The sequence below is a fragment of the Bacillus sp. ISL-51 genome, from assembly GCF_018613535.1.
In the GTDB taxonomy this organism is placed as follows: Bacteria; Bacillota; Bacilli; order Bacillales; family Bacillaceae; genus Bacillus.
This window is the reverse complement of sequence record NZ_JAGGQB010000019.1, coordinates 1-55027: the sequence shown is the minus strand read 5'-3', so window position 1 is coordinate 55027 and position 55027 is coordinate 1. Positions and strand designations below refer to the sequence as shown.

Sequence of the window (55027 nt, the reverse complement as noted above, 5' to 3'; positions counted from 1 at the left end):
GATTCAAAAGCATGTGGAGGACCGATTATCAGAAGAGCTGCTCAGAGGTAATATTGATAAAGGGCAGCACATCGTTCTTGATGTTGAGGACGGCGAATTTGTCGTAAAAACAACTGCTAAAACGAACTAATATAGTGACAAACATGAGGCATACAGTAAGCAAGTGTATGCCTCGCTTTGTTATATAGAGAAATATTTGATAAGGAAGAGGTTTTACATCATATATGGCTAAATCAAAAACTAAATTCATCTGCCATTCATGCGGGTATGAGTCCGCGAAATGGATGGGAAAGTGCCCCGGCTGCGGAGCTTGGAATACAATGGTGGAAGAGACCATTAAAAAAGCGCCGGCGAATCGGCGGGCAGCCTTCTCACACTCAGTTCAAACCGTACAAAAACCATCACCTATTACATCAATTGAAACATCTGAAGAACCCCGCGTTCAAACCAAGCTCGGCGAATTCAACAGAGTGCTTGGCGGCGGCGTTGTAAAAGGTTCGCTTGTGTTAATCGGAGGCGACCCCGGGATCGGAAAATCAACGCTTCTTCTTCAAGTATCCGCTCAGTTAGCAGACACAGCAGGCAGCGTGCTTTACATTTCAGGTGAAGAATCTGTGACACAAACGAAGCTTCGCGCTGACAGGCTTGGGATCAGAAGCCAATTGTTACATGTTTTATCTGAAACCGATATGGAGTATATTTCGTCTGCTATACAAGAGATGAAACCTGCATTTGTTGTCGTTGATTCCATTCAAACCGTTTATCAAAGCGATATTACGTCGGCACCCGGCAGCGTATCACAAGTAAGAGAGTGTACCGCTGAATTGATGAAAATCGCGAAGACAAACAGCATACCCATTTTTATCGTGGGACATGTAACGAAAGAAGGATCTATCGCAGGGCCGAGATTGCTTGAGCATATGGTTGATACCGTTCTATACTTTGAAGGAGAACGGCATCATACATTCCGTATTTTGCGGGCTGTCAAAAACCGTTTCGGTTCAACAAATGAAATGGGCATCTTTGAAATGCGGGAAGAGGGGCTTACGGAAGTTCTGAACCCTTCTGAGATTTTCTTAGAAGAGCGTTCTGCCGGGGCTTCGGGTTCCAGTATCGTAGCGTCTATGGAAGGAACGAGGCCGATTTTGGTCGAAATCCAGGCGCTGATTTCACCGACCAGTTTTGGAAACCCGCGCCGCATGGCTACAGGGATTGATCATAACAGGGTGTCTTTATTAATGGCTGTGCTGGAGAAGAGAGTGGGTCTCCTGCTTCAAAATCAAGATGCATACTTAAAAGTCGCCGGCGGCGTGAAGCTGGATGAACCGGCAATTGACTTGGCCGTGGCCGTCAGCATCGCTTCAAGCTTTAGAGATACACCGCCGAATCCTGCAGATTGCTTTATCGGTGAAGTAGGTCTGACAGGAGAAGTCCGCAGGGTATCAAGAATTGAACAGCGCGTAAAAGAAGCAGCAAAGCTGGGCTTCAAGCGCATGGTCATACCTGAGGCGAATGTAGACGGATGGACAAAACCAAAAGGGATTGAGGTTGTCGGAGTAGCAAATGTTGCCGAAGCGCTTCGTACTTCATTAGGAGGATCATAATAGATGGAAAAAGAGAAAAAAGGGGCGAAACAAGAGCTCGATCTGTCTGAAATCTTGCAGTTTGTTGCACCGGGAACACCGCTCAGAGCCGGGATAGAAAATGTTCTGCGGGCAAACACAGGCGGCCTGATTGTTGTCGGATACAACGATAAAGTAAAAGAAGTAGTGGATGGCGGCTTTCATATTAATACATCATTCGCGCCCGCTCATTTATACGAGCTGGCAAAAATGGACGGAGCCATTATTTTAAGCGATTCCGGCCAGAAAATCCTGTATGCGAATACGCAGCTCATGCCGGAGGCGGCAATTTCTTCTTCAGAAACAGGAATGAGACACCGTACGGCGGAACGTGTAGCAAAGCAGACGGGCTGTCTGGTCATCGCGATCTCTGAACGCAGAAACGTCATTACGTTATATCAGGAAAACATGAAGTATACACTAAAGGATATCGGTTTCATTTTAACAAAAGCAAATCAAGCCATTCAAACGCTTGAGAAATATAAAACCATTTTAGACAAAACGATCACAGCTTTAAACGCTTTAGAGTTTGAGGAGCTTGTGACGTTCAGTGACGTGCTGTCTGTCATGCACCGTTATGAAATGGTGCTTCGTATTAAAAATGAAATCAATATGTATATTAAAGAGCTTGGAACGGAAGGCCATTTAATCCGCTTGCAGGTGATCGAGCTGATTACGGATATGGAGGAAGAAGCGGCTCTTTTCATCAAGGATTATGTAAAAGAAAAAATTAAGGATCCATTCGTGCTTTTAAAAGAGCTTCAGGATATGTCCAGCTATGATCTGCTTGATGATTCCATTTTGTTTAAGTTACTCGGGTATCCGGCCTCTACTAATCTCGATGACTATGTGCTGCCGAGAGGGTACAGGCTGCTGAATAAAATACCGCGTCTGCCGATGCCGATTGTTGAAAATGTAGTAGAGGCGTTCGGATTTTTGCCTAGTATTACGGAAGCCAGCGCTGAAGAACTGGATGATGTTGAGGGTATAGGCGAGGTGCGGGCCCAAAAAATTAAAAAAGGCTTAAAACGTCTGCAAGAGAAACATTATATCGACAGACAGCTTTGAGTTTCGGTTAAACCTGTGTGAATACGGGTATATTATTGTTAGTTTTTGTTTATTCTGATATTTGTAGGCTGCGACAGCCTTCATAAAAAAATGTTTTTTAAAAGGAGGTGGAGGTATGTTAAAACGAATAGTTCAGGCGTTCTTCATTATTGTTGGCGGCGTTGTTGGTATCTTTTTAATACCTGAATTGTTTGTACTGTCAAATATACAGGACATACCTTTGATAACAAACGCATATACGTCTGCGGCAATTGGTGCTATTATCTTTTTCCTCATCAGTATGTGGACAACAGAATATGTGATTAATTGGGTAAAATGGATTGAAGATTCTTTGCTGAGAGCCCCGGTGCCGGATCTGTTATTTGGAAGTCTCGGATTGGTTTTTGGACTTATCATCGCATATCTCATTGTAAACGTGATTCCGCTTGACAATATTCCGTACCGCATATTCAGCACCATCATTCCGGTCTTTTTAGCTTTCTTTCTCGGGTATTTAGGCTTCCAGGTCGGATTTAAGAAAAAGGATGAGCTCATCACCCTGTTCTCCATTTCTTCAAGAATGCAGAAGAAAAAAGGAAGTGCTGACGAGGAGCAGGAGGAGCAGGATAAAAGGCTGAAAATCTTGGATACAAGTGTTATTATTGATGGGAGAATTGCGGATATTTGCCAGACCGGCTTCTTAGAGGGAGTCATTGTCATTCCTCAGTTTGTGCTTGAGGAATTACAGCATATCGCCGATTCTTCAGATGTATTAAAACGCAATAGAGGACGCCGCGGCCTCGATATTTTGAATCGTATTCAGAAAGAGCTGGATATTACGGTTGAAATATATGAGGGTGACTTTGAAGACATTCAAGAGGTTGACAGTAAGCTTGTCAAACTTGCGAAGCTGACATCCGGCGTCGTTGTGACGAATGATTTTAACTTAAATAAAGTATGTGAGCTTCAGAAGGTTGCAGTACTGAATATTAATGACCTTGCAAACGCGGTGAAGCCGGTTGTGCTTCCGGGCGAAGAGATGAAAGTGCAAGTGATTAAGGACGGGAAAGAGCATAATCAAGGCGTGGCTTACTTAGATGACGGCACGATGATTGTCGTTGAAGAGGGCCGTAATTATATAGGGAAGCATATTGATGTGCTCGTAACCAGCGTACTGCAGACAGCGGCGGGACGAATGATTTTTGCCAAGCCTAAGCTGCTGGAGAAGGCTCTTTAGAGGGAGAAAATGATGGAGTATGTTGTAGTGATCCCGGCCGCCGGACAAGGGAAACGGATGAAGGCTGGGAAAAATAAGCTATTGATCAGCTTAAAAGGAACGCCCGTTATCATTCACACATTACGGGTATTTGAAAGCCACCGTCCATGCAAAAAAATCATTCTGGCGATAAATGAGAGTGAGCGGGAGGATTTTCATCAGCTGCTTGCTCAGTTTCCGATCGGAACGGAGATCGAGCTTGTCGCTGGAGGGCAAGAGCGCCAGCACAGCGTTTTTGAAGGGCTGAAAGCGATCAGCAAAGAGTCTGTTGTCCTTGTTCATGACGGGGCGCGCCCGTTTGTCACACATGAACATATTGATAAGCTCGTTGAAACAGCAGAGCAGACGGGAGCGGCTGTCCTGGCTGTTCCTGTGAAAGACACGATAAAGCGGGTTGAAGACTCCCAAGTTGTGGAGACCTTTGACCGTTCAAGCTTGTGGGCCGTCCAAACGCCGCAAGCTTTTCGTCTTTCTTTATTAAAGAAGGCGCATATAGAAGCAGAAATCAGAGGGTTTTTAGGTACTGATGACGCCAGCCTCGTCGAGCGGCTTGACGGCTGTTCAGTGCATGTCGTGGAAGGCGACTATACCAATATAAAGCTGACAACGCCTGATGATCTAATATCAGCGGAAGCAATCATGAAAGCGGAAAGTGGGAATCATAATGTTTAGAATCGGACAAGGATTTGACGTGCATCAGTTAACGGAAGGCCGTCCTCTTATCATCGGCGGAATTGAAATTCCGTATGAAAAAGGGCTGCTCGGGCATTCCGATGCTGATGTTTTGCTGCATACAGTGGCTGACGCGTGTCTCGGAGCTGTAGGCGAAGGGGACATCGGAAAGCATTTTCCGGATACTGATCCTGAGTTTAAGGATGCAGATTCATTCAAGCTGCTTCAGCATGTCTGGAACATTGTAAAAGAAAAAGGTTATGTACTTGGAAATTTAGACTGCACGATTATTGCGCAAAAACCGAAAATGGCCCCACATATTGATGATATGAGAAAAAGAATAGCGGAAGGCCTTGAGGCAGACGTCTCCCAGATTAACGTAAAAGCAACGACAACAGAAAAGCTCGGGTTTACAGGCAGAGCGGAGGGAATTGCGGCACAGGCGACTGTACTGATCCAAAAAGCCTGATCATTGCTTTGATGCCCGGTCTATTTGGTGGTAGAATAGATACATATATTCGGCTTGAGGCTACAGACGAGATGAAAGGAAGTATTTGAACATGGGAAATGAAGTACGTGTTCGTTATGCACCGAGTCCGACCGGACATTTGCATATCGGTAACGCCAGAACGGCGCTTTTTAACTATTTATTTGCCCGCAGCCAAGGCGGGAAATTTATTATCCGCATTGAGGACACCGACAAAAAGCGGAATATTGAAGGCGGAGAGCAAAGTCAGCTTAATTACTTAAAATGGCTGGGTATGGACTGGGATGAGAGTGTGGACGTCGGCGGAGAATACGGCCCGTACCGCCAGTCTGAACGTAACGATATTTACAAAGTATACTATGAAGAGCTTCTTGAAAAAGGGCTTGCTTATAAATGTTTCTGTACGGAAGAAGAGCTTGAGAAAGAGCGTGAAGAACAAATCGCCCGGGGAGAAATGCCGCGCTACTCCGGCAAACACAGAAACCTGACTCAAGAAGAGCAGGAGAAGTTTTTAGCCGAAGGCAGACAGCCGAGCATCCGTTTCCGTGTGCCGGAAGGGAAAATCATTGCTTTTGACGATATCGTAAAAGGCGAGATCTCTTTTGAATCAGACGGCATCGGCGACTTTGTCATCGTTAAAAAGGATGGAACACCGACCTATAATTTTGCAGTAGCGATCGATGATTACTTAATGAAAATGACGCACGTGCTCCGCGGCGAGGATCATATTTCAAATACACCGAAACAGATTATGATCTTCCAGGCTTTCGGCTGGGATATCCCTGTCTTCGGCCATATGACGCTTATCGTGAATGAAAGCCGCAAAAAACTAAGTAAACGTGATGAATCGATCATTCAGTTTATTGAGCAGTACGAAGAGCTGGGTTACCTGCCTGAAGCGCTGTTTAACTTTATCGGCCTTCTCGGGTGGTCGCCTGTCGGTGAAGAAGAACTTTTCACTAAGGAACAATTTATTGAAATTTTTGATGTGAATCGTTTATCGAAGTCACCGGCTCTGTTTGATATGCATAAACTGAAATGGGTCAACAACCAATACGTAAAAGCGCTGGATCTTGATCAAGTTGTCGGGCTGACGCTTCCGCACTTGCAAAAGGCCGGTAAAGTCGGCACTGAGCTTTCTGCAAAAGAGCAGGAGTGGGTGCGCAAGTTAATTTCTCTTTATCATGAACAATTAAGCTACGGCGCTGAAATCGTCGAGCTGACTGATTTGTTCTTTAAGGAAGAGATCGAGTATAATCAAGAGGCAAAGACTGTTCTGGAAGAAGAACAGGTTCCTGAAGTGCTCAGCGTATTTGCCGCGAAGCTGGAAGAGCTTGAAGAATTTACGCCGGAGCAGATCAAAGCCTCAATTAAAGCAGTGCAGAAAGAAACTGGGCACAAAGGCAAAAAGCTGTTCATGCCGATTCGTGTTGCAGTTACAGGCCAGACCCACGGTCCGGAGCTTCCGCAGGCCATTGAGCTGATCGGCAGAGAAACTGCTGTGAAACGCCTGAAAAGCATTTAATATATGATTGTTGACAGGGAAGAGTATAAAACAAATGACCATTACAGAAAGAATCTTCATCGGCTGAGAGAGATTCATGTGTCATGTTTTAGAAGTGCGCCCTTAAGACCTTTGAAGAACATTTCCGCGGAAATCAGTATTTAAAGGCGGCCGCCGCCGTTACCGGCTGAGTTGGGAAAACAGGATTTTGTTTTCCAAACAGAGTGGAACCGCGCGGTGAAAGCGTCTCTGTCATGTTTACATGCAGAGGCGTTTTTTTATTAGCTGAAAAAGGATGACTGGAGCGGGGAGAGAATGGGGGGAAGCATGTGTTTTTTAAAATGCTTAAAGAAGACATAGATACAGTGTTCGATCAAGATCCTGCAGCAAGAAGCTATTTTGAAGTCATTTTAACTTATTCTGGTTTACATGCTATATGGGCGCATCGGATTGCACATGCTTTATATAAAAGGAGATTCTACTTCCTTGCACGCCTTATATCACAAATCGCCCGTTTCTTTACCGGTATTGAAATCCACCCCGGCGCGACCATCGGGAGAAAATTTTTCATTGATCACGGCATGGGTGTAGTCATTGGGGAAACTTGTGAAATCGGCGATAATGTCACGGTTTTCCAAGGTGTCACGCTCGGGGGAACGGGAAAAGAAAAGGGAAAGCGGCATCCGACCATTAAAGACGACGCCTTAATCGCAACGGGGGCGAAGGTGCTTGGCTCCATTACTGTCGGCCAAGGCTCTAAAATAGGCGCCGGCTCCGTTGTCCTGCGTGATGTCCCTGACTATTCAACCGTCGTGGGCATACCGGGGAAGGTCGTGATTCAAAACGGAAGAAAGATAAAGCGCGACCTCAATCATCAAGACTTGCCCGATCCGGTGGCTGACCGATTTAAAGCATTGGAGCAGCAGATTCTTGAGCTGCATGCTGAACTGGAAGATAAAAAAGAAAGGATAAACCAAAAATGACCATTACACTTTATAATACACTGACAAGGAAAAAGGAAACGTTCGTGCCCCTTGAGGAGGGCAAAGTGAAAATGTATGTGTGCGGCCCGACTGTATACAACTATATTCACATTGGAAATGCCCGTCCGGCTATTGTGTACGATACGGTCCGCAACTATTTAGAATATAAAGGGTATGACGTTCAATATGTGTCAAACTTCACCGATGTTGATGACAAACTGATCAAGGCCGCGAATGAGCTCGGTGAGGACGTCCCGACCGTTTCTGAGCGGTTCATAAAAGCCTACTTTGAAGACGTGGGCGCGCTTGGATGCCGAAAAGCCGATCTTCATCCGCGGGTCATGGAGAATATGGATGCCATCATTGATTTTATCAGCGAGCTGATTAAAAAAGGCTACGCCTATGAATCAGAAGGCGACGTTTATTTCAAAACAAGAGCGTTTGAGGGCTACGGAAAGCTTTCTCAGCAATCAATAGATGAGCTCAGATCAGGCGCCCGTATCCGCGTTGGTGAGAAAAAAGAGGACGCCTTGGACTTTGCGCTTTGGAAGGCTGCCAAAGACGGGGAAATTTCATGGGATAGCCCTTGGGGAAAAGGACGGCCGGGCTGGCATATTGAATGCTCTGCAATGGTGAAGAAGTATTTGGGCGACGAGATAGATATTCATGCCGGGGGACAGGACCTCACATTCCCTCACCACGAAAATGAAATTGCGCAATCTGAAGCATTAACAGGCAAGACATTCGCAAAATACTGGCTTCACAACGGTTATATCAATATAGATAATGAAAAAATGTCAAAATCGCTCGGGAACTTTGTTCTGGTGCACGATATCATTAAGAAATATGATCCGCAGCTGCTGAGATTTTTCATGCTGTCCGTGCATTACCGCCATCCCATCAACTATTCGGAAGAGCTGCTTGAAAAAACGAAAAACGCGTTTAACCGCCTGAAGACAGCTTACAGCAATTTAAACCATCGTTTGAACAGCAGCACGAACCTGACTGAAAATGATGATGAGTGGCTCGCTAAAATCGAGGAGCACCGCACTGCATTTGAAGAAGCGATGGATGATGATTTTAATACGGCAAATGCGATCTCCGTTTGGTTCGATTTAGCGAAGCATGCCAATTACTACTTGCAGGAAGACCATACGGCTGACCGTGTCATCAAAGCCTTTATCAATATGTTTGACAGAATCGGCTCTGTACTGGGTCTTACGCTGGGCGGAGAAGAGCTTGTCGATCAAGAGATTGAAGACTTGATTGAGAAAAGAAATGAAGCCCGCCGCAATCGCGATTTTGCCTTATCAGACCAAATCCGCGATCAGCTGAAAAGCATGAATATCATTCTTGAAGATACGGCTCAGGGAACTCGCTGGAAGCGGGGAGAGTAAGCTGATGCTTCAATTTGATCAAGTCAAAGATTCAAAGCAGTTAAACGGTCTTGCGCTTGCTTATATGGGTGATGCCATTTTTGAAATATACGTCAGGCATCACCTGCTTAAGCAGGGCTATACGAAGCCGAATGACCTTCATAAGAAGGCAAGCCGTATTGTATCGGCAAAATCCCAGGCGGATATTCTTTTTCATCTTCAAGAGGAATCCTTCTTTACAGAAGAAGAGGAAGCCGTACTGAGAAGGGGCAGAAATGCCAAATCGGGAACAACGCCTAAAAACACAGATGTACAGACGTACCGCTATAGTACGGCTTTTGAGGCTTTACTCGGATATCTTTTTCTTGAGAAAAAAGAAGAAAGACTGAATCAGCTGATTGCTGAAGCTATAAAAGCCGGGACGTCAGGGAGGAAAACAAATGAGTCAGCAACATGATTACGTCATAGGAAAAAATGCGGTCATTGAGACATTAAAGTCAGACCGGAAGCTGTATAAATTATGGATGGCGGAAAACACAGTAAAAGGACAAGCCCAGCAAGTCATTGAGCTTGCGAAAAAGCAAGGCATCACCATTCAATTTGTTCCGAGAAAAAAGCTCGACCAGATGGTGGAAGGACAGCATCAGGGAGTCGTCGCTCAGGTCGCGGCATATGAGTATGCGGAATTAGACGATTTATATAAAAGAGCGGAAGAAAGAAATGAACAGCCTTTCTTTCTCATATTGGATGAACTGGAAGACCCTCATAATCTCGGCTCCATTATGAGAACGGCCGACGCGGCGGGCGCGCACGGCATCGTCATTCCGAAACGCAGAGCAGTCGGCCTTACTGCGACGGTTGCAAAAGCGTCAACGGGAGCCATTGAGCATATCCCTGTCGTTAAGGTCACAAACCTTGCCCGGACGCTTGATGAAATGAAGGAGCGGGGCATTTGGGTAGTCGGAACAGATGCGTCTGCGCGGGAGGATTACCGCACAATGGACGGCAAAATGCCTTTGGCCTTAGTCATTGGAAGCGAGGGCAAAGGAATGGGCCGCCTTGTAAAAGAGAAATGCGATTTCCTCATCAAACTTCCGATGGCGGGAAAAGTAACGTCACTGAATGCATCGGTAGCGGCGGGCCTTCTGATGTATGAAGTCTATAGGAAACGGAATCCTTTGGGAGAATAAAGACAGATGGACATCCTATTAGTAGACGGATACAACATGATAGGAGCCTGGCCGCAGCTAAATGATTTAAAAGCGAACAGTTTTGAAGAAGCGAGAGATGTACTGATTCAGAAAATGGCAGAATATCAGTCATATACAGGAATCAGAGTCATTGTTGTTTTTGATGCGCATCTTGTAAAAGGGATAGAGAAAAAGCAAACCAATTACAGGGTCGAAGTCATTTTTACGAGGGAGAATGAGACGGCGGATGAGCGGATCGAAAAGCTCGCCCAAGCGCTGAATAACATTGCGACACAGATTCACGTCGCCACCTCTGATTACACCGAGCAATGGGCGATTTTCGGACAAGGGGCTCTGCGAAAGTCCGCCCGGGAGCTGCTGCGGGAAGTGAATGCCATTGAACGCCGCATTCAAAGGCGGGTTTCTAAAATCACTTCCGAAAAACCCCCGGGTAAAATCGAGCTGTCCGAAGAGGTTTTGAAAACGTTTGAAAAGTGGCGGCGGGGCGACCTGGATTAGGTTGACGCTTTTTCGTCCATTAATGTATAATATTTCTATCTACGTGCGCCGGGGGGATCGCAGTGAATCTACAGAACAACAAGGGAAAATTCAACAAAGTGCAGTTTTGCCAGTTGGAGGACGAGCAGGTCATTGAAAAGGTTCATGTTGGGGATAGTGATGCGTTAGATTACTTGATTACGAAGTACCGTAATTTTGTACGGGCAAAAGCCAGATCCTATTTTTTAATAGGGGCGGACAGGGAAGATATTGTACAGGAAGGGATGATAGGCTTATATAAGTCTATCCGGGACTTTAGAGAGGACAAGCTTACTTCATTTAAAGCTTTTGCAGAATTGTGCATTACCCGCCAGATTATTACCGCAATAAAGACAGCTACTCGCCAGAAACACATTCCTTTAAATTCCTATGTTTCTTTAGACAAGCCTATTTTTGATGAAGAATCAGACCGAACGCTGCTTGACGTCATTTCGGGCGCAAAAACGTTAAATCCTGAAGAAATGATTATTAATCAGGAAGAATTTGATGATATTGAAATGAAAATGGGAGAGTTGCTAAGCGATCTCGAGAGAAAGGTGCTTGTTTTGTATCTTGACGGAAGAAGTTACCAAGAGATTTCCGATGATTTAAACCGGCACGTAAAATCAATCGATAATGCCCTGCAGCGCGTAAAGCGCAAGCTTGAGAAGTATTTAGAAATAAGGGAAATCAGTTTATAGCTGGTTTCTATGTGATATTGACAGAATTTTTCTGTCTGTGATATTTTAATAAGATAAATGAATGTTTATTTAGGAAAAGGTGTAACGACATGAGAAAAAAGATTACGCTGGCATGCAAAACATGCGGAAATCGTAATTATACGACAATGAAAAGCTCTGCATCAGCGGCTGAGCGGTTAGAAGTTAAGAAGTACTGCAGCACTTGCAATTCACATACAGCTCATTTAGAAACAAAATAGTGTTCTCGCTTTTTAAATTGTGGAGGTCTTTTACATGCGTATGATGAGTTTCTTTAAAGATGTTGGGAAAGAAATGAAAAAGGTTAGCTGGCCTAAAGGTAAAGAGTTAACGCGTTATACGATCACGGTTATTTCAACAGTTATCTTTTTTATTATCTTTTTTGCCCTCCTTGATACAGGAATTTCTCAATTAATTCGTTTAATAGTTGAATAATGATCAGCAATACGTGCTATAATAGATCATAATATCGTTTGCCAAAACCCGTTCAGCGGGTTTTTTATTGTGTTGAAAAAAGGATTCATAGGCTCTGTGCCTATTTTTTGTTTTACACTCATTTTTTAAATGCGGGGAGGGAAGGACTGCATAGTCCTGATAGAATGGAAAAGAATTGGTATGTTGTTCATACGTATTCCGGTTATGAAAACAAAGTAAAAGCAAACCTTGAAAAACGTGTGGAATCGATGGGAATGCAAGATAAAATTTTCCGCGTAGTCGTTCCTGAAGAAGAAGAAACGGATATTAAGAACGGTAAGAAAAAGGTAGTTAAAAAGAAAGTATTCCCTGGCTACGTGCTTGTTGAAATCGTCATGACCGATGATTCCTGGTATGTGGTCCGCAACACGCCGGGCGTTACCGGATTCGTCGGATCAGCTGGATCAGGCTCAAAGCCGACTCCTCTTTTACCGGGCGAAGCGGAAACCATTTTGAAACGGATGGGAATGGATGAACGGAAAACCGACATTGATTTTGAATTGAAAGAGACAGTCAAAGTCATAGACGGACCATTTGCCAACTTTACCGGATCTATCGAAGAGATTGATTATGATAAGAGCAAAGTGAAGGTATTTGTGAACATGTTCGGCCGGGAAACGCCGGTTGAGCTGGAATTTACCCAGATCGACAAATTGTAATGTGAAAAAACTTGAAATTGATATACATTAATGATAATATAGCAAAGGTACGTCTTGGACTAATCCAAGGCAGCTAGCTTGATATTTCGTCATTCATATAAAGAATGAAACCTTGAGTGGGAGGGTTTACCCTATTACCACATCACGGACTTAAGGAGGTGTGTCTCGTGGCTAAAAAAGTAGTAAAAGTTGTAAAATTGCAAATTCCTGCTGGAAAAGCTAACCCAGCGCCGCCAGTTGGACCTGCACTAGGTCAAGCCGGTGTAAATATCATGGGATTCTGTAAGGAGTTTAACGCTCGTACAGCTGACCAAGCTGGTTTAATCATTCCTGTTGAAATTTCGGTTTACGAAGACCGTTCATTTACATTTATTACAAAAACTCCGCCTGCTGCAGTATTGCTTAAAAAAGCAGCTGGAATTGAGTCTGGTTCTGGTGAACCAAACCGTAATAAAGTGGCAACCGTTAAGCGCGATAAAGTACGCGAAATCGCTGAAACGAAAATGCCTGACTTAAACGCAGCAGACGTTGAAGCGGCAATGCGCATGGTTGAAGGTACTGCCCGCAGTATGGGTATTGTTATCGAGGATTAATTTGTTTCTTGTCGGGTTGCGAGTTTTCACAAGTTCGCAACCCTTATTCGTGGGAGGTTATTCCGCTATAACCACATAAGGAGGAAATTTTAAAATGGCTAAAAAAGGTAAAAAGTACGTTGAAGCTGCGAAGCTTGTAGATCGTGCGAAAGCTTACGATGTCGCTGAAGCAGTGGCGCTTACTAAAAAAACGAATACAGCTAAATTCGACGCTACAGTTGAAGTTGCTTTTCGTTTAGGGGTTGACCCTCGTAAAAACGACCAACAAATCCGCGGAGCTGTAGTTCTTCCTAACGGAACTGGTAAAACTCAGCGCGTGCTTGTATTCGCTAAAGGCGAAAAAGCAAAAGAAGCTGAAGCTGCCGGTGCAGATTACGTTGGCGATTCTGATTACATCACGAAAATCCAACAAGGTTGGTTCGATTTTGATGTAATCGTTGCGACTCCTGACATGATGGGTGAAGTCGGTAAAATCGGACGTGTGCTTGGACCAAAAGGTCTTATGCCAAACCCTAAAACAGGAACTGTTACTTTTGAAGTGGAAAAAGCAATCGGCGAAATCAAAGCTGGTAAAGTTGAATACCGCGTTGATAAAGCAGGAAACATCCACGTTCCAATCGGAAAAGTTTCTTTCGAGGATGAAAAACTTGTTGAGAACTTCACAACAATGTATGAAACAATCCTGAAAGCAAAACCGGCTGCGGCTAAAGGTGTTTACGTGAAAAACGTTGCTGTTACTTCTACTATGGGCCCTGGTGTCAAAGTAGACGCTTCTACTTTCAACGTAAAATAATATTTGACTTTACATCAGCATTCTGATATGATTCAAAATGTTGTAAAATATAATATGTCATTTATACCGTAGACAGCAGGGGCCGTTAAAGGCTTAATATCCTGCCGAGGTGTATATATATCACAGCTATTACGTTACGTATGCTTGTATATACAGCCTCCATGTCACATGGAGGCTTTTTATATGAAATCGTCGTCACAGTCGTGATCACCTAGCGGTATAAGTGTTACACAAAATCTACAGGAGGTGTAACCATGAGCAGCGCAATTGAAACAAAAAAAGTTGTTGTTGAAGAGATTGCTTCTAAACTGAAAGAAAGCAAATCAACGATCATCGTTGACTACCGCGGACTTAGCGTTTCTGAAGTAACTGAACTTCGTAAACAGCTTCGCGAAGCTAACGTTGAGTTCAAAGTGTACAAAAACACAATGACTCGCCGTGCGGTTGAACAAGCTGAACTTGATGGTTTGAACGATGTCTTAACTGGACCGAATGCGATCGCATTCAGTACTGAAGATGTTGTCGCTCCGGCAAAAGTTCTTAACGAGTTTGCGAAAAAACACGAAGCTTTGGAAATCAAAGCGGGCGTTATCGAAGGTAAAGTTTCTTCTGTTGAAGAAGTGAAAGCTCTTGCTGAACTTCCATCACGCGAAGGCTTGCTTTCTATGTTGCTTAGCGTACTCCAAGCTCCAGTTCGCAACCTTGCTCTTGCAGCTAAAGCAGTTGCAGATCAAAAGGAAGAACAAGGCGCTTAATCTGATTTTTATCTAAAATAAAAACAAATGGAGGAATTACAAATGGCTTTAAATATCGAAGAAATCATTGCTTCCGTTAAAGAAGCAACTGTACTTGAATTGAACGACCTAGTAAAAGCAATCGAAGAAGAATTTGGCGTAACTGCTGCTGCTCCTGTAGCTGTAGCTGGCGGAGCTGCTGCTGGCGGAGCTGCTGAAGAGCAAAGCGAATTCGACCTAATCCTTGCTGGTGCAGGCGGACAAAAAATCAAAGTTATCAAAGTTGTACGTGAAATCACTGGTCTTGGCTTAAAAGAAGCTAAAGAACTTGTTGACAACACTCCAAAACCACTTAAAGAAGGTATTGCGAAAGAAGAAGCTGAAGAGCTTAAAGCTAAACTTGAAGAAGTTGGCGCTTCTGTAGAAGTTAAGTAATCTTCACTTGCCTGTAGGGGAAGCTCGCTTTTATGAGGCGGGCTTTTTCTTTGCTTTTCTTTAAGCGAAATGATATGAGGAGGTTCTAATAATGAGTGAACACTATTATTCAGAAAAACCTTCAGTTCAAAGCAATAAGCAAACATGGTCATTTACACTGCGAAATAAATCGTATACATTCACAAGTGACAGCGGCGTTTTCTCAAAAAAGGAAGTTGATTTCGGATCACGTGTCTTAATTGAAGCGTTCCAAGAGCCGGAAACGGATGGCGACTTTCTGGATGTAGGGTGCGGCTACGGCCCGATCGGTTTATCGCTTGCAGGTGAATTTACAGACCGGACAGTCCACATGGTTGATGTGAATGAAAGAGCCGTAGAGTTATCAAATGAAAATGCAGAAAAAAACGAAATAAATAACGTGCGTATTTATCAGAGTGATTTATTTTCAAATATTGATTCTGCTCAAACATTTGCTTCTATTATTACAAACCCCCCAATCCGCGCCGGAAAAAAAGTTGTCCATGCCATTTTTGAAAAAAGCGCTGAACATTTAAGGACTTCAGGTGAATTGTGGATCGTCATACAGAAAAAACAGGGCGGGCCTTCTGCCATTGAAAAACTGAAGGAACTTTTTGACGAAGTTTCTGTCGTTCAAAAAAAGAAAGGCTATTATATCATAAAAGCAAAAAAAGTTTGACTTGAATTTTTGGCTATGTTAATATTGTAAAATGCCAATGTATATATTTTGCATGATATGCTGAATAATTATAGTGCATGTATAAATTATACAAACATGGAAATGCTAATAAAATCGGTATTTGTTTATGGATGTGGTTTTCTTAATTAGAAACCCTTTTTTCTTTTGTCTTGTAAAAGTATTTCTTCACTGTAAGGAATGCTTATTACACATATAATACGCATGATTTGAGGGGTGAATCAGTTGATAGGTCAACTAGTTCAGTATGGACGACACCGCCAGCGCAGAAGCTATGCTCGCATTAGCGAAGTGTTAGAATTACCAAATCTCATTGAAATTCAAACCTCTTCTTATCAGTGGTTTCTTGATGAGGGTCTTAGAGAGATGTTTCAAGACATATCGCCAATTGAGGATTTCACTGGTAACCTCTCTCTTGAGTTCATTGACTACAGTTTAGGAGATCCTAAGTATCCTGTAGAAGAATCAAAAGAACGTGATGTGACTTACTCAGCTCCGCTAAGAGTGAAGGTTCGTTTAATTAACAAAGAAACTGGAGAGGTAAAAGACCAGGATGTCTTCATGGGTGATTTCCCTATTATGACAGATACAGGTACTTTTATCATCAACGGTGCAGAACGTGTTATCGTATCTCAGCTTGTTCGGTCTCCAAGTGTATATTTCAGTGGTAAAGTAGACAAAAACGGTAAAAAAGGTTTTACCGCTACTGTCATTCCAAACCGTGGCGCATGGTTAGAATACGAAACTGATGCGAAAGATGTTGTGTATGTCCGCATTGATCGCACACGTAAGTTGCCGGTTACGGTTCTTTTGCGTGCTCTCGGCTTCGGTTCCGATCAAGAGATTCTCGATCTCATTGGCGAGAACGAATATCTCCGCAACACGCTTGATAAAGACAACACTGAAAACAGTGATAAAGCGCTTCTTGAAATCTATGAGCGCCTCCGTCCGGGAGAGCCTCCTACTGTAGAAAACGCAAAAAGCTTACTGGATTCCCGTTTCTTTGATCCGAAGCGTTACGATCTTGCGAATGTAGGACGCTATAAAATTAACAAAAAGCTTCATATCAAGAACCGTCTGTTTAACCAGCGGCTTGCAGAAACGCTGGTGGATCCTGAAACCGGTGAAATTCTCGCTGAAAAAGGGCAGATTCTTGACAGAAGAACGCTAGATAAAGTCCTGCCATACTTAGAAAATGGAATAGGCTTCAGAAAGCTTTATCCTAACGGCGGCGTAGTCGAGGATGAAGTGATGCTTCAGTCCATTAAAATCTTTGCTCCTACTGATCAAGAAGGAGAGCAGACGATCAATGTGATCGGCAATGCTTATATTGAAGAGGCGATTAAGAATATTACGCCTGCTGATATTATTTCTTCTATCAGCTACTTCTTCAACCTTCTGCACGGAGTAGGCGACACAGATGATATCGACCATCTCGGAAACCGCCGTCTGCGTTCTGTAGGCGAGCTCTTACAAAACCAATTCCGTATCGGTTTAAGCCGGATGGAACGTGTCGTTCGTGAAAGAATGTCCATTCAAGACACGAATACAATCACGCCGCAGCAGCTGATTAACATCAGACCTGTTATCGCGTCCATTAAAGAGTTTTTCGGAAGCTCACAGCTTTCTCAATTCATGGACCAGACGAACCCGCTTGCTGAGTTAACTCATAAGCGCCGTCTGTCAGCTCTAGGACCGGGCGGATTGACTCGTGAACGTGCCGGAATGGAAGTGCGTGACGTACACTACTCTCACTACGGCCGTATGTGTCCGATTGAAACGCCTGAGGGCCCGAACATCGGTTTGATTAACTCATTGTCATCATTTGCGAAAGTAAACCGCTTTGGTTTCATTGAGACGCCATACCGCCGTGTCGACCCTGAAACAGGTAAAGTAACGCCTAGAATTGATTACTTGACTGCCGACGAAGAAGATAACTATGTCGTAGCTCAAGCAAACGCAAAATTGAGCGATGACGGTTCATTCATTGATGACAGCATTGTTGCCCGTTTCAGAGGGGAGAACACCGTTGTTCCCCGCAACCGCGTGGATTACATGGACGTATCTCCTAAACAGGTTGTATCTGCTGCGACAGCATGTATTCCTTTCTTGGAAAACGATGACTCAAACCGCGCACTCATGGGAGCGAACATGCAGCGTCAGGCTGTGCCATTGATGCAGCCGGAAGCGCCGATTGTCGGAACGGGTATGGAATACGTATCCGGTAAAGACTCTGGGGCAGCTGTTATTTGTAAACACCCTGGTATCGTTGAACGTGTAGAAGCGAAAAACGTATGGGTGCGCCGCTACGAAGAAATTGACGGCCAGAAAGTAAAAGGCAACCTGGATAAATACAGCCTGCTGAAATTTGTCCGCTCCAACCAAGGTACGTGCTACAACCAGCGTCCGATCGTAAGTGTCGGCGATGAAGTAGTCAAAGGAGAAATCCTTGCTGACGGTCCTTCTATGGAGCTTGGGGAGCTTGCTCTCGGCCGCAACGTAATGGTCGGCTTTATGACATGGGATGGCTACAACTATGAGGATGCCATCATCATGAGTGAACGTCTTGTGAAAGATGATGTGTATACATCCATTCACATTGAAGAATATGAATCAGAAGCACGTGATACAAAGCTTGGACCTGAAGAAATCACACGCGATATTCCAAACGTCGGAGAAGACGCGCTTCGCAACCTTGATGACCGCGGAATTATCCGTATCGGTGCGGAAGTCAATGACGGAGATCTTCTCGTCGGTAAAGTAACGCCTAAGGGTGTAACTGAGCTTACTGCGGAAGAACGCCTTCTTCATGCGATCTTTGGAGAAAAAGCCCGCGAGGTTCGTGATACTTCTCTGCGTGTGCCTCACGGCGGCGGCGGAATTATCCACGACGTAAAAGTCTTTAACCGTGAAGACGGAGACGAACTTCCTCCTGGTGTGAACCAGCTTGTACGCGTATATATCGTTCAGAAACGTAAAATTTCTGAAGGAGATAAAATGGCCGGACGTCACGGAAACAAAGGGGTTATCTCTAAGATTCTTCCTGAAGAAGATATGCCTTACCTTCCTGACGGCACGCCGATCGATATCATGCTTAACCCGCTGGGCGTACCTTCACGTATGAACATCGGGCAGGTATTAGAGCTTCACATGGGTATGGCTGCCCGTTACCTCGGCATTCACATCGCGTCACCTGTATTTGACGGCGCGCGTGAAGAAGATGTATGGGAAACGCTTGAAGAAGCAGGCATGTCAAGAGACGCTAAGACAGTCCTTTATGACGGCCGTACGGGAGAACCGTTCGACAACCGTGTATCTGTCGGAATCATGTACATGATCAAACTTGCTCACATGGTTGATGATAAACTTCATGCCCGTTCTACAGGACCTTACTCACTTGTTACGCAGCAGCCTCTCGGAGGTAAAGCTCAATTCGGAGGACAGCGTTTTGGTGAGATGGAGGTTTGGGCGCTTGAAGCTTACGGCGCGGCTTACACGCTTCAAGAAATCCTGACCGTGAAGTCCGATGACGTGGTTGGACGTGTGAAAACATACGAAGCCATCGTGAAAGGCGATAATGTTCCAGAACCTGGTGTTCCGGAATCATTCAAAGTATTAATCAAAGAGCTTCAAAGCTTAGGTATGGATGTGAAAATCCTGTCAGGTGATGAAGAAGAGATAGAAATGAGAGATCTAGAAGACGAGGAAGATGGCAAACAAGCTGACGGTCTTGCATTATCAGGTGATGAAGTGCCGGAAGAAGCAGCATCTCCCGACGTTGAACGTGATGTAGTAACAAAAGAATAGTCTCTGATTGATAAAGCAAGTGACATCGGTTAATCCGAAGATAAAAAGGGAGGTAGGCCCCTTGCTGGATGTGAACAATTTTGAGTATATGAACATCGGTCTTGCTTCACCGGATAAAATCCGTTCATGGTCTTTTGGTGAAGTGAAAAAGCCTGAAACGATAAACTATCGTACGTTAAAACCTGAAAAGGACGGCCTGTTCTGCGAACGCATTTTCGGACCGACAAAGGACTGGGAATGTCATTGCGGCAAGTACAAGCGAGTTCGTTATAAAGGCGTAGTTTGTGACCGTTGCGGAGTTGAAGTAACGCGGGCTAAAGTCCGTCGTGAGAGAATGGGGCATATTGAACTGGCTGCCCCGGTTTCTCACATTTGGTATTTCAAAGGTATTCCGAGCCGTATGGGCCTCGTATTGGATATGTCACCGCGTGCGTTAGAAGAAGTTATTTACTTTGCTTCTTACGTCGTAACCGATCCGGCTAATACACCGCTTGAAAAGAAACAGCTTTTATCTGAGAAGGAATACCGTGCGTATCTTGATAAATACGGCAGCAAATTCCAAGCCTCTATGGGTGCGGAAGCCATTAATAAACTTCTTCAAGACATCGACCTTGTCAAAGAAGTTGATATGTTAAAAGAAGAGCTGAAAACATCTCAAGGACAGCGGCGCACACGTGCGATCAAACGCCTTGAAGTATTGGAAGCCTTCCGTAATTCAGGAAACAAGCCGTCTTGGATGATCCTTGATGTGCTTCCGGTTATTCCTCCTGAGTTAAGACCGATGGTTCAGCTTGACGGCGGACGTTTCGCAACGTCTGACCTGAACGACCTTTACCGTCGTGTTATCAACCGTAACAATCGTTTAAAACGTCTGTTGGATCTCGGCGCGCCGAGCATCATCGTTCAGAACGAAAAACGTATGCTTCAGGAAGCTGTCGATGCTCTGATTGACAACGGACGCCGCGGCCGTCCTGTAACAGGTCCGGGTAACCGTCCGTTAAAATCTCTTTCTCACATGCTGAAAGGGAAACAAGGACGCTTCCGTCAGAACCTTCTCGGTAAACGTGTAGACTACTCCGGACGTTCTGTTATCGTAGTAGGACCGCATTTGAAAATGTACCAGTGCGGATTACCGAAGGAAATGGCGCTTGAGCTCTTCAAGCCTTTCGTCATGAAAGAGCTTGTTGAAAAAGGCCTTGCACACAACATTAAGAGCGCGAAACGCAAAATCGAGCGCGTACAGCCTGAAGTGTGGGATGTACTTGAATCTGTCATTAGGGAGCATCCGGTCTTATTGAACCGTGCCCCTACGCTTCACAGATTAGGTATTCAGGCTTTCGAACCGACGCTTGTAGAAGGACGTGCAATTCGTCTTCACCCGCTTGTATGTACAGCATATAACGCTGACTTTGACGGTGACCAAATGGCGGTTCACGTACCTTTATCAGCAGAGGCCCAAGCTGAGGCGCGCATTCTGATGCTTGCAGCGCAAAACATCTTGAACCCTAAAGATGGTAAACCGGTTGTAACGCCGTCTCAGGATATGGTATTAGGAAACTACTACCTGACGCTTGAGCGTGCCGGAGCAGTCGGTGAAGGCATGGTATTCAAAAATACAGACGAAGCGCTTCTTGCTTATCAAAACGGATATGTCCACCTTCATACGAGAGTTGCCGTTGCGGCGAACTCCCTGAAGAATGTGACGTTTACTGATGAGCAGCGTTCTAAACTGTTAATTACGACAGTCGGTAAACTGGTTTTCAATGAAATTCTTCCTGAGTCATTCCCTTACATGAATGAACCTACGAAGAGCAACATTGAAGAGAAAACACCTGACCGTTTCTTCTTAGATAAAGGTGCGGACGTTAAAGCTGTGATTGCAGAACAGCCAATCAATGCACCGTTTAAAAAAGGTATTCTGGGTAAAATTATCGCGGAAATCTTTAAACGATTCCATATCACGGAAACGTCTAAAATGCTTGACCGCATGAAAAACCTCGGTTTCAGATATTCAACGAAAGCCGGTATTACAGTAGGGGTTTCTGATATCGTCGTTCTCGATGATAAACAAGAAATCCTTGAAGAAGCACAAAGCAAAGTTGACAATGTCATGAAACAGTTCAGACGCGGTTTAATCACCGAAGAAGAACGCTACGAGAGAGTCATCTCAATTTGGAGTTCAGCCAAAGACGTCATCCAAGGCAAACTGATGAAATCATTAGACGAAGTCAACCCGATCTACATGATGAGTGACTCAGGAGCCCGTGGTAACGCATCTAACTTTACGCAGCTTGCGGGTATGCGCGGTCTGATGGCCAACCCGGCTGGACGAATCATTGAGTTGCCAATCAAATCAAGTTTCCGTGAAGGTCTGACAGTATTGGAGTACTTTATCTCCACTCACGGTGCGCGTAAAGGTCTTGCCGATACCGCCCTGAAAACAGCTGACTCAGGTTACCTTACACGCCGTCTTGTTGATGTTGCGCAAGATGTTATCATTCGTGAAACAGATTGCGGAACTGACCGCGGTATTCTTGCTAAACCGCTCAGAGAAGGCACGGAAATCATTGAGCGCCTGGAAGAGCGTCTAATCGGCCGTTTTTCCAGAAAACAGATCAAACATCCTGAAACGGGTGCTGTGCTTATTAACGAAAATGAATTGATCGATGAGGATAAGGCGCTTGAAATCGTTGAAGCCGGCATTGAAGAAGTGTGGATTCGTTCTGCCTTCACATGTAATACGCCGCATGGTGTATGTAAACGATGCTACGGCCGAAATCTTGCGACCGGAACTGATGTTGAAGTCGGAGAAGCAGTCGGTATTATCGCTGCCCAATCAATCGGTGAGCCTGGTACACAGTTAACGATGCGTACTTTCCATACAGGCGGGGTTGCCGGAGACGATATTACACAAGGTCTTCCGCGTATTCAAGAGCTTTTCGAAGCGCGTAATCCGAAAGGTCAAGCGACGATTTCTGAAATTGACGGTACAATTGCCGAAATCAACGAAGTCCGCGACAAACAGCAGGAAATCGTTGTTCAAGGCGCTGTTGAAACACGTTCATACACGGCACCTTACAACTCGCGCTTAAAAGTAGCGGAAGGAGATCAGATTACTCGCGGTCAAGTACTGACTGAAGGTTCTATCGATCCGAAAGAGCTTCTTAAAGTCACTGATCTGACAACGGTTCAAGAGTATCTTCTTCATGAAGTTCAAAAAGTTTACCGTATGCAGGGTGTTGAAATCGGCGATAAACACGTTGAAGTAATGGTTCGCCAAATGCTTCGCAAAGTCCGTGTGATCGATGCCGGAGACACTGATGTGCTTCCTGGTACATTGCTTGACATTCACCAATTCACAGAAGCGAACAAAAAAGTGCTGCTTGAAGGCAATCGACCTGCTACGGGCCGTCCTGTTCTTCTCGGTATCACAAAAGCTTCTCTTGAGACAGATTCATTCTTGTCTGCCGCATCATTCCAAGAAACAACCCGTGTTCTTACAGACGCTGCAATTAAAGGCAAGCGCGATGAACTTCTCGGCCTGAAAGAAAATGTTATTATCGGTAAACTGGTTCCGGCCGGTACCGGTATGATGAATTATAGAAAAGTAAAACCTGTTTCTAACGTTCAGCCGTCTGAAGATATGGTTCCGGTTGAATAATTGAAACTGCTGCAGGAAAAGCTGTTTCGACAGCTTTTCCGCAGTCTTGTTATGATTCTGGTGACGGACTGCACTAAAAAATGTCATACGATGTTGACATCCGTCTCGCAGAGTGATAATATAACCAAGGTGCTCGAAATAAAACCTGTTACTTTGGAGGATGTGTTTATGTCTTATGATAAAGTATCACAGGCCAAATCAATTATTATTGGTACGAAGCAAACAGTGAAAGCTCTAAAACGAGGTTCAGTAAAGGAAGTCGTCGTGGCAAAAGACGCGGACTCAGTTCTTACGGCAGGCGTTATTCAGCTTGCGAAGAGCCAAAATGTCGCTGTCTGTATGGTCGAATCCATGAAAAAGCTCGGCAAAGCCTGCGGAATTGAAGTGGGAGCAGCAGCTGTTGCCATTATGTTATAGCGTACTTTTTTGTTTTTACGTAAGAAATTATTCTTGTGTAAAGACATTGTTTTTTGCCTAATGATGAACCACCTGGGTATGTGGGTTATAAAACGTAATGAAGGGAGGAACACAATATGCCTACAATTAATCAGCTAATTCGCAAGGGACGCGTGAGCAAAGTTGAAAACTCTAAGTCACCTGCACTAAACAAAGGATACAACAGCTTTAAAAAAGAGCACACTAACGTATCTTCTCCACAAAAACGCGGGGTATGTACTCGTGTCGGTACAATGACACCGAAAAAACCGAACTCAGCACTTCGTAAATATGCTCGTGTTCGTTTAACTAACGGAATCGAGGTTACTGCCTACATTCCTGGTATCGGTCACAACCTGCAAGAGCACAGCGTTGTACTTATCCGCGGCGGACGTGTAAAAGACTTACCGGGGGTACGCTACCACATCGTTCGTGGTGCGCTTGATACTGCCGGAGTAGAAAACCGTGCGCAAGGCCGTTCTAAATACGGAACAAAACGCCCTAAAGCAAAGTAATAAAATAATAAATCATTAAAATAAATGAAGGGAGGATATACAGATGCCACGTAAAGGTCCTGTAGCAAAAAGAGACGTTTTGCCTGATCCGTTATACAACTCTAAGCTTGTATCCCGTCTTATCAACAAAATGATGATCGACGGTAAAAAAGGTAAGTCTCAAACAATCCTATACAAGTCATTCGATATCATTAAAGAACGCACTGGCAATGATGCAATGGAGGTTTTCGAACAAGCATTGAAAAACATCATGCCTGTACTTGAAGTTAAAGCACGCCGTGTAGGTGGAGCTAACTACCAAGTGCCTGTAGAAGTTCGTCCAGAACGCCGTACAACTCTTGGTCTTCGCTGGTTGGTTAACTATGCGCGTCTTCGCGGAGAGAAAACAATGGAAGAGCGCCTGGCTAACGAAATTCTTGATGCAGCTAACAACACTGGTGCTGCCGTTAAGAAACGTGAAGACACTCACAAGATGGCAGAAGCGAACAAAGCGTTTGCTCACTACCGCTGGTAGGATTCTTATATTTAAAAAACACAATTTCCTAATAAGGAAGGAGAAATTACCCAATGGCAAGAGAGTTCTCCTTAGAAAAAACTCGTAATATCGGGATCATGGCTCACATCGATGCCGGTAAAACGACAACTACAGAACGGATCTTGTTCTACACAGGCCGTATCCACAAAATTGGCGAAACTCACGAAGGAGCTTCGCAAATGGACTGGATGGAGCAGGAACAAGAGCGCGGTATCACGATCACTTCCGCAGCTACAACTGCACAGTGGAAAGGTTACCGTGTAAACATCATCGATACACCGGGACACGTAGACTTCACAGTTGAAGTTGAACGTTCACTTCGTGTACTTGATGGTGCGGTTGCCGTGCTTGATGCACAATCAGGCGTTGAGCCTCAAACAGAAACAGTATGGCGCCAAGCTACAACTTACGGAGTACCGCGTGTTGTATTTGTCAACAAAATGGACAAAATCGGCGCAGACTTCCTTTACTCTGTAGGAACTTTAAGAGACCGTCTTCAAGCTAACGCTCATGCAATCCAATTGCCGATCGGTGCTGAAGACAACTTCGAAGGTATCATCGACTTAGTAGAAAACGTTGCGTATTTCTATGAAGATGACCTCGGAACTCGTTCTGATGCGAAAGAAATCCCTGAAGAGTACAAAGAGCAAGCTGAAGAGCTGCGCAACAGCCTGATTGAAGCTGTAGCTGAGCTTGATGAAGAGCTTATGGAAAAGTACCTCGAAGGTGAAGAAATTTCTATTCCTGAACTGAAAGCTGCTATCCGTAAAGGTACACTGAATGTTGAATTCTACCCTGTACTTGTCGGTTCTGCTTTCAAAAACAAAGGTGTTCAGCTTGTACTTGATGCAGTTCTTGACTACCTTCCTGCACCGACTGACGTTGCTGCAATCAAAGGTGTACGTCCTGACACTGATGAAGAAATTGTTCGCCATTCTTCTGATGAAGAGCCGTTCTCGGCGCTTGCATTTAAAGTTATGACTGACCCATATGTCGGTAAGCTGACATTCTTCCGCGTATACTCCGGAACACTTGATTCCGGTTCATATGTTAAAAACTCTACTAAAGGCAAGCGTGAGCGCGTAGGACGTATCCTTCAAATGCACGCTAACAGCCGTGAAGAGATTTCTACTGTATACGCAGGAGACATCGCAGCTGCTGTAGGTCTAAAAGATACTTCTACTGGAGATACTCTATGTGATGAAAAGGATCTTGTAATCCTTGAATCAATGGAATTCCCAGAGCCTGTTATCGACGTAGCGATTGAGCCTAAATCAAAAGCTGACCAAGATAAAATGGGTATCGCTTTAGCAAAACTTGCTGAAGAAGATCCTACATTCCGTACTCAAACAAACCCTGAAACGGGTCAAACAATCATCTCTGGTATGGGTGAGCTTCACCTTGATATCATTGTTGATCGTATGAAGCGTGAATTCAAAGTTGAAGCTAACGTTGGTGCTCCTCAAGTTGCGTACCGTGAGACATTCCGTACCGGTGCAAAAGTTGAAGGTAAATTCGTACGTCAGTCAGGCGGACGCGGTCAGTTCGGTCACGTATGGATCGAATTCGAACCGAACGAAGAAGGCGCTGGCTTTGAATTCGAAAACGCAATTGTCGGTGGTGTTGTTCCTCGTGAATACATCCCAGCCGTACAAGCAGGTCTTGAAGACTCTCTTGAAAATGGTGTCCTAGCCGGATTCCCGCTAATCGACATCAAGGCGAAACTTTTTGATGGATCTTACCATGATGTTGACTCAAACGAAATGGCGTTTAAAGTCGCTGCTTCTATGGCATTGAAAAATGCAGTCAGCAAATGTAACCCTGTTCTTCTTGAACCAATCATGAAAGTTGAAGTGGTTATTCCTGAAGAATACATGGGAGACATCATGGGTGATGTTACATCTCGTCGCGGACGCGTAGAAGGTATGGAAGCTCGCGGTAACGCACAAGTGGTGCGTGCGATGGTTCCTCTTGCTGAAATGTTCGGTTACGCTACTGCCCTTCGTTCTAACACGCAAGGCCGCGGTACGTTCACTATGTACATGGATCACTACGAAGAAGTGCCGAAGAGCATCTCTGAAGAAATTATCAAAAAAAATAAAGGCGAATAATTGATTTTGCCACTTAACTCAAGTATAACTACTATTGTAAGATGAGGAAGTGAAAGCTTGCTTTCACTTTCTATCACTCTATACATCACTAATTAAAAGCTCTTAAGGAGGATTTTAGAATGGCTAAAGAAAAATTCGACCGTTCCAAATCACATGCCAATATCGGTACAATTGGACACGTTGACCATGGTAAAACAACATTAACTGCTGCTATCTCAACAGTACTTCATAAGAAATCTGGTAAAGGTACAGCTATGGCGTACGATCAAATTGATGGTGCTCCAGAAGAACGTGAGCGCGGTATCACAATCTCTACTGCACACGTTGAGTACGAAACTGACACTCGTCACTATGCACACGTAGACTGCCCAGGACACGCTGACTATGTTAAAAACATGATCACTGGTGCTGCGCAAATGGACGGAGCTATCCTTGTAGTATCTGCTGCTGATGGCCCAATGCCGCAAACTCGTGAGCACATCCTTCTTTCTAAAAACGTTGGTGTACCTTACATCGTTGTATTCCTTAACAAATGCGACATGGTAGACGACGAAGAGCTTCTTGAACTTGTTGAAATGGAAGTTCGCGATCTTCTTAGCGAATATGACTTCCCTGGTGATGATGTACCAGTTGTTAAAGGTTCTGCTCTTAAAGCTCTTGAAGGAGATGCTGAGTACGAAGAAAAAATTCTTGAACTTATGGCTGCAGTTGACGAGTACATCCCAACTCCAGAACGCGACACTGAAAAACCATTCATGATGCCAGTTGAGGACGTATTCTCAATCACTGGTCGTGGTACAGTTGCTACTGGCCGTGTAGAACGCGGACAAGTTAAAGTCGGTGACGAAGTTGAAATCATCGGTCTTCAAGAAGAAAACAGCAAAACAACTGTTACAGGTGTTGAAATGTTCCGTAAGCTTCTTGACTACGCTGAAGCTGGTGACAACATCGGTGCCCTTCTTCGCGGTGTAGCTCGTGAAGATATCCAACGTGGACAAGTACTTGCTAAACCAGGTACAATCACTCCACACAGCAAATTCAAAGCTGAAGTTTACGTTCTTTCTAAAGAAGAGGGTGGACGTCATACTCCATTCTTCTCTAACTACCGTCCTCAGTTCTACTTCCGTACAACTGACGTAACTGGTATCATCCATCTTCCAGAAGGCGTAGAAATGGTTATGCCTGGAGATAACACTGAAATGAACGTTGAACTTATCTCAACTATCGCTATCGAAGAAGGAACTCGTTTCTCTATTCGTGAAGGCGGACGTACTGTTGGTTCAGGCGTTGTTTCTACAATCACTGAATAATCGACTCGTTCATTAATACGGGGTCCCATATGGGGCCTCGTTTTTTGTTTCTTGGATAAATCATTGTATAATGGAAGGTATACAAATTTTAGGAGCAAAGCCATGAGTGATAATTATCGCACGAACGATTGTATTTCACTTTTACAACAATTGAAAATAAACGATAGCGAACAAACAATCATGATCAACGGCCATAACAAGAAGAATCCGCTGCTTTTGTTTCTGCATGGCGGGCCGGGAACCCCGCAAATCGGTTACGCAAGGAGATACCAGAAAGAGCTGGAAAAGCATTTCACTGTAGTGAACTGGGATCAGAGAGGGGCGGGGCTTTCATATTCAAGAGAAATACCCGGCTCAACCATGACCATGGCACAAATGAATGCCGACGCCATTGAACTGACAGAACGTCTCTGCAAACATTTCGGTAAACAGAAAGTATATGTCGCCGGATATTCGTGGGGCTCAGTCCTGGCGCTTAACATCTTAGAACTGAGGCCTGATCTGTATCACGCGTATATTGGCATCAGCCAGGTGGTAAATATTCTAAAAGAAGAAATGGAAGCTTACCGGCTGCTTACAAAATGGAGCCGCGAAAACAAATATCGAATGCTGGGCAAGCTGCTTCGGTTTATCGGCCCTCCTCCTTGGAAGGGACAGCTGAAGCAGGCATTATTTCTGCTTGCCATTGAAATGAAGGGGGGAGGCTTTACCCATAAACGGTCCGCTGTGTTCAAAGTGGGCAGCCGCATGTTGTTTGGTGAACCATATGGCGTAAGGGGGAGCCTTTTAGCTGCCCGCGGACAAATGTTCAGTCTGAAACATCTGTGGGATGAACTATGCCGGTTTGATGCCGAAGAATCAGTTTCTTCTATTAAAGTACCTTGTTGTTTTATATCAGGGCGGTTTGACCTGACCGTTCCGGGAAGCATATCGCACGATTTCTATAATCAGGTGGAAGCGCCTTATAAAGAATGGTTTTGGTTTGAAAACTCGGCCCACTCTCCTCATTTGGAAGAGCCGGACTTATTTGCCGAGGTTCTCAGCGGCTTCGCAACATTCCATCTCTGACAAGAAAACAGCATATCCTTGATTATTAGCTTTAACATCTGTATAATAATCAAAGTGTGAAAATCACAAGGTTATTCAAATAAACCTTGCAACATACGTCTATTTTCTGTATAATGGTGTATGTTGGTCTTTGACTGCGATGAAGTGAGAGGTTGCTGACACACCCGGCCGCTTTGCCATGGCAAGGTGATCAGGTTTTTCTCACGGAGAACTGTCTAACGTGATGTAGGCGAAAAGGAGGGAAAATAATGGCAAAACAAAAAATTCGTATTCGTTTAAAAGCATATGATCATAGAATCCTTGATCAATCTGCAGAGAAGATTGTTGAAACGGCAAAACGTTCTGGTGCCAGCGTATCTGGTCCGATTCCGTTGCCAACTGAAAAATCAGTTTACACAATCCTTCGTGCGGTGCACAAATACAAAGATTCTCGTGAGCAATTTGAAATGCGTACACATAAACGTTTAATCGACATTGTGAACCCAACACCACAAACTGTTGATGCTCTCATGCGATTAGATTTACCATCTGGTGTCGATATCGAAATCAAACTTTAATTCAAAAATATAGAATGATCTTAATAGGAGGTGTGACGAATGACCAAAGGAATCTTAGGAAGAAAAGTTGGTATGACGCAAGTATTCGCAGAAAACGGTGATCTTATCCCGGTAACTGTTATTGAAGCAGCTCCAAACGTTGTTCTTCAAAAGAAAACAGCTGAAAACGACGGCTACGAAGCCATTCAGCTTGGTTTTGATGATAAGCGCGAAAAGCTTTCAAACAAACCGGAAAAAGGCCACGTTGCAAAAGCGGAAACTGCTCCTAAGCGCTTCGTTAAAGAATTACGCGGAGTGGAAATGGATGCGTATGAAGTTGGTCAGGAAGTCAAGGTTGAAATTTTCTCTGCAGGAGAAATCGTAGATGTAACAGGAGTATCTAAAGGTAAAGGTTTCCAAGGTGCAATCAAGCGCCACGGACAATCTCGCGGACCTATGTCTCACGGTTCACGCTACCACCGTCGCCCTGGTTCAATGGGACCTGTAGATCCTAACCGTGTATTCAAAGGTAAATTATTACCTGGACGCATGGGCGGAGATCAAATCACTGTCCAAAACCTTGAAATCGTAAAAGTAGATGCTGAGCGCAATCTTCTTTTGATTAAAGGTAACGTACCTGGTGCGAGAAAAACTTTAATCACTGTGAAAAGTGCTGTTAAATCTAAATAAGTCTCTTAAGAAAGGAGGAAATTGATCATGCCAAAAGTAGCATTATACAACCAAAACGGTTCTACTGCTGGTGATATCGAATTAAACGCTTCTGTATTTGGAATTGAGCCAAATGAGAGCGTAGTATTCGACGCTATTCTTATGCAAAGAGCTTCCTTACGTCAAGGATCTCACAAAGTAAAAAATCGTTCTGAAGTACGCGGCGGAGGTCGTAAACCATGGCGTCAAAAAGGTACAGGTCGTGCCCGTCAAGGTTCTATCCGTTCACCGCAATGGCGCGGAGGTGGTGTCGTATTCGGCCCAACACCACGCAGCTATTCTTATAAATTACCTAAAAAAGTTCGCCGCTTGGCAATCAAATCAGTATTGTCTTCTAAAGTGAATGACAACAACATCATTGTTCTTGAAGATCTTACTCTTGATACGGTTAAAACGAAAGAAATGGCAGCTGTTCTTAAAGGATTGTCTGTTGAGAAAAAAGCTTTAATCGTAACTGCGGATGAAAACGAAGCAGTATCTCTTTCTGCTCGTAATATCCCTGGAGTTACTGTTGTTCAAGCTAACGGAATCAACGTGTTAGACGTTGTCAACCACGAGAAGCTTCTGATTACGAAAGCTGCGGTTGAAAAAGTAGAGGAGGTGCTTGCATAATGAAAGATCCTCGTGATGTTCTTAAGCGCCCCGTCATTACTGAACGTTCTGCTGATTTAATGACTGAAAAAAAATATACTTTTGAAGTTGATGTAAGAGCTAATAAAACAGAAGTGAAAGATGCGGTTGAAAGTATCTTTGGAGTGAAAGTTGACAAAGTCAACATCATGAACTACAAAGGAAAATCAAAACGTGTCGGCCGCTATACTGGTATGACTAGCCGTCGCAGAAAAGCGATCGTAAAACTTACTGCAGACAGCAAAGAAATCGAAATTTTTGAAGCTTAATTATCTGTAAAAAGAAGGAGGGAAATTCAAAATGGCGATTAAAAAGTATAAACCGACCTCTAACGGACGTCGTGGCATGACAACTTCAGATTTTGCTGAAATCACGACTGACCAGCCGGAAAAATCCTTGCTTGCTCCCCTTCACAAAAAAGGCGGACGTAACAACCAAGGTAAATTGACTGTACGTCACCAAGGTGGCGGACATAAACGCCAATACCGTGTTATCGACTTCAAACGCGATAAAGATGGTATACCTGGACGCGTTGCTACAGTTGAATACGATCCAAACCGTTCAGCTAACATCGCTCTAATCAACTATGCAGACGGAGAAAAACGTTACATTCTTGCTCCTAAAGGAATTCAAGTAGGTACTGAAATCATGTCTGGCCCAGAAGCTGACATTAAAGTAGGTAACGCACTTCCGCTTATCAACATCCCTGTTGGTACAGTTGTGCATAACATTGAATTAAAACCTGGTAAAGGCGGACAGCTTGTACGTTCAGCTGGTACATCTGCTCAGGTTCTTGGTAAAGAAGGTAAATACGTTCTTGTACGTCTTAACTCTGGTGAAGTTCGCATGATCCTATCTGCTTGCCGCGCTTCTATCGGTCAAGTAGGTAACGAGCAGCACGAACTTATCAACATTGGTAAAGCAGGACGCTCACGCTGGAAAGGCATCCGCCCTACAGTCCGCGGTTCTGTAATGAACCCTAACGATCACCCGCACGGTGGTGGTGAAGGACGCGCGCCAATCGGACGTAAATCACCAATGTCTCCATGGGGCAAACCGACTCTTGGATTCAAGACGCGTAAGAAAAAGAGCAAATCTGATAAATTTATCGTACGTCGTCGTAAAAATAAATAACGGGGTTGTCTACGGTTCATATCGGACCGTAGTGCAATCACGAAGGGAGGTTCCAAAATGGCTCGCAGCTTGAAAAAAGGACCATTTGTCGATGGACACTTGATGACAAAAATCGAGAAATTAAATGAAACGGACAAGAAACAAGTTGTAAAAACTTGGTCTCGCCGTTCAACTATTTTCCCACAATTTATCGGTCACACAATCGCAGTCTATGACGGACGTAAACACGTGCCTGTATTCATTTCTGAAGATATGGTAGGCCACAAGTTGGGTGAATTCGCTCCAACTCGTACGTACAAAGGCCACGCTAGTGACGATAAAAAAACAAGACGCTAAGAGAGGAGGCTTTTAAATGCAAGCTAAAGCTGTTGCAAGAACAGTCCGTATTGCTCCTCGTAAAGCACGTCTAGTAATGGACCTGATTCGAGGTAAGCAAGTAGGCGAAGCAGTATCTATCTTGAACTTAACTCCGAGAGCTGCTTCTCCAATCATCGAAAAAGTTTTAAAATCTGCTATCGCAAATGCTGAGCACAACTACGAAATGGACGCTAACAATCTGGTTATTTCTCAAGCATTTGTTGACGAAGGCCCAACGTTAAAAAGATTCCGCCCGCGTGCTATGGGACGTGCGAGCCAAATCAACAAACGTACGAGCCACATTACAATCGTTGTATCAGAAAAGAAGGAGGGATAAGTAGTGGGTCAAAAGGTAAATCCAGTCGGTCTTCGTATCGGAGTCATTCGTGATTGGGAATCTAAGTGGTACGCTGGTAAAGATTACGCTGACTTCCTGCACGAAGATTTAAAAATTCGTGAATACATTAGCAAACGCCTTTCTGACGCTTCTGTTTCTAAAGTAGAAATCGAGCGTGCAGCAAACCGCGTTAACATTACGATCCACACTGCTAAGCCTGGTATGGTAATCGGTAAAGGCGGATCTGAAGTTGAAGCACTTCGCAAAGCCCTTAACAGCCTTACTGGCAAGCGTGTACACATTAACATTCTTGAAATCAAAAGAGCTGATCTTGATGCTCAGCTAGTAGCTGACAACATCGCTCGTCAACTAGAAAACCGTATTTCTTTCCGCCGTGCGCAGAAACAACAAATCCAACGCACAATGCGTGCTGGAGCACAAGGTGTGAAAACAATGGTTTCCGGACGTCTTGGCGGAGCTGACATCGCTCGTTCTGAATACTACAGTGAAGGAACTGTTCCATTGCACACATTGCGTGCTGACATTGACTATGCAACATCTGAAGCTGACACAACTTACGGTAAGCTCGGTGTAAAAGTCTGGATCTATCGTGGAGAGGTTCTTCCTACTAAGAAGAAAACTGAGGAAGGAGGAAAATAATATGTTATTACCAAAACGCGTTAAATATCGCAGAGAGCATCGCGGAAAAATGCGCGGTCGCGCTAAAGGCGGTACTGAAGTACATTTTGGTGAGTTCGGTATCCAGGCTCTTGAAGCATCTTGGATCACTAACCGCCAAATCGAAGCTGCACGTATTGCGATGACTCGTTACATGAAACGTGGCGGTAAAGTTTGGATTAAAATTTTCCCTTCAAAACCTTACACTGCTAAACCGCTTGAGGTACGGATGGGTTCCGGTAAAGGGGCTCCTGAAGGCTGGGTAGCTGTTGTAAAACCGGGCAAAGTTTTATTTGAAATTTCTGGTGTGTCTGAAGAGGTAGCTCGTGAAGCTCTTCGTCTTGCATCACACAAATTGCCAATTAAAACGAAGTTCGTAAAACGTGAAGAAATTGGTGGTGAATCAAATGAAAGCTAATGAAATTCGTGACCTTACCACTGCTGAAATTGAACAAAAAGTAAAGTCTCTTAAAGAAGAACTTTTCAATCTTCGCTTTCAATTAGCGACAGGACAACTTGAAAACACTGCTCGCATTCGTGAAGTGCGCAAAGCTATCGCGCGCATGAAAACTGTGATTCGTGAAAGAGAAATTGCTGCTAACAAATAATCACTGAGGGGAGGTCGTGAGCATGAGCGAACGTAACCAACGCAAAGTTTACCAAGGTCGTGTTGTTTCAGACAAAATGGATAAAACCATCACTGTTGTTGTTGAAACATACAAGAAAGACCCTATTTACGGTAAACGCGTAAAATACTCAAAGAAATTAAAAGCACATGATGAAAATAATCAAGCTAAAATCGGAGACATCGTAAAGATCATGGAAACTCGTCCATTATCTGCGACTAAACGTTTTCGTCTAGTAGAAGTTGTCGAAGAAGCTGTTATTATCTAATAAAGTTCGGAATTCTTTTTCCGAAGGGAGGTAACAAAAATGATTCAACAAGAGACTCGTTTAAAAGTAGCTGACAACTCTGGTGCACGTGAAGTACTGACTATTAAAGTTCTTGGCGGTTCTGGACGTAAAACGGCTAACATCGGTGATGTAATTGTTTGCACGGTTAAACAAGCAACACCAGGAGGCGTTGTCAAAAAAGGTGAAGTCGTAAAAGCTGTTATCGTTCGCACAAAAAGCGGAGCACGCAGAACTGACGGATCATACATCAGCTTCGATGAGAATGCATGTGTTATCATCCGTGACGACAAGAGCCCGCGTGGAACACGTATCTTCGGACCGGTTGCTCGTGAATTACGTGAAAACAACTTCATGAAAATTGTTTCTCTAGCTCCAGAAGTTATCTAATGAATTAAATGCCTTAGTCAAGGAGGTGCGATCAGGATGCATGTGAAAAAAGGCGATAAAGTAATGGTTATCTCTGGTAAAGATAAAGGCAAACAAGGTACGATCCTTGCTGCTTTCCCTAAAAAGGACCGCGTTTTAGTTGAAGGTGTGAACATGGTGAAGAAACACTCTAAACCGACTCAAGCAAACCCTCAAGGCGGTATTTCTAATCAAGAGGCGCCAATTCATGTATCAAACGTTATGCCGCTCGATCCTAAAACAGGTGAAGTGACTCGCGTAGGATACAAAGTGGAAGATGGCAAAAAAGTTCGTGTAGCAAAAAAATCTGGGCAAGTCTTAGATAAATAGTATTTAAAGGAAGGGAGGTCTATCTCATGAACCGCCTTAAAGAAAAGTACAATAAAGAAATTTCACCTGCTTTAATGACGAAGTTCAACTACGACTCTGTTATGCAGGTGCCAAAAATCGAAAAAATCGTAATCAACATGGGTGTCGGTGATGCTGTTCAAAACGCGAAAGCAATCGACAGTGCTGTTGAAGAATTAACGTTTATCGCAGGTCAAAAACCTGTCGTTACTCGTGCGAAGAAATCAATTGCTGGATTCCGTCTTCGTGAGGGAATGCCTATCGGTGCGAAAGTAACTCTTCGCGGAGAGCGCATGTATGATTTCCTTGATAAACTTATTTCTGTATCTTTACCGCGTGTGCGTGACTTCCGCGGGATTTCTAAGAAATCTTTCGACGGTCGCGGCAACTACACTCTCGGTATCAAAGAACAGTTAATCTTCCCTGAAATTGACTACGATAAAGTAACAAAGGTTCGCGGAATGGACATCGTTATCGTAACGACTGCTAACTCTGACGAAGAGGCTCGTGAGCTATTAACTCAAGTAGGTATGCCGTTCCAGAAATAATCAATGAAAGGGAGGCGAAATCGTGGCTAAAAAGTCAATGATTGCGAAACAACAACGTACACCAAAGTTTAAAGTGCAAGAGTACACTCGCTGTGAACGCTGCGGACGTCCGCACTCAGTCATTCGTAAATTTAAACTTTGCCGTATTTGTTTCCGTGAGCTTGCATATAAAGGACAAATTCCTGGCGTGAAAAAAGCCAGCTGGTAATCCCCAAGAAAGGGAAGGAGGTAATTATATAATGGTTATGACAGATCCAATTGCAGATATGCTGACTCGTATCCGTAATGCAAACATGGTACGTCATGAGAAGCTTGAAATTCCTGCTTCTAAATTGAAAAGAGAAATTGCTGACATTTTAAAGCGTGAAGGTTTCATTCGTGACGTTGAGTTCGTAGAAGACAGCAAACAAGGCATCATCCGCGTTTTCTTGAAATACGGACAAAACAACGAGCGTGTTATCACTGGTCTTAAAAGAATCAGCAAACCAGGTTTGCGTGTATACGCTAAATCAAATGAGGTACCTCGCGTACTTAACGGTCTTGGAATCGCGATTATTTCTACATCACAAGGTGTTTTATCGGACAAAGAAGCCCGTGCAAAACAAGCTGGTGGAGAAGTACTAGCATACGTTTGGTAAGAAGTTTAACAAGAATGGAGGTGTTTTAGTATGTCTCGTGTAGGTAAGAAACTGCTTGAGATCCCTTCTGAAGTTACAGTAACGCTGAACGCAGGCAACACTGTAGCTGTGAAAGGACCAAAAGGAGAATTAACTCGTACATTCCATCCTGATATGGAAATCAAAATTGAGGACAACGTGCTTACAGTCGCTCGTCCTTCTGATCATAAGGAGCACCGTGCTTTGCATGGTACGACTCGCAGTCTGCTTGGAAACATGGTTGAAGGTGTATCTAAAGGTTTTGAAAGAGGTTTGGAATTAGTCGGTGTCGGTTATCGTGCGGCTAAATCCGGTAACAAACTTGTTTTAAACGTTGGATACTCTCACCCGGTTGAAATCGTTCCTGAAGAGGGCATCGAAATCGAAGTTCCTTCTCAAACAAAAGTAGTGGTAAAAGGTACAGACAAAGAACGCGTAGGAGCAATCGCTGCTAACATCCGCGCTGTACGTTCTCCAGAGCCTTACAAAGGTAAAGGAATTCGCTACGAAGGTGAAGTTGTTCGCCGTAAAGAAGGTAAATCTGCTAAGTAAGACCGCTTAAAGTGAAGAAAGGAGTGACCTTAGATGATTACGAAAACTAGCAAAAATGCTGCTCGTCAAAAAAGACATGCTCGTGTTCGTGCTAAACTTTCAGGCACAGCTGAAAGACCTCGTCTGAATGTGTTCCGTTCAAACAAACACATTTATGCTCAAATCATCGATGATGCAAACGGCGTTACACTTGTTAGTGCGTCTACTCTCGATAAAGATTTGAACGTGGAAAGCACTGGAGACAGCGCTGCTGCTGCTAAAGTCGGTGAACTGGTTGCGAAACGCGCTGTTGAAAAAGGCGTTTCTGACGTAGTATTTGACCGCGGCGGATACTTATACCATGGACGTGTAAAAGCTCTGGCCGATGCAGCTCGTGAAGCCGGACTGAAATTTTAATAAAAAAAGGAGGGACACATGATTATGCGTCGTATTGACCCAAGCAAATTAGAGTTAGAAGAACGCTTAGTTACGGTTAACCGCGTAGCGAAAGTTGTTAAAGGTGGTCGTCGTTTCCGTTTCGCAGCTCTAGTCGTTGTCGGTGACAAAAACGGTCACGTAGGTTTCGGTACTGGTAAAGCACAAGAAGTACCTGAAGCAATCCGCAAAGCTGTTGAAGATGCGAAAAAGAATTTGATTGAAGTACCAATGGTTGGAACTACGATTCCACACGAAATCATCGGACGTTTCGGTGCAGGCAATATCTTGTTGAAACCTGCTTCTGAAGGTACTGGAGTTATCGCTGGAGGCCCTGTACGTGCGGTACTTGAGCTTGCTGGCGTAGCTGATATCCTTTCTAAGTCTTTAGGTTCTAACACACCGATCAACATGATCCGTGCAACACTTCAAGGTTTAAGTGAGCTTAAACGTGCCGAGGATGTTGCGAAGCTTCGTGGAAAATCAGTAGAAGAACTGTTAGGATAAGGAGGGAACATTAATGGCTAAATTAGAAATTACCCTCAAACGCAGTGTAATCGGTCGTCCGGAAGATCAGCGCGTTACTGTGAGAACACTAGGTTTAAAGAAAACAAACCAAACTGTTGTTCACGAAGATAACGCTGCGATCCGCGGTATGATTAATAAAGTATCTCATCTAGTTTCTGTAAAAGAACAATAAAAATAAACTATAGGCTAAGGAGGTGTCCTAATGAAACTTCATGAATTAAAGCCTTCAGAAGGTTCACGTAAAACACGCAATCGCGTAGGTCGTGGTATTGGTTCTGGTAACGGTAAAACAGCTGGTAAAGGTCACAAAGGTCAAAACGCTCGTTCTGGCGGCGGTGTACGCCCAGGATTCGAGGGGGGACAAATGCCTTTATTCCAACGTCTTCCTAAACGCGGTTTTACAAACATCAACCGTAAGGAATACGCTGTAGTGAACGTAGACAAATTGAACGGTTTTGCGGAAGGAACGGAAGTCACTCCTGAACTTCTTCTTGAGACTGGTGTTATTAGCAAACTTAAAGCAGGAGTAAAGATTCTTGGCAACGGTAAATTAGAGAAAAAATTAACTGTAAAAGCCAATAAATTCTCTGCTTCTGCGAAAGAAGCTGTTGAAGCTGCTGGCGGTACAGCTGAGGTGATCTAACTTGTTTAAGACAATCTCCAACTTTATGCGTGTGAGTGATATTCGGAATAAAATCATATTTACATTACTCATGCTTATCGTCTTTCGCATAGGTGCGTTTATCCCTGTGCCTTATGTTAACGCTCAGGCGTTACAGACACAGAGTTCAATGGGAGTTTTTGATCTCCTTAATACATTTGGCGGCGGTGCGCTTTATCAATTCTCCATTTTCGCGATGGGAATTACTCCTTACATCACTTCTTCCATCATCATTCAGCTGCTTCAGATGGATGTGGTGCCGAAGTTTACCGAGTGGTCTAAGCAAGGTGAAGTAGGCCGCCGTAAATTAGCTCAGTTCACGAGATATTTTACAATCGTGCTTGGATTTATCCAGGCGTTGGGTATGTCATACGGGTTTAATAACTTGGCGAACGGTATGCTGATTGAAAAATCCGGCATATCGACATATCTGATTATTGCTTTAGTACTCACTGGCGGAACTGCTTTTTTAATGTGGCTTGGAGAACAAATTACTTCTAATGGAGTAGGTAACGGAATTTCGATCATCATCTTCGCGGGGATTGTGGCTAGTATTCCGAAAACTGTTGGGCAAATTTATGAGACTCAATTTGTCGGCAGCAGCGATCAGCTGTTTATTCATATTGTAAAAATCGCTTTATTGGTGATTGCGATCCTGGCCGTTATTGTTGGAGTTATTTTTATTCAGCAAGCCGTCCGTAAAATCGCCATTCAATATGCAAAAGGCACAGGTCGTTCACCTGCTGGCGGAGGCCAGTCAACACACCTTCCGCTTAAAGTGAATCCGGCAGGGGTTATTCCGGTAATCTTTGCGGTAGCGTTTCTTATAACGCCGCGGACAATCGCGTCATTTTTCGGAACAAACGATGTGACAAAGTGGATTCAAGCCAACTTTGACAACACACATCCGGTGGGTATGACGGTTTATGTCGTCTTAATTATTGCCTTTACGTACTTCTATGCTTTTGTGCAGGTAAATCCTGAACAAATGGCTGATAACCTTAAAAAACAAGGTGGCTATATCCCGGGGGTTCGTCCAGGGAAAATGACTCAAGATAGAATTACGAGCATTTTGTATCGACTTACGTTTGTGGGTTCTATATTCTTAGCCGTGATTTCCATTCTTCCTATCTTTTTCATTCAATTCGCTGGATTGCCTCAAAGTGCACAAATTGGCGGAACATCATTGTTAATTGTCGTCGGGGTAGCCTTGGAGACAATGAAGCAGCTGGAGAGCCAGTTGGTGAAACGTAATTACCGAGGATTTATGAAAAATTAGAGGAACTGGTTTTATCCATTCCTCTAAATAAGAGAGGACGGGGGAAATCCGAAATGAACTTAGTCTTAATGGGACTTCCTGGAGCCGGCAAAGGCACGCAGGGAGAACGAATTGTTGAGGATTATGGGATACCTCATATCTCAACAGGAGATATGTTCCGTGCTGCTATGAAAGAAGAAACGCCACTCGGACTCGAAGCAAAATCTTATATTGATAAGGGAGAGCTCGTACCTGATGAAGTCACAATCGGCATTGTCAAAGAAAGACTTGGCAAAGATGATTGTGAAAGAGGTTTTCTTCTGGACGGATTTCCGCGAACAGTCGCTCAAGCTGAAGCTCTTGAAGCAATTCTTGAGGAATACGGCAAACCGATTGATTATGTCATTAACATTAAAGTAGATAAAGACTCTTTAATGGAACGTTTGACTGGACGCAGAATTTGCAGTGTTTGCGGCACAACCTATCATTTAGTCTTTAATCCGCCGAAAACGCCGGGTATTTGTGATAAAGACGGAGGAGACCTTTATCAACGGGCAGATGATAATGAGGAAACCGTCTCAAAACGGCTTGAGGTCAACATGAAGCAAACTCAGCCTTTACTCGATTTCTATTCTGAGAAAGGGTATCTTGTCAACGTCAATGGCCAGCAGGACATCAAAGACGTTTACAAAGATGTGAAGGAGCTTCTTGGAGGATTGAGCAAATGATTATCTGTAAGACCCCTCGTGAGCTTAGTATCATGCGGGAAGCAGGGCGAATCGTGGCTTTGACTCATAAAGAGATGAAAAAGCACATTAAACCAGGAATCTCGACAAAAGAATTGGATCAAATTGCCGAACGTTTTATTCAGAAGCAGGGTGCAATCCCATCTTTTAAGGGGTATAATGGGTTTCGCGGGAGCATCTGTGTATCAGTTAATGAAGAACTCGTTCACGGAATTCCCGGTAAACGGATTTTGCGTGACGGTGATATTATCAGCATTGATATCGGTGCTAAATTAAATGGTTATCATGGTGACTCTGCTTGGACTTATCCGGTAGGAAACATCAGTGATGATGATAAACGACTGCTGGAAGTGACAGAGGAGTCTTTATATAAAGGCTTGAGGGAAGCAAAACCAGGCGAACGTTTGTCGAATATTTCCCACGCAATACAAACGTATGTCGAAAATGAGCAGTTTTCAGTTGTTAGGGAGTATGTCGGACATGGTGTTGGTCAAGACTTGCATGAGGATCCGCAAATTCCTCATTACGGTCCGCCAAACAAAGGACCTAGGCTGAAGCCTGGTATGGTTCTCGCTATAGAACCGATGGTTAACGCTGGCAGCCGTTATGTGAAAACATTGGCTGATAACTGGACGGTTGTAACGGTAGATGGGAAAAAGTGTGCTCATTTTGAACATACGATTGCGATTACGGAAACGGGTTTTGATATACTGACAAAAGTCTAGGTGATGAAAGGATTTCCGTGACACATGTTTTTCTCTCCGCACCGGGGCAGATTGTACGTTTACAATTGGTCGGAAGAAAAACCAGCTAGCTGCTGTCAATGGAATGAATATTCATCGCATGTACTAATAGCAGACGGAGAAAAGCGTACATTTCATTCTCCTTAGAAAACGAATATCAATCATTAACCCTTTATGATTGCGTATCTCCGGAAGTTCAGAACAGTATAAACGAAACAGGGCGTGTGACAAACGGATAACTGAGATTTTCTCTTTTGAAATTTGTCAGAGAGCAAGTTACTGATTTGAAGAAGGGAGAACACTTGAATGGCGAAAGACGATGTAATTGAAGTGGAAGGTACGATAGTTGAAACGCTGCCGAACGCGATGTTCAAAGTTGAACTTGAAAACGGCCATACGGTTTTGGCTCACGTATCTGGTAAAATCCGCATGCACTTCATTCGCATTTTACCTGGAGACAAAGTTACGGTAGAATTATCTCCATATGATTTAACTCGTGGCAGGATTACGTACCGTTACAAATAAAGCACTCCGGAAACTGAAGGAGGTTGGAAACACATGAAAGTGAGACCATCAGTTAAACCAATCTGCGAAAAATGTAAAGTTATTCGCAGAAAAGGAAAAGTAATGGTGATCTGTGAAAATCCAAAGCATAAACAAAAACAAGGATAATTAATAAGGAGGTGCCCAGAGAATGGCTCGTATTGCTGGTGTAGATATCCCACGTGACAAACGTGTTGTTATTTCTTTAACATATGTCTTCGGAATTGGCCGCACAACGGCTCAGCAAGTCTTGAAAGAGGCTGGTGTTTCAGAAGATACTCGTGTACGTGATCTTACTGAAGAAGAACTTGGTAAAATCCGTGATGTTATTGACAAACTGAAAGTAGAAGGTGACCTTCGCCGTGAAGTTTCTCTTAACATCAAGCGTCTGATCGAAATCGGAAGCTACCGCGGAATCCGTCATCGTCGCGGCTTACCTGTTCGCGGACAAAACTCTAAAAACAACGCGCGTACTCGTAAAGGTCCGCGTCGTACTGTAGCTAACAAGAAAAAATAAGTAAGGGAGGTACCTAAACAATGGCTGCTGCTCGTAAACAAAACACGCGTAAACGCCGCGTGAAAAAGAATATTGAGTCTGGAATTGCTCATATTCGTTCAACTTTCAACAACACGATCGTTACGATCACTGATACTCATGGTAATGCTATTTCTTGGTCAAGTGCCGGAGCTCTAGGATTCAGAGGTTCTCGTAAATCTACTCCTTTCGCTGCGCAAATGGCTGCTGAAACTGCTGCTAAAGGTTCAATCGAACACGGACTTAAAACTCTTGAAGTAACTGTTAAAGGACCAGGTTCTGGCCGTGAAGCTGCGATACGCGCTCTACAAGCTGCTGGACTTGAAGTTACAGCTATCAGAGACGTAACTCCTGTTCCTCATAATGGATGCCGTCCACCAAAACGTCGCCGCGTGTAATTTGTTTGTATAGATTTTGTGTCCCTGTCAATAATGGGTTATGATACAGTTATTTATGAAACGAATGCACCGACTCGTTGCCTGAGCACATACGGGACTAAACAATGGGGAATTTCGGATGGAATCTCATATGATTCTATTCGAGGTTTCGACGTTTTGAAGGAGGGTTTTAAGTAATGATCGAGATTGAAAAACCAAAAATCGAAACGGTTGAAATCAGCGACGATGCCAAATTTGGTAAGTTTGTCGTAGAGCCGCTTGAGCGTGGATATGGTACAACTCTGGGTAACTCCTTACGTCGTATCCTCTTATCCTCACTCCCTGGTGCCGCTGTAACATCGATCCAGATAGATGGTGTACTGCACGAATTCTCGACAATTGAAGGCGTTGTGGAAGATGTTACAACGATTATCTTGCACATTAAAAAGCTTGCATTGAAAATCTACTCTGATGAAGAGAAGACGCTTGAAATTGATGTACAGGGCGAAGGAACTGTAACAGCAGCTGATATTACACACGATAGTGATGTTGAAATCCTGAATCCGGATCTTCATATCGCGACTCTTGGTGAGAATGCGAGTTTCCGAGTTCGCCTTACCGCTCAAAGAGGACGTGGGTATACACCTGCTGATTCAAACAAAAGAGACGATCAGCCAATCGGCGTGATTCCGATCGATTCAATCTTTACGCCAGTTTCTCGTTTATCTTATCAAGTAGAAAACACTCGTGTAGGCCAGGTTGCAAACTATGACAAACTTACACTTGATGTTTGGACTGACGGAAGCACTGGACCGAAGGAAGCAATTGCACTCGGTTCAAAGATTTTAACTGAACACCTTAATATATTCGTTGGTTTAACTGACGAAGCTCAGCATGCTGAAATCATGGTTGAAAAAGAAGAGGATCAAAAAGAAAAAGTTCTTGAAATGACGATTGAGGAACTCGATCTTTCTGTCCGTTCTTACAACTGCTTGAAGCGTGCGGGCATTAACACGGTTCAAGAACTTGCGAACAAGACGGAAGAAGATATGATGAAAGTTCGCAACCTGGGACGCAAATCACTTGAAGAAGTGAAAGCGAAACTGGAAGAACTTGGACTCGGCCTTCGCAAAGACGATTGACTAGTTTCCATGTGAACTAGGATTTTCGTGTGTTTTTTATTTAGAAACAGCATTCCATTAAAGGAGGGGACATCACATGTCATACAGAAAACTAGGACGTACGAGTTCACAGCGTAAAGCTATGCTTCGTGATCTTACAACAGATTTGATCATCAACGAAAGAATTGAAACAACTGAAACACGTGCGAAAGAACTTCGCTCTGTTGTTGAAAAGATGATCACTCTTGGTAAGCGCGGTGACTTGCATGCTCGTCGTCAAGCAGCTGCATACATTCGCAACGAGGTTGCTAATGAGGAAAATAACCAAGATGCACTTCAAAAATTATTCTCTGACATTGCAACTCGTTATGAGGAGCGCCAAGGCGGATACACACGTATTATGAAGCTTGGTCCTCGCCGTGGTGACGGTGCACCAATGGCAATCATCGAATTGGTTTAATCACATATTTTTGTGTATCTAAAGAAGGGCGGGACAGTTTCTAACTGGATCTATGCCCTTTTTTTAGATACAAGAACTTTTTATAAAGAGATAGAAAAGCAGAGCTATAGCTGAGAGGAGGTCAGGCACCCATGGATCAAAAACAGCTCATATCAGTAAAGGACATCATATTCCGCTACCGCAAAGACGCAGAAAGGCCGGCGCTTGACGGTGTATCTTTGCAGGTATATGAAGGAGAATGGCTTGCCATCGTAGGTCATAACGGTTCAGGTAAATCGACACTGGCCCGGGCGCTGAACGGTTTGATTCTGCCTGAGGCAGGAGACATCCAGGTCGGCGGCATCAAACTGACGGAGGATTCCGTATGGGATGTCCGGAAAAAGATAGGGATGGTCTTTCAAAATCCCGATAACCAATTTGTCGGAACAACGGTTCGCGATGATGTGGCTTTTGGTTTAGAAAACAATGGTGTCCCGCGCGAAGAAATGATTGAGAGAGTAGACTGGGCAGTCCAACAAGTAAATATGCAGGATTTTCTCGATCAAGAGCCGCACCATCTCTCCGGAGGCCAAAAACAAAGAGTTGCGATCGCGGGAGTTATTGCTGCGCGTCCTGATATTGTGATCTTGGATGAAGCGACATCAATGCTTGACCCGATTGGGAGAGAAGAAGTCCTTGATACTGTAAGGAGCTTAAAGGATCAGGGCATGGCCACCGTCATTTCAATTACACACGACCTGAATGAAGCCGCAAAGGCGGACAGAATCATTGTCATGAATGGCGGCAGAAAGTATGCCGAGGGCTCGCCTGAAGAGATTTTTCAATTAAATGAAGACTTGGTTCGAATCGGTCTTGATTTGCCTTTCTCATTCCAGCTCAGCCTGCTTTTGAAAGAAAGCGGACTGGCTTTGAAAGAAAACCATCTGACTCAGGAAGGGCTGGTGAATGAGCTGTGGACATTAAAATCAAAGATGTAGAACATCGCTACCAAATCAAGACGCCGTTTGAACGTCTTGCTCTGTATGATATCAATGCTGTGATCAAAGAGGGCAGCTATGTTGCCGTCATCGGCCATACAGGGTCGGGTAAATCAACGCTTCTGCAGCATTTAAACGGTTTGCTGAGACCTACAAAAGGGCAGCTGGAGCTTGGCGGCACGACTCTGGAAGCCGGTAAAAAGAATAAAGACCTTAAGGCTTTGCGGAAAAAAGTCGGAATCGTTTTCCAATTCCCCGAACATCAGCTGTTTGAGGAAACCGTGCTGAAGGATATCTCGTTCGGCCCTATTAATTTCGGGGTCAAAAAAGAAGCGGCTGAACGGAAGGCAAAAGAGATGCTGCAGCTTGTGGGTCTTCCTGCTGAGATCTTGGATCGGTCTCCGTTTGAATTGAGCGGAGGGCAGATGCGCAGAGTTGCGATCGCCGGCGTTCTCGCGATGGAACCGGAAGTTCTGGTTTTGGATGAGCCGACGGCAGGTCTTGATCCGAGAGGGCGCCAGAAGATTATGGACATGTTTTATGAGCTTCATCAGCGAGGCAATCTGACAACCGTCCTCGTTACCCATAGTATGGAGGACGCGGCCCGCTACGCTGACGAGATGATCGTCATGCATAAAGGAACCATTAAAGCGACGGGAAGTCCGCGTGATTTGTTTGCCAATGATGAAGAAATGGCTGAGATGGGTCTGGATCTCCCAGAAACGATCAAATTTCAGAGACGGCTGGAGGCCTCGCTGGGAATGGCATTTAAGGAGCCCATGCTGACGCTTCAAGATGCTGCTGCTGAAATTAAGGCTCTCTTTCAGGAGGAAAAAGACCAATGATGGATAGCATGATTATCGGTAAGTATGTTCCCGGATCATCGCTTATTCACCGCCTGGATCCGAGAACAAAACTTGTCAGCATTTTTCTGTTTGTATGTATCGTTTTCTTGGCAAGTAATGTGCAGACCTATGCCTTGCTTGGTTTATTTACTTTCGGAGTTATCGCTTTAACACGTGTGCCGTTCGGATTTTTGCTGAAGGGGCTTAAACCGATTATCTGGATTGTGGCGTTTACGTTTTTACTGCATATTTTCATGACGCATGAAGGGCCTGTGCTTGTTCAGTTTGGCTGGTTTAAAGTATATGAGGGAGGACTTGTTCAGGGGATCTTTATTTCTCTCCGTTTTGTTTACCTCATTTTCATGACTACGCTGCTGACGTTAACAACGACGCCGATCGAAATCACTGACGGTATGGAACGGCTGCTGAACCCTTTTAAAAAGGTAAAGCTTCCCGTTCACGAGCTCGCTCTGATGATGTCGATTTCATTGCGGTTTATCCCGACGCTGATGGAAGAAACAGATAAGATCATGAAGGCGCAAATGGCGAGGGGAGCAGACTTTACCAGCGGTCCTGTGAAAGACAGGATAAAAGCGGTTGTTCCGCTGCTCGTCCCGCTTTTTGTCAGCGCCTTTAAACGGGCGGAAGAGCTCGCGGTTGCCATGGAGGCGAGAGGATATCAGGGCGGCGAAGGACGAACGAAATACAGAAAGCTTGTTTGGAGCGGAAAGGATACCGGAGCGATCCTGAGCCTTATTGTATTAGCCGCTTTATTGTTTTTCTTAAGAAGTTAGAGGTGCTGCTGTATGAGAATGAAATGTACCATTGCTTATGACGGTCATTTATTTAACGGATATCAGATTCAGCCCGGAAAACGGACCGTTCAGAATGAACTCGAAAAGGCGCTGGCCGTCATTCACAAATCAGATGACAGAGTGCCTGTCGTCTCGTCAGGGCGGACGGACAGCGATGTTCACGCAGCAGGACAGGTCATTCATTTTGATACGCCGCTGTCTATTCCAGCTGAGAAATGGCCGTTCGCGCTGAATGCACTGCTTCCTGATGATATTGCCGTCAAAACAGCAGAAATTACGGATGATGGGTTCCATGCACGATTTAGCGCAGTCCAAAAGGAATATCGCTACTTTGTATATACGGAGAAACACCCGGACGTATTTAAACGGCATTACGCTTACCATTTTGCATATCAGCTCAATGTGCAGAAAATGATAGAGGCTTCGGGCTATCTCATAGGAACACATGATTTTACAAGCTTTTGCGCGGCTGACACTGCGGTTCAGGATAAAGTCAGGACAATTTATGAGCTGGACTGGACCGAAACGGAGGACGGCCTGCAAATGCGGATCACGGGAAACGGGTTTCTCTATAATATGGTCAGAATTATTGCCGGAACTTTACTGGAAACAGGAGCTGGAAAATTTTCTCCTGAGGATGTAAAAGCGATGCTGGAAGCGAAGAATCGTGAAGCCGCAGGGCGCACCGCACCGGGACACGGGCTGTATTTATGGAGCGTTTGCTATGACAACTAAACCAGGTGTAACATTTTCTTGACAGAGTCTGCATAAAGTTATAAGATATCATATGGTATGTATTTCAACCCCACGATAAGCCCCGGAACTTATTGTGTTGTGAAATAGAACGTAACAGAAGTTTATGAAAAAATGACAGATCATTTAGGAGGGAATTAAATGCGTACAACACCTATGGCTAACGCAAGTACTATTGAACGCAAGTGGTTAGTTGTTGATGCAGCAGGCAAGACTTTAGGACGTCTTTCTACAGAAGTTGCATCTATCCTTCGCGGAAAACACAAACCGACTTACACACCCCACGTTGATACTGGAGATCATGTGATCATCATCAACGCTGAAAAAATCGAGTTAACTGGTAAAAAGTTAACTGATAAAATCTACTACCGTCACACTATGCACCCAGGCGGTCTGAAATCAAGAACTGCTCTTGAAATGCGTACAAACTACCCTGAGAAAATGCTTGAGCTTGCTATCAAAGGCATGCTTCCAAAAGGTTCTCTAGGTCGTCAAATGTTCAAGAAATTGAACGTATACCGTGGTTCTGAGCATCCACACCAAGCACAACAGCCTGAAGTTTACGAACTTCGCGGTTAATTAAAAGGGAGGTTACCAATTTGGCACAGGTTCAATATTACGGTACTGGCCGTCGTAAAAGCTCTGTAGCGCGTGTTCGCTTAGTTCCAGGAGAAGGCCGTATCGTCGTTAATAATCGTGAAATCACTGATTTCATTCCATCTGAAGCATTAATCGAAGATATTAAACAACCGTTAACACTTACTGAAACAGCTGGAAGCTATGATGTTTTAGTAAACGTTAAAGGCGGCGGCTTCGCCGGACAATCTGGCGCTATCCGTCACGGTATCGCTCGTGCGCTTCTTGAAGCAGATCCGGAGTACCGTTTGACGCTTAAACGCGCTGGACTTCTTACTCGTGATTCAAGAATGAAAGAACGTAAAAAATACGGTCTTAAAGGCGCTCGTCGCGCACCTCAATTCTCAAAACGTTAATCGTTTTGGAACCAAAAGCCACAACTTCATTGTTGTGGCTTTTTTGTATATTTTTCTCATTTGATGAAGGGTATTCAACGTTCTTCTAGAATTGTTTGTTATACCCTATTCATTAAGATTAAGGAGCGCAGTTATAAATGAATAAGTTAGTCATACATAACAGCAAGGCATGGGATAAAAAAGTGGAATTGGGCAATGAATGGACGGTTGCTGTTGACTCACGTATTATTGAAAATGCAAAAAAGGGCAATTGGAGCATCAGAATGACTCCCGAAAAGGATGTTCCGAGGGAGTGGTTCCCTTCTCCAGATGGTTTGAAAGTTCTTTGTCTCGCTTCAGGAGGGGGACAGCAAGGCCCGGTGCTGGCTGCTGCGGGAGCCGATGTCACCGTATTCGATAATTCGGAAAAACAGCTTGCACAGGACAGGGAGGTCGCTGAGCGGGAGGGGCTGACTCTCCGAACTGTGAAAGGCAGCATGAATGATCTTAGCTGTTTTGATGATGAGACATTTGATTTTATCGTGCATCCGGTATCAAATTGCTTTATTGATGATATTCTTCCCGTCTGGAAAGAAGCCTATCGTGTGCTGAAGAAAGGCGGCACTTTGGTTTCCGGATTTGTGAATCCAGTCGTGTTTTTATTCGATATCGATCTGGAGCAGGAAGGTGTGTTAAAAGTAAAGTATTCCATTCCATTTGCTGACGAAAAGGATTTAACAGAGGAAAAGGTAAAGGAACTTATTGAAAATAAAGAAGCGCTTGAATTCGGACATTCGTTAGAAAATCAAATAAAGGGCCAAATTGACGCGGGCTTCATTGTTTCCGGATTTTATGAGGACAAGGGCGGTTTTGTATTGGATGAATACATTAATACGTATTCCGTGACAAGAAGCTTAAAGATATAAAAAAACAGCATCCCTTCAGAGATGCTGTTTTTTTGCGGCTTTCTGACGCGGGCGGCTGATCACATTAGCTGAAACCGGCTCTATCCCGATTTCTCTGGCCCAAACCGACAGCTGTCCCATATGGTGAATTTCATGCGCAAGAATGTGGCGGAGAATATCTTCTTTAGAAAAGGTTTGGTTCATCCAACCCGGTTTAACGAGATCAACTCCTCTGCCGGAGACTGCATCAATGACATCCTCTCGATACTGTTCAGAAAGCTTTCTAAGATCCTCAATGCTTGTAAAATCAGACTCCACGGGTAAAACATCATCTTTACCTAAAATTGCACGCGCCCAGCTGAGCTCGACGTCGATGATATGAAACAAAGTCCGCAAGATGCTCCCCATTCCGCCTGTCCGCGGTTTCGTCAGCTCTTCTCGGCTCAGCTTCTCACATACCGTAAACCACTCATCCCGCACCGTCCAATTGTATTGAAACAGCTTTTTCATAACCATCACCTCTGCTCTTTATTCTTTTATTTATCATGAAACTCCTTCATTTGGGAGCATTTCCACTATCAACAAAGCATGCTTTTTCCTTTTTACTTCAAAATAACAGTAAAAAGGAGCGTGCATGGCAATGGCAGAGGTATTATCTTTTTTAGATGTGAAACGGCAGAAGGATTTTGAGTTTGAGAAGAATTTACTCAAGGAACTTTCCCTTACGAAAATTATCCAATCCGTTAAAGCGTGTCTGACCCCGTTATTTCCCTTTCTGCAGGACGAACAAGGATTTCTGAGTGAGGGATGTATTGATTTTGCAATTGAAGCGTATTTATTAGGCGGCAGATTCGGCGTCTTCGGTTATTATGGGGAGTCTATGCAAAGGGCTAATGCCCGGTCGGCAAAGGAAGAGGAAGAATTGAGTTTCGACTTTTTTGAATATCTTTGCAGTTGGACGCATGAACAATACTCATTCATTGAACAAAGAGAGATATACGAAGCGTCATGCCGATTTATTAAAAGCTGGTGGACGGAAGGGTTTCTGGAAAGAGAAAAACAATGTAAGCTCCGCATGAGGTAATCATAATTTCTGCCCCTGTCCCATATTTATTAATAACGGGGACAAGCGGGAGGGAAAGGTATGAGAAAAAAGCTGAAATGGCTCGGTTTTTTACTTGGCTTTATCATATTATTGTTTTTATTTCGATTTCAATTTCATAATGATGATTCCTGGAGACCGTGGAGCCTGCCGCTGAGCGGGAAAATCATTTATCTTGATCCCGGACACGGCGGACCGGATGGAGGAGCGGTGGGAGGTAATAAGCTGGAAAAGGATATTACGCTGGAGGTGGCATCAAGGGTAAGGGACTATTTACAGGAACAGGGTGCACTGGTCGTGATGACGAGAGAAACTGATACAGACTTAGCCCCTGAAGGAATGAAAGGGTACAGCAGACGCAAGGCGGAAGATCTGAGAAAACGCGTAGAACTCATCAACCATTCAGAGGCAGAGCTGTACGTCAGCATTCATCTAAATGCCATACCGTCGCCGAAATGGAGCGGATCGCAAAGTTTTTACTATGGAAAATACGAAGAAAATGAAAAAGTGGCAAAATATATTCAAGACGAGCTGAGAATCAATTTGGAGAATACAACAAGGAAGGCCAAACGGATACACGGTATTTATTTAATGCAAAATGCGACAAAGCCGGGAGCGCTCGTGGAGGTCGGATTTTTATCCAATCCTGAAGAAGCCAAGAAGCTCGGCCAGCCTAAATACCAGGATAAAATCGCATCCTCTGTGTATAAAGGCATATTGAGATACTTCACAGAGAAAGGAGACCCTCCGGAGTAAGGAGGGTTTTTCGCCGATTCTGCATTTAATATATGGTATAATACCATTTGTAAACGAATACACAAAGGGTGAGGGTTCGATGATAAGAGAAGATGAAGTAAGAAATCTAGTCGGAAAAATGCGCGAACCTTTTCTTCATAGACCTCTGGGAGAATTGGATGCTGTTAAGGAAGTAAAGGTAAAGCCGGAAAAACGGCACGTCAGTGTGAAAGTCGCGTTGGCTAAAACGGGGACGGCTGAACAAATGAATATTCAGCAGGAAATCGTGTCCGTTCTTAAAGAAGCGGGAGCAGAAACTGTCGGACTTCGGTTTGAAGAATTGCCGCAGGAAATATTGGCGAAATTCAGCCAGCCGGCAGCTGAAAGCAAAACCCTGCTGAATAGAGACCATCCGCCGGTCTTTCTTGCGGTAGCGAGCGGAAAAGGCGGTGTCGGCAAATCCACCGTATCTGTCAACTTGGCAATTTCTCTTGCGCGACTCGGCAAAAAAGTCGGATTGATTGATGCTGATATATATGGCTTCAGTGTGCCTGATATGATGGGCATCACGGTTCGTCCGACAGTGGAAGGAGAAAAACTTCTCCCTGTCGAAAGGTTTGGAGTAAAGGTTATGTCGATGGGATTTTTCGTGGAAGAAAACGCTCCCGTTGTCTGGAGAGGCCCGATGCTCGGCAAGATGCTGAACAATTTCTTTCATGAGGTTGATTGGGGAGACGTAGATTATATTGTTCTTGACTTGCCTCCTGGCACGGGAGATGTTGCGCTGGACGTTCATACGATGCTTCCGAGCTGTAAGGAGATTATCGTATCAACGCCGCATCCTACAGCTGCATTTGTAGCAGCCAGAGCAGGTTCAATGGCAATCAAGACGGATCACGAAGTTGTAGGGGTCATTGAAAATATGGCGTACTACGAAAGTGCAAAAACCGGCGAAAAAGAATATGTCTTTGGCCAAGGCGGAGGAGATAAGCTGGCGGAGGAATTGAATGTGCCGCTGCTCGGCCGAATTCCGTTAAAACAGCCTGATTGGGATAAAGACCACTTTGCACCGTCTGTGTATGACAGAAGCCACCCGATCGGCGACATTTATATGGGCATCGCTCAAAAAGTGATTGAAAAAACAGCTGCTGATCAGTAAAAAGGGGACCGGGATCATGCGGCCCCGGTCTTTTATTGGCTTTCCTTTCCAGAGCTTGAAGCTGCTTTTTTCAATTCATCTTCGAATTGTTTTTTGAAAAGCGGGCTGGAAAGGGTCTCTGTGATGACTTCTTCTAAATAGCTGCGGAATTTTTGGCTTTTAGCCAGTTCGTTGTATTTTTTGTCCATTCCGGGGTCTTGCATGATCTGCATGAAACTTTTCTGGTAATCGGGATCCTTCATCAGTTTTTTGATAATTTTTTCATGCTCAGGCTGCAATGTTTTAGCAAAGCTTTCCGCAAATTTTGAGTCTTCAAAGATGGTTTTCCAAAACTCCGCGCCTTTTTTAGAGGTGAGGGTTTTCTCTATTGTACTTTTGATTGCATTCTGATCAATCACCAATGCCTCATTCATCGCATCATCATTCAATATTTCCTTAATTGCTTTTTTTCCATCATCAGTTTTTAATATATCGACAACCATTTTTTTAGTTTGGTCATAATCCATATCCGCTGCTTGGTCTTTTGGAGCACAAGCTGTTACAGATAACACAACAAAACAGCTTATCAATAGCGTTTTGGCTTTTGACATGCATAAGCTCCTTTCCATACTTGTTCTTACTTTTAATATGATTCATCGGAATGGATTTATACATAACAAAATATCGCTGAAGTCAGGGGGATGAATAAGAGATGAAAAGCCGCGGGCTCGTTCGATTTTTCTTTTCGATTTTAGCTGTTGGCGCTCTTATTACAAGCGTCGTGGGATTTGCGCTGAAATGGGGAGAATATAAGGGATTCTTTTTGAATTTTGAAGCCGGTCAGATTTTCTCCGTTCTGATTTGGTTTATTGGGGTGGGGATGATCTTCAGTGTGATCAGCCAAATGGGTTTCTTCGTATTTTTAACGGTGCACCGTTTCGCATTGGAGATCCTAAGGTCAAGCTCGCTATGGAACTTGCTTCAGCTGTTTATCATTCTGTTTGTTGCTTTTGATTTAATGTATGTCAGATTTTTATTTTTCGGCGAGCGGGATGATTCGATTGCAGGATTCGTATGGCTGCCGCTGGCGCTGCTTGCGGTTGGTTTAATGACGGCGTATATAAAACAAAAGCAGTCCTCAAAAAATACATTTGTTTCATCATTGTTTTTAATGGTGGTCATTACGGCGCTTGAATGGGTTCCTGCTTTAAGAGTGAATAATGAGGACTGGCTTTATTTAATGCTGATTCCGCTGATGGGCTGTAATGCATTCCAATTATTAATGCTCCCGAAGTTTGCCCGGAGGTAGTTATTTCACCTCTGAAGATTTGACGTCGGTATTTGCGATAAGATTACCGACTGTCACATTTTTTAATCCCTTTTCCTTTAACTCGCGGATAATAGCGGGTAATGCTTCTTCCGTTTGTGTTGCGGAATCAGATGCGTGCAGGAGAACGATGTCGCCGCCTTTTATTTTGCTGTTTACATTTTCAATGATTTTATCAGGGCCGGGATTTGTCCAGTCCTGTGAGTTAATGCTGTAATGAACAACTGTATAACGGTACTGCTGAGCAATGGTAAGGACTTTTTTATTAAATTGTCCGGTAGGCGGGCGCAATAAGTGCACGTCTTTCACTCCTAATTTTTTAAAAGCTGTCTGAGCGCGGAGGATATCTCTTTTTATTTCCTGATCCTCTAAATTGACATAGTTCTTATACGCATATCCCATGCTTCCGATTTGATGCCCGTCTTTTATAATGCGTTCTACAGTATCAGGATGCCGTTCCGCCCAAGATGCCGACAGAAAAAAAGTGGCGTTTTTAATGCCGTTTGCTTTTAATGCGTTTAAAATCGGGACGGCCTTCTCGTCACCCCAGCTGATATCAAATGTAAGTGCGACTTCGCGGGCTTTTGTTTCGCCTTTAGAAATCGCCTTCGGACCGTTATCAGTTAAAAATACGGGAAGAGGGACGGCTCTCTGTATATAAAAAAAGCTGGCTGCTGCAAATGCGGCGATGACAATAATGAGTAACTGTTTGATCCGTTTAATATGCCACACATAGAAGTGGTTCACTGATGACGCCTCCTTATCTTGTCCATGCTTGCTTACATCGTATGTAGCTGTACTGATGAATATAACGATTTATGGCTTTTAAAAAAAATGAAGAAAAAGCCTTGCTTTATAGAGAGAAAGCATGGTATATTATTATTCGTCGCTGATGAACAGCTGACAACAACAAAATGCTTCAAAAACAACATGGAAAAAGTTGTTGACATAAAAGAAGCGAAATGTTACTATAATAAAGCTGCTTCAATA

At 44.0% G+C, this 55027-nt stretch carries 73 protein-coding genes and 2 other annotated features (1 of these 75 cut by a window edge); of the genes, 70 read left to right on the top strand and 3 right to left on the bottom strand.

Features of this window, described 5'->3' with window-relative positions; translation table 11 throughout:
• From clpC to J7E26_RS17355, 66 genes are all read left to right on the top strand, one after another.
• Positions 1-130: the 3' portion of an ATP-dependent Clp protease ATP-binding subunit gene (clpC, locus tag J7E26_RS17680; protein WP_214803865.1), read on the top strand. 2303 nt of this gene lie to the left of the window's left edge; only the last 130 of its 2433 coding nucleotides appear in the window; the start codon falls outside the window, past its left edge; its stop codon occupies positions 128-130.
• Positions 131-224: 94 nt separating this feature from the next.
• Entirely contained in the window at positions 225-1604 is a 1380-nt protein-coding gene (gene radA / locus J7E26_RS17675; RefSeq protein WP_214803867.1) for a DNA repair protein RadA, read from the top strand.
• Positions 1605-1607: 3 nt separating this feature from the next.
• Positions 1608-2690 (top strand): DNA integrity scanning diadenylate cyclase DisA, encoded by a 1083-nt coding sequence (gene disA, locus J7E26_RS17670; RefSeq protein WP_214803868.1) that lies wholly within the window; start codon positions 1608-1610, stop codon positions 2688-2690.
• Positions 2691-2805: 115 nt separating this feature from the next.
• The gene (locus tag J7E26_RS17665) at positions 2806-3906 is read left to right on the top strand and encodes a PIN/TRAM domain-containing protein (protein WP_214803869.1); all 1101 of its coding nucleotides are present in this window, start codon (positions 2806-2808) and stop codon (positions 3904-3906) included.
• Positions 3907-3918: 12 nt separating this feature from the next.
• Complete coding sequence (gene ispD, locus J7E26_RS17660; protein ID WP_214803870.1) at positions 3919-4617, top strand: 2-C-methyl-D-erythritol 4-phosphate cytidylyltransferase; 699 nt, start codon at positions 3919-3921, stop codon at positions 4615-4617.
• The gene (gene ispF, locus J7E26_RS17655; RefSeq protein WP_214803871.1) at positions 4610-5086 is read left to right on the top strand and encodes a 2-C-methyl-D-erythritol 2,4-cyclodiphosphate synthase; all 477 of its coding nucleotides are present in this window, start codon (positions 4610-4612) and stop codon (positions 5084-5086) included. The genes ispD and ispF overlap by 8 nt, the downstream gene beginning before the upstream one ends.
• Positions 5087-5177: 91 nt before the next feature.
• Positions 5178-6629, top strand: a complete 1452-nt coding sequence (gene gltX, locus J7E26_RS17650) for a glutamate--tRNA ligase (protein ID WP_214803872.1) — start codon at positions 5178-5180, stop codon at positions 6627-6629.
• A gap of 1 nt (position 6630) precedes the next feature.
• Positions 6631-6862 (top strand) — a binding site (T-box leader).
• A gap of 75 nt (positions 6863-6937) precedes the next feature.
• Positions 6938-7591, top strand: coding sequence for a serine O-acetyltransferase (gene cysE / locus J7E26_RS17645; protein WP_214803874.1), 654 nt, complete (start codon positions 6938-6940; stop codon positions 7589-7591).
• Complete coding sequence (gene cysS / locus J7E26_RS17640) at positions 7588-8988, top strand: cysteine--tRNA ligase (protein WP_214803876.1); 1401 nt, start codon at positions 7588-7590, stop codon at positions 8986-8988. The genes cysE and cysS overlap by 4 nt, the downstream gene beginning before the upstream one ends.
• 4 nt (positions 8989-8992) lie before the next feature.
• Positions 8993-9424, top strand: a complete 432-nt coding sequence (locus J7E26_RS17635) for a Mini-ribonuclease 3 (protein WP_214803878.1) — start codon at positions 8993-8995, stop codon at positions 9422-9424.
• On the top strand, positions 9408-10157 hold the full coding sequence (gene rlmB, locus J7E26_RS17630) for a 23S rRNA (guanosine(2251)-2'-O)-methyltransferase RlmB (RefSeq protein WP_214803881.1): 750 nt from the start codon (positions 9408-9410) through the stop codon (positions 10155-10157). The genes J7E26_RS17635 and rlmB overlap by 17 nt, the downstream gene beginning before the upstream one ends.
• Positions 10158-10163: 6 nt before the next feature.
• Positions 10164-10676, top strand: a complete 513-nt coding sequence (rae1, locus tag J7E26_RS17625) for an NYN domain-containing protein (RefSeq protein WP_214803883.1) — start codon at positions 10164-10166, stop codon at positions 10674-10676.
• A 62-nt stretch (positions 10677-10738) separates the two neighbouring features.
• Positions 10739-11395, top strand: a complete 657-nt coding sequence (sigH, locus tag J7E26_RS17620) for an RNA polymerase sporulation sigma factor SigH (protein WP_061521296.1) — start codon at positions 10739-10741, stop codon at positions 11393-11395.
• A gap of 89 nt (positions 11396-11484) precedes the next feature.
• The gene (gene rpmG, locus J7E26_RS17615) at positions 11485-11634 is read left to right on the top strand and encodes a 50S ribosomal protein L33 (RefSeq protein WP_003156421.1); all 150 of its coding nucleotides are present in this window, start codon (positions 11485-11487) and stop codon (positions 11632-11634) included.
• Positions 11635-11668: 34 nt separating this feature from the next.
• A complete protein-coding gene (gene secE, locus J7E26_RS17610; protein ID WP_061521295.1) occupies positions 11669-11848 on the top strand; it encodes a preprotein translocase subunit SecE in 180 nt (59 codons plus the stop codon).
• A gap of 164 nt (positions 11849-12012) precedes the next feature.
• On the top strand, positions 12013-12546 hold the full coding sequence (gene nusG, locus J7E26_RS17605; protein ID WP_003225764.1) for a transcription termination/antitermination protein NusG: 534 nt from the start codon (positions 12013-12015) through the stop codon (positions 12544-12546).
• A gap of 167 nt (positions 12547-12713) precedes the next feature.
• Positions 12714-13139: a 50S ribosomal protein L11 gene (gene rplK / locus J7E26_RS17600; RefSeq protein ID WP_003156430.1), complete on the top strand. Its 426-nt coding sequence runs from the start codon at positions 12714-12716 to the stop codon at positions 13137-13139.
• A gap of 94 nt (positions 13140-13233) precedes the next feature.
• Complete coding sequence (gene rplA / locus J7E26_RS17595; RefSeq protein WP_061521294.1) at positions 13234-13932, top strand: 50S ribosomal protein L1; 699 nt, start codon at positions 13234-13236, stop codon at positions 13930-13932.
• A gap of 48 nt (positions 13933-13980) precedes the next feature.
• Positions 13981-14123, top strand: a sequence feature (ribosomal protein L10 leader region).
• Between the two features lie 63 nt (positions 14124-14186).
• Positions 14187-14687 carry a 50S ribosomal protein L10 gene (rplJ, locus tag J7E26_RS17590; protein WP_214803885.1) on the top strand — a complete coding sequence of 167 codons (501 nt, stop codon included), beginning with the start codon at positions 14187-14189 and terminating at the stop codon, positions 14685-14687.
• A gap of 42 nt (positions 14688-14729) precedes the next feature.
• The gene (gene rplL / locus J7E26_RS17585; RefSeq protein ID WP_061521292.1) at positions 14730-15101 is read left to right on the top strand and encodes a 50S ribosomal protein L7/L12; all 372 of its coding nucleotides are present in this window, start codon (positions 14730-14732) and stop codon (positions 15099-15101) included.
• 91 nt (positions 15102-15192) lie between these two features.
• Positions 15193-15798, top strand: coding sequence for a class I SAM-dependent methyltransferase (locus J7E26_RS17580; RefSeq protein ID WP_214803887.1), 606 nt, complete (start codon positions 15193-15195; stop codon positions 15796-15798).
• Positions 15799-16041: 243 nt separating this feature from the next.
• Positions 16042-19623, top strand: coding sequence for a DNA-directed RNA polymerase subunit beta (gene rpoB, locus J7E26_RS17575; RefSeq protein ID WP_214803889.1), 3582 nt, complete (start codon positions 16042-16044; stop codon positions 19621-19623).
• A gap of 61 nt (positions 19624-19684) precedes the next feature.
• A complete protein-coding gene (rpoC, locus tag J7E26_RS17570) occupies positions 19685-23284 on the top strand; it encodes a DNA-directed RNA polymerase subunit beta' (RefSeq protein ID WP_214803891.1) in 3600 nt (1199 codons plus the stop codon).
• A gap of 168 nt (positions 23285-23452) precedes the next feature.
• On the top strand, positions 23453-23701 hold the full coding sequence (locus J7E26_RS17565; RefSeq protein WP_214803893.1) for a 50S ribosomal protein L7ae-like protein: 249 nt from the start codon (positions 23453-23455) through the stop codon (positions 23699-23701).
• 116 nt (positions 23702-23817) lie between these two features.
• The gene (gene rpsL, locus J7E26_RS17560) at positions 23818-24234 is read left to right on the top strand and encodes a 30S ribosomal protein S12 (protein ID WP_003156445.1); all 417 of its coding nucleotides are present in this window, start codon (positions 23818-23820) and stop codon (positions 24232-24234) included.
• Between the two features lie 43 nt (positions 24235-24277).
• A complete protein-coding gene (rpsG, locus tag J7E26_RS17555) occupies positions 24278-24748 on the top strand; it encodes a 30S ribosomal protein S7 (RefSeq protein WP_003156447.1) in 471 nt (156 codons plus the stop codon).
• Between the two features lie 53 nt (positions 24749-24801).
• Positions 24802-26880: an elongation factor G gene (fusA, locus tag J7E26_RS17550; RefSeq protein WP_214803895.1), complete on the top strand. Its 2079-nt coding sequence runs from the start codon at positions 24802-24804 to the stop codon at positions 26878-26880.
• Between the two features lie 119 nt (positions 26881-26999).
• Positions 27000-28190 carry an elongation factor Tu gene (tuf, locus tag J7E26_RS17545; RefSeq protein ID WP_214803897.1) on the top strand — a complete coding sequence of 397 codons (1191 nt, stop codon included), beginning with the start codon at positions 27000-27002 and terminating at the stop codon, positions 28188-28190.
• Positions 28191-28292: 102 nt separating this feature from the next.
• Positions 28293-29258 (top strand): alpha/beta fold hydrolase, encoded by a 966-nt coding sequence (locus tag J7E26_RS17540; RefSeq protein ID WP_214803899.1) that lies wholly within the window; start codon positions 28293-28295, stop codon positions 29256-29258.
• 248 nt (positions 29259-29506) lie between these two features.
• On the top strand, positions 29507-29815 hold the full coding sequence (gene rpsJ, locus J7E26_RS17535) for a 30S ribosomal protein S10 (RefSeq protein ID WP_003156464.1): 309 nt from the start codon (positions 29507-29509) through the stop codon (positions 29813-29815).
• A 39-nt stretch (positions 29816-29854) separates the two neighbouring features.
• Positions 29855-30484 carry a 50S ribosomal protein L3 gene (gene rplC, locus J7E26_RS17530; protein WP_214803902.1) on the top strand — a complete coding sequence of 210 codons (630 nt, stop codon included), beginning with the start codon at positions 29855-29857 and terminating at the stop codon, positions 30482-30484.
• 27 nt (positions 30485-30511) lie between these two features.
• On the top strand, positions 30512-31135 hold the full coding sequence (gene rplD, locus J7E26_RS17525; RefSeq protein WP_214803904.1) for a 50S ribosomal protein L4: 624 nt from the start codon (positions 30512-30514) through the stop codon (positions 31133-31135).
• Complete coding sequence (rplW, locus tag J7E26_RS17520) at positions 31135-31422, top strand: 50S ribosomal protein L23 (protein ID WP_003156467.1); 288 nt, start codon at positions 31135-31137, stop codon at positions 31420-31422. Before rplD ends, rplW begins: the two co-directional genes overlap by 1 nt.
• A 31-nt stretch (positions 31423-31453) precedes the next feature.
• Positions 31454-32287 carry a 50S ribosomal protein L2 gene (gene rplB / locus J7E26_RS17515; protein WP_214803906.1) on the top strand — a complete coding sequence of 278 codons (834 nt, stop codon included), beginning with the start codon at positions 31454-31456 and terminating at the stop codon, positions 32285-32287.
• Between the two features lie 57 nt (positions 32288-32344).
• Positions 32345-32623: a 30S ribosomal protein S19 gene (gene rpsS / locus J7E26_RS17510; RefSeq protein WP_003156472.1), complete on the top strand. Its 279-nt coding sequence runs from the start codon at positions 32345-32347 to the stop codon at positions 32621-32623.
• Between the two features lie 16 nt (positions 32624-32639).
• Complete coding sequence (rplV, locus tag J7E26_RS17505; protein WP_003156475.1) at positions 32640-32981, top strand: 50S ribosomal protein L22; 342 nt, start codon at positions 32640-32642, stop codon at positions 32979-32981.
• 3 nt (positions 32982-32984) lie between these two features.
• Positions 32985-33641: a 30S ribosomal protein S3 gene (gene rpsC, locus J7E26_RS17500; protein ID WP_003328281.1), complete on the top strand. Its 657-nt coding sequence runs from the start codon at positions 32985-32987 to the stop codon at positions 33639-33641.
• Between the two features lies 1 nt (position 33642).
• Positions 33643-34077: a 50S ribosomal protein L16 gene (gene rplP / locus J7E26_RS17495; RefSeq protein ID WP_003225801.1), complete on the top strand. Its 435-nt coding sequence runs from the start codon at positions 33643-33645 to the stop codon at positions 34075-34077.
• A complete protein-coding gene (rpmC, locus tag J7E26_RS17490) occupies positions 34067-34267 on the top strand; it encodes a 50S ribosomal protein L29 (RefSeq protein WP_003156482.1) in 201 nt (66 codons plus the stop codon). The genes rplP and rpmC overlap by 11 nt, the downstream gene beginning before the upstream one ends.
• 22 nt (positions 34268-34289) lie before the next feature.
• Positions 34290-34553 (top strand): 30S ribosomal protein S17, encoded by a 264-nt coding sequence (gene rpsQ, locus J7E26_RS17485; RefSeq protein WP_016935900.1) that lies wholly within the window; start codon positions 34290-34292, stop codon positions 34551-34553.
• Between the two features lie 39 nt (positions 34554-34592).
• Entirely contained in the window at positions 34593-34961 is a 369-nt protein-coding gene (gene rplN, locus J7E26_RS17480) for a 50S ribosomal protein L14 (RefSeq protein WP_017695830.1), read from the top strand.
• A 36-nt stretch (positions 34962-34997) separates the two neighbouring features.
• Complete coding sequence (rplX, locus tag J7E26_RS17475) at positions 34998-35309, top strand: 50S ribosomal protein L24 (RefSeq protein WP_003156486.1); 312 nt, start codon at positions 34998-35000, stop codon at positions 35307-35309.
• 26 nt (positions 35310-35335) lie between these two features.
• Positions 35336-35875 (top strand): 50S ribosomal protein L5, encoded by a 540-nt coding sequence (rplE, locus tag J7E26_RS17470; RefSeq protein WP_003156487.1) that lies wholly within the window; start codon positions 35336-35338, stop codon positions 35873-35875.
• Positions 35876-35897: 22 nt separating this feature from the next.
• Positions 35898-36083 carry a 30S ribosomal protein S14 gene (gene rpsN, locus J7E26_RS17465; RefSeq protein WP_003156488.1) on the top strand — a complete coding sequence of 62 codons (186 nt, stop codon included), beginning with the start codon at positions 35898-35900 and terminating at the stop codon, positions 36081-36083.
• Positions 36084-36114: 31 nt separating this feature from the next.
• Positions 36115-36513, top strand: a complete 399-nt coding sequence (gene rpsH, locus J7E26_RS17460; RefSeq protein WP_214803908.1) for a 30S ribosomal protein S8 — start codon at positions 36115-36117, stop codon at positions 36511-36513.
• A 30-nt stretch (positions 36514-36543) separates the two neighbouring features.
• Positions 36544-37083, top strand: a complete 540-nt coding sequence (gene rplF / locus J7E26_RS17455; protein WP_214803910.1) for a 50S ribosomal protein L6 — start codon at positions 36544-36546, stop codon at positions 37081-37083.
• Between the two features lie 33 nt (positions 37084-37116).
• Entirely contained in the window at positions 37117-37479 is a 363-nt protein-coding gene (rplR, locus tag J7E26_RS17450) for a 50S ribosomal protein L18 (RefSeq protein ID WP_061521279.1), read from the top strand.
• A 24-nt stretch (positions 37480-37503) separates the two neighbouring features.
• Entirely contained in the window at positions 37504-38004 is a 501-nt protein-coding gene (rpsE, locus tag J7E26_RS17445) for a 30S ribosomal protein S5 (protein ID WP_003328273.1), read from the top strand.
• 13 nt (positions 38005-38017) lie between these two features.
• Entirely contained in the window at positions 38018-38197 is a 180-nt protein-coding gene (rpmD, locus tag J7E26_RS17440) for a 50S ribosomal protein L30 (RefSeq protein WP_003156497.1), read from the top strand.
• Between the two features lie 30 nt (positions 38198-38227).
• Positions 38228-38668, top strand: coding sequence for a 50S ribosomal protein L15 (gene rplO, locus J7E26_RS17435; protein WP_061521278.1), 441 nt, complete (start codon positions 38228-38230; stop codon positions 38666-38668).
• Position 38669: 1 nt separating this feature from the next.
• Positions 38670-39965, top strand: a complete 1296-nt coding sequence (gene secY, locus J7E26_RS17430; RefSeq protein ID WP_214803912.1) for a preprotein translocase subunit SecY — start codon at positions 38670-38672, stop codon at positions 39963-39965.
• Positions 39966-40018: 53 nt separating this feature from the next.
• Positions 40019-40672 (top strand): adenylate kinase, encoded by a 654-nt coding sequence (locus J7E26_RS17425; RefSeq protein WP_214803914.1) that lies wholly within the window; start codon positions 40019-40021, stop codon positions 40670-40672.
• Positions 40669-41415, top strand: a complete 747-nt coding sequence (map, locus tag J7E26_RS17420) for a type I methionyl aminopeptidase (protein WP_214803916.1) — start codon at positions 40669-40671, stop codon at positions 41413-41415. The genes J7E26_RS17425 and map overlap by 4 nt, the downstream gene beginning before the upstream one ends.
• A 324-nt stretch (positions 41416-41739) precedes the next feature.
• Complete coding sequence (infA, locus tag J7E26_RS17415) at positions 41740-41958, top strand: translation initiation factor IF-1 (protein ID WP_003156508.1); 219 nt, start codon at positions 41740-41742, stop codon at positions 41956-41958.
• 33 nt (positions 41959-41991) lie between these two features.
• The gene (rpmJ, locus tag J7E26_RS17410) at positions 41992-42105 is read left to right on the top strand and encodes a 50S ribosomal protein L36 (protein WP_003156543.1); all 114 of its coding nucleotides are present in this window, start codon (positions 41992-41994) and stop codon (positions 42103-42105) included.
• A 22-nt stretch (positions 42106-42127) separates the two neighbouring features.
• Entirely contained in the window at positions 42128-42493 is a 366-nt protein-coding gene (gene rpsM, locus J7E26_RS17405; RefSeq protein ID WP_003156545.1) for a 30S ribosomal protein S13, read from the top strand.
• A 20-nt stretch (positions 42494-42513) separates the two neighbouring features.
• Complete coding sequence (gene rpsK, locus J7E26_RS17400) at positions 42514-42909, top strand: 30S ribosomal protein S11 (protein WP_003156547.1); 396 nt, start codon at positions 42514-42516, stop codon at positions 42907-42909.
• 176 nt (positions 42910-43085) lie between these two features.
• Positions 43086-44030 (top strand): DNA-directed RNA polymerase subunit alpha, encoded by a 945-nt coding sequence (locus J7E26_RS17395; RefSeq protein ID WP_003156549.1) that lies wholly within the window; start codon positions 43086-43088, stop codon positions 44028-44030.
• 76 nt (positions 44031-44106) lie between these two features.
• Positions 44107-44469, top strand: a complete 363-nt coding sequence (rplQ, locus tag J7E26_RS17390) for a 50S ribosomal protein L17 (protein ID WP_003156550.1) — start codon at positions 44107-44109, stop codon at positions 44467-44469.
• Positions 44470-44600: 131 nt separating this feature from the next.
• Positions 44601-45446 (top strand): energy-coupling factor ABC transporter ATP-binding protein, encoded by an 846-nt coding sequence (locus tag J7E26_RS17385; RefSeq protein ID WP_214803918.1) that lies wholly within the window; start codon positions 44601-44603, stop codon positions 45444-45446.
• Positions 45422-46291, top strand: a complete 870-nt coding sequence (locus J7E26_RS17380) for an energy-coupling factor ABC transporter ATP-binding protein (RefSeq protein ID WP_214803920.1) — start codon at positions 45422-45424, stop codon at positions 46289-46291. Before J7E26_RS17385 ends, J7E26_RS17380 begins: the two co-directional genes overlap by 25 nt.
• Positions 46288-47085 (top strand): energy-coupling factor transporter transmembrane component T family protein, encoded by a 798-nt coding sequence (locus J7E26_RS17375; RefSeq protein ID WP_214803921.1) that lies wholly within the window; start codon positions 46288-46290, stop codon positions 47083-47085. Before J7E26_RS17380 ends, J7E26_RS17375 begins: the two co-directional genes overlap by 4 nt.
• A gap of 12 nt (positions 47086-47097) precedes the next feature.
• On the top strand, positions 47098-47841 hold the full coding sequence (truA, locus tag J7E26_RS17370) for a tRNA pseudouridine(38-40) synthase TruA (protein WP_214803924.1): 744 nt from the start codon (positions 47098-47100) through the stop codon (positions 47839-47841).
• A 159-nt stretch (positions 47842-48000) separates the two neighbouring features.
• Positions 48001-48438 (top strand): 50S ribosomal protein L13, encoded by a 438-nt coding sequence (gene rplM, locus J7E26_RS17365; protein ID WP_013350824.1) that lies wholly within the window; start codon positions 48001-48003, stop codon positions 48436-48438.
• A gap of 20 nt (positions 48439-48458) precedes the next feature.
• Entirely contained in the window at positions 48459-48851 is a 393-nt protein-coding gene (gene rpsI, locus J7E26_RS17360; protein WP_061521269.1) for a 30S ribosomal protein S9, read from the top strand.
• Between the two features lie 137 nt (positions 48852-48988).
• Positions 48989-49756, top strand: coding sequence for a class I SAM-dependent methyltransferase (locus J7E26_RS17355; RefSeq protein ID WP_214803926.1), 768 nt, complete (start codon positions 48989-48991; stop codon positions 49754-49756).
• Between the two features lie 15 nt (positions 49757-49771).
• Here J7E26_RS17355 and J7E26_RS17350 read toward each other — a convergent pair whose 3' ends face one another.
• Positions 49772-50245 carry a DinB family protein gene (locus J7E26_RS17350; RefSeq protein WP_214803928.1) on the bottom strand — a complete coding sequence of 158 codons (474 nt, stop codon included), beginning with the start codon at positions 50243-50245 and terminating at the stop codon, positions 49772-49774.
• 130 nt (positions 50246-50375) lie between these two features.
• On the opposite strand from J7E26_RS17350, the gene J7E26_RS17345 reads away from it, so the two are divergent.
• The 3 genes from J7E26_RS17345 to J7E26_RS17335 all read left to right on the top strand — a co-directional run bounded on the left by J7E26_RS17345 (position 50376) and on the right by J7E26_RS17335 (position 52731).
• On the top strand, positions 50376-50819 hold the full coding sequence (locus J7E26_RS17345; protein WP_214803930.1) for a DUF2521 family protein: 444 nt from the start codon (positions 50376-50378) through the stop codon (positions 50817-50819).
• Positions 50820-50879: 60 nt separating this feature from the next.
• Positions 50880-51593, top strand: a complete 714-nt coding sequence (gene cwlD, locus J7E26_RS17340; RefSeq protein ID WP_214803932.1) for an N-acetylmuramoyl-L-alanine amidase CwlD — start codon at positions 50880-50882, stop codon at positions 51591-51593.
• A gap of 79 nt (positions 51594-51672) precedes the next feature.
• Complete coding sequence (locus J7E26_RS17335; protein ID WP_214803934.1) at positions 51673-52731, top strand: Mrp/NBP35 family ATP-binding protein; 1059 nt, start codon at positions 51673-51675, stop codon at positions 52729-52731.
• A 32-nt stretch (positions 52732-52763) separates the two neighbouring features.
• Here the strand turns inward: J7E26_RS17335 and gerD are convergent, their stop codons facing one another.
• Positions 52764-53321: a spore germination lipoprotein GerD gene (gene gerD / locus J7E26_RS17330; protein WP_214803936.1), complete on the bottom strand. Its 558-nt coding sequence runs from the start codon at positions 53319-53321 to the stop codon at positions 52764-52766.
• 101 nt (positions 53322-53422) lie between these two features.
• On the opposite strand from gerD, the gene kbaA reads away from it, so the two are divergent.
• Entirely contained in the window at positions 53423-54019 is a 597-nt protein-coding gene (gene kbaA, locus J7E26_RS17325) for a KinB-signaling pathway activation protein (protein WP_214803938.1), read from the top strand.
• Here kbaA and pdaB read toward each other — a convergent pair whose 3' ends face one another.
• Positions 54020-54784 carry a polysaccharide deacetylase family sporulation protein PdaB gene (gene pdaB, locus J7E26_RS17320; RefSeq protein ID WP_214803940.1) on the bottom strand — a complete coding sequence of 255 codons (765 nt, stop codon included), beginning with the start codon at positions 54782-54784 and terminating at the stop codon, positions 54020-54022. It abuts the gene before it with no gap.
• Between the last annotated feature and the right edge of the window lie 243 nt (positions 54785-55027).

Excerpts from the sequence above, each read along its gene's own strand:
- radA (WP_214803867.1), top strand. The coding sequence starts at position 225 with ATGGCTAAATCAAAAACTAAATTCATCTGCCATTCATGCGGGTATGAG.
- disA (WP_214803868.1), top strand. The coding sequence starts at position 1,608 with ATGGAAAAAGAGAAAAAAGGGGCGAAACAAGAGCTCGATCTGTCTGAA.
- J7E26_RS17665 (WP_214803869.1), top strand. The coding sequence starts at position 2,806 with ATGTTAAAACGAATAGTTCAGGCGTTCTTCATTATTGTTGGCGGCGTT.
- ispD (WP_214803870.1), top strand. The coding sequence starts at position 3,919 with ATGGAGTATGTTGTAGTGATCCCGGCCGCCGGACAAGGGAAACGGATG.
- ispF (WP_214803871.1), top strand. The coding sequence starts at position 4,610 with ATGTTTAGAATCGGACAAGGATTTGACGTGCATCAGTTAACGGAAGGC.
- gltX (WP_214803872.1), top strand. The coding sequence starts at position 5,178 with ATGGGAAATGAAGTACGTGTTCGTTATGCACCGAGTCCGACCGGACAT.
- cysS (WP_214803876.1), top strand. The coding sequence starts at position 7,588 with ATGACCATTACACTTTATAATACACTGACAAGGAAAAAGGAAACGTTC.
- J7E26_RS17635 (WP_214803878.1), top strand. The coding sequence starts at position 8,993 with ATGCTTCAATTTGATCAAGTCAAAGATTCAAAGCAGTTAAACGGTCTT.
- rlmB (WP_214803881.1), top strand. The coding sequence starts at position 9,408 with ATGAGTCAGCAACATGATTACGTCATAGGAAAAAATGCGGTCATTGAG.
- rae1 (WP_214803883.1), top strand. The coding sequence starts at position 10,164 with ATGGACATCCTATTAGTAGACGGATACAACATGATAGGAGCCTGGCCG.
- rpmG (WP_003156421.1), top strand. The coding sequence starts at position 11,485 with ATGAGAAAAAAGATTACGCTGGCATGCAAAACATGCGGAAATCGTAAT.
- secE (WP_061521295.1), top strand. The coding sequence starts at position 11,669 with ATGCGTATGATGAGTTTCTTTAAAGATGTTGGGAAAGAAATGAAAAAG.
- nusG (WP_003225764.1), top strand. The coding sequence starts at position 12,013 with ATGGAAAAGAATTGGTATGTTGTTCATACGTATTCCGGTTATGAAAAC.
- rplA (WP_061521294.1), top strand. The coding sequence starts at position 13,234 with ATGGCTAAAAAAGGTAAAAAGTACGTTGAAGCTGCGAAGCTTGTAGAT.
- rplJ (WP_214803885.1), top strand. The coding sequence starts at position 14,187 with ATGAGCAGCGCAATTGAAACAAAAAAAGTTGTTGTTGAAGAGATTGCT.
- rplL (WP_061521292.1), top strand. The coding sequence starts at position 14,730 with ATGGCTTTAAATATCGAAGAAATCATTGCTTCCGTTAAAGAAGCAACT.
- J7E26_RS17580 (WP_214803887.1), top strand. The coding sequence starts at position 15,193 with ATGAGTGAACACTATTATTCAGAAAAACCTTCAGTTCAAAGCAATAAG.
- J7E26_RS17565 (WP_214803893.1), top strand. The coding sequence starts at position 23,453 with ATGTCTTATGATAAAGTATCACAGGCCAAATCAATTATTATTGGTACG.
- rpsL (WP_003156445.1), top strand. The coding sequence starts at position 23,818 with ATGCCTACAATTAATCAGCTAATTCGCAAGGGACGCGTGAGCAAAGTT.
- rpsG (WP_003156447.1), top strand. The coding sequence starts at position 24,278 with ATGCCACGTAAAGGTCCTGTAGCAAAAAGAGACGTTTTGCCTGATCCG.
- fusA (WP_214803895.1), top strand. The coding sequence starts at position 24,802 with ATGGCAAGAGAGTTCTCCTTAGAAAAAACTCGTAATATCGGGATCATG.
- tuf (WP_214803897.1), top strand. The coding sequence starts at position 27,000 with ATGGCTAAAGAAAAATTCGACCGTTCCAAATCACATGCCAATATCGGT.
- J7E26_RS17540 (WP_214803899.1), top strand. The coding sequence starts at position 28,293 with ATGAGTGATAATTATCGCACGAACGATTGTATTTCACTTTTACAACAA.
- rpsJ (WP_003156464.1), top strand. The coding sequence starts at position 29,507 with ATGGCAAAACAAAAAATTCGTATTCGTTTAAAAGCATATGATCATAGA.
- rplC (WP_214803902.1), top strand. The coding sequence starts at position 29,855 with ATGACCAAAGGAATCTTAGGAAGAAAAGTTGGTATGACGCAAGTATTC.
- rplD (WP_214803904.1), top strand. The coding sequence starts at position 30,512 with ATGCCAAAAGTAGCATTATACAACCAAAACGGTTCTACTGCTGGTGAT.
- rplW (WP_003156467.1), top strand. The coding sequence starts at position 31,135 with ATGAAAGATCCTCGTGATGTTCTTAAGCGCCCCGTCATTACTGAACGT.
- rplB (WP_214803906.1), top strand. The coding sequence starts at position 31,454 with ATGGCGATTAAAAAGTATAAACCGACCTCTAACGGACGTCGTGGCATG.
- rpsS (WP_003156472.1), top strand. The coding sequence starts at position 32,345 with ATGGCTCGCAGCTTGAAAAAAGGACCATTTGTCGATGGACACTTGATG.
- rplV (WP_003156475.1), top strand. The coding sequence starts at position 32,640 with ATGCAAGCTAAAGCTGTTGCAAGAACAGTCCGTATTGCTCCTCGTAAA.
- rplP (WP_003225801.1), top strand. The coding sequence starts at position 33,643 with ATGTTATTACCAAAACGCGTTAAATATCGCAGAGAGCATCGCGGAAAA.
- rpmC (WP_003156482.1), top strand. The coding sequence starts at position 34,067 with ATGAAAGCTAATGAAATTCGTGACCTTACCACTGCTGAAATTGAACAA.
- rpsQ (WP_016935900.1), top strand. The coding sequence starts at position 34,290 with ATGAGCGAACGTAACCAACGCAAAGTTTACCAAGGTCGTGTTGTTTCA.
- rplN (WP_017695830.1), top strand. The coding sequence starts at position 34,593 with ATGATTCAACAAGAGACTCGTTTAAAAGTAGCTGACAACTCTGGTGCA.
- rplX (WP_003156486.1), top strand. The coding sequence starts at position 34,998 with ATGCATGTGAAAAAAGGCGATAAAGTAATGGTTATCTCTGGTAAAGAT.
- rplE (WP_003156487.1), top strand. The coding sequence starts at position 35,336 with ATGAACCGCCTTAAAGAAAAGTACAATAAAGAAATTTCACCTGCTTTA.
- rpsH (WP_214803908.1), top strand. The coding sequence starts at position 36,115 with ATGGTTATGACAGATCCAATTGCAGATATGCTGACTCGTATCCGTAAT.
- rplF (WP_214803910.1), top strand. The coding sequence starts at position 36,544 with ATGTCTCGTGTAGGTAAGAAACTGCTTGAGATCCCTTCTGAAGTTACA.
- rplR (WP_061521279.1), top strand. The coding sequence starts at position 37,117 with ATGATTACGAAAACTAGCAAAAATGCTGCTCGTCAAAAAAGACATGCT.
- rpsE (WP_003328273.1), top strand. The coding sequence starts at position 37,504 with ATGCGTCGTATTGACCCAAGCAAATTAGAGTTAGAAGAACGCTTAGTT.
- rpmD (WP_003156497.1), top strand. The coding sequence starts at position 38,018 with ATGGCTAAATTAGAAATTACCCTCAAACGCAGTGTAATCGGTCGTCCG.
- rplO (WP_061521278.1), top strand. The coding sequence starts at position 38,228 with ATGAAACTTCATGAATTAAAGCCTTCAGAAGGTTCACGTAAAACACGC.
- J7E26_RS17425 (WP_214803914.1), top strand. The coding sequence starts at position 40,019 with ATGAACTTAGTCTTAATGGGACTTCCTGGAGCCGGCAAAGGCACGCAG.
- map (WP_214803916.1), top strand. The coding sequence starts at position 40,669 with ATGATTATCTGTAAGACCCCTCGTGAGCTTAGTATCATGCGGGAAGCA.
- infA (WP_003156508.1), top strand. The coding sequence starts at position 41,740 with ATGGCGAAAGACGATGTAATTGAAGTGGAAGGTACGATAGTTGAAACG.
- rpmJ (WP_003156543.1), top strand. The coding sequence starts at position 41,992 with ATGAAAGTGAGACCATCAGTTAAACCAATCTGCGAAAAATGTAAAGTT.
- rpsM (WP_003156545.1), top strand. The coding sequence starts at position 42,128 with ATGGCTCGTATTGCTGGTGTAGATATCCCACGTGACAAACGTGTTGTT.
- rpsK (WP_003156547.1), top strand. The coding sequence starts at position 42,514 with ATGGCTGCTGCTCGTAAACAAAACACGCGTAAACGCCGCGTGAAAAAG.
- J7E26_RS17395 (WP_003156549.1), top strand. The coding sequence starts at position 43,086 with ATGATCGAGATTGAAAAACCAAAAATCGAAACGGTTGAAATCAGCGAC.
- rplQ (WP_003156550.1), top strand. The coding sequence starts at position 44,107 with ATGTCATACAGAAAACTAGGACGTACGAGTTCACAGCGTAAAGCTATG.
- J7E26_RS17385 (WP_214803918.1), top strand. The coding sequence starts at position 44,601 with ATGGATCAAAAACAGCTCATATCAGTAAAGGACATCATATTCCGCTAC.
- J7E26_RS17375 (WP_214803921.1), top strand. The coding sequence starts at position 46,288 with ATGATGGATAGCATGATTATCGGTAAGTATGTTCCCGGATCATCGCTT.
- truA (WP_214803924.1), top strand. The coding sequence starts at position 47,098 with ATGAGAATGAAATGTACCATTGCTTATGACGGTCATTTATTTAACGGA.
- rplM (WP_013350824.1), top strand. The coding sequence starts at position 48,001 with ATGCGTACAACACCTATGGCTAACGCAAGTACTATTGAACGCAAGTGG.
- J7E26_RS17355 (WP_214803926.1), top strand. The coding sequence starts at position 48,989 with ATGAATAAGTTAGTCATACATAACAGCAAGGCATGGGATAAAAAAGTG.
- J7E26_RS17350 (WP_214803928.1), bottom strand. The coding sequence starts at position 50,245 with ATGAAAAAGCTGTTTCAATACAATTGGACGGTGCGGGATGAGTGGTTT.
- J7E26_RS17345 (WP_214803930.1), top strand. The coding sequence starts at position 50,376 with ATGGCAGAGGTATTATCTTTTTTAGATGTGAAACGGCAGAAGGATTTT.
- cwlD (WP_214803932.1), top strand. The coding sequence starts at position 50,880 with ATGAGAAAAAAGCTGAAATGGCTCGGTTTTTTACTTGGCTTTATCATA.
- J7E26_RS17335 (WP_214803934.1), top strand. The coding sequence starts at position 51,673 with ATGATAAGAGAAGATGAAGTAAGAAATCTAGTCGGAAAAATGCGCGAA.
- gerD (WP_214803936.1), bottom strand. The coding sequence starts at position 53,321 with ATGTCAAAAGCCAAAACGCTATTGATAAGCTGTTTTGTTGTGTTATCT.
- kbaA (WP_214803938.1), top strand. The coding sequence starts at position 53,423 with ATGAAAAGCCGCGGGCTCGTTCGATTTTTCTTTTCGATTTTAGCTGTT.